Below are 57,671 nucleotides of genomic sequence, written 5' to 3'. Positions count from 1 at the left end.
GTCGCCGTTGGTGCCGGGGCCGGCATCGGGGTCGGCACCGGCACCGGCACCGGCATCGGCATCGGCATCGGGGCCGGCATCGGGCCGGAGGCCGTAGGCGCAGGATCGGTCGTGTCCCGCCCCGAGTAGGGTGATCGGCATGTCTGCACGCCCGACCGCGCTGGTGACCGGAGCCTCCCGGGGGATCGGGGCCGCCGTCGCGCGGGCCCTCGCCCCGACGTACGACGTGCTGCTCGGCGGCCGTGACGCCGAGGCGCTGGCCGCGATGTGCGCGGAGCTCTCGGGCGCGCGACCCTGGCCGGTGGAGCTCACCTCCGTCACCGGGGCCGACGTCGCCGGGATCGACCGGCTCGACGTGCTGGTGCACAGCGCGGGCGTGATGACCCTGGGCCGGATCGAGGAGACCCCGGCCGAGGTGTGGCGGCGCACGATGGAGGTCAACGTCGTCGCGGTGGCCGAGCTGACCCGGTTGCTGCTGCCCGCGCTGCGCGCCGCCCGTGGGCACGTGGTGCTGATCAACTCGGGGTCGGGGCAGCGGGCCAACCCCGCCTGGACGTCCTACTCGGCCAGCAAGTTCGCGCTGCGCGCCTTCGCCGACGGGCTCCGCCTGGAGGAACGGGAGCTCCGGGTGACCACGGTCTATCCGGGGCGGTCCGACACCGACATGCAGCGGGGGCTGCGTGCCCAGGAGGGCGGTGCCTACGAGCCGGAGAAGTATCTCGCCCCCGACTCGGTGGCGCGGGCGGTGGTGGCCGCCGTGACCGCCACCCCCGACGCCCACATCACCGAGATCACGGTCCGGCCGGCCGGGGGTTCCCCCAACTGAGCCCGCCTCGGCCGGCTCAGGTTCTCCCGGCCGGACGGCCCCGGCCGGCGGAGGCTTTCCCGGCAGGACGGCTCCGGCCGGGCCGCCTCAGCGGAGCACGTCCCACCCGCGCCACCGTTCCGCCCCGCGCCACCGTTCCGCCCCGCGCCACCGTTCCGCCCGGCGGCGCCGGTCCATGCGGGACGTGGTCGAGGCGCGGGCGGGGCCCGCGCCGGAAGCAGGGGACTCCGGGCTCGCCAATGAATGGTTTCATTCACATAATGGGAGGGTGTTCGACGAGATGTGGGGTGCCATCGAGCACCTCGGACGTGACGCCCGGACCGGGGGCTACCTGCGCGACGCGTGGTCACCCGCCGACATGGAGCTACGGCTGTGGTTCCGTCAGGAGGCCGCCCGGCGCGGCCTCGACCTGCGGGAGGATCGCAACGGCAACCTCTGGGCCTGGTGGGGTGACCCGTCGGCCCGGCCGGGGGTGGTCACCGGCAGCCATCTCGACTCGGTCCGGCAGGGTGGCGCCTTCGACGGCCCACTCGGCGTGGTGTCGGCCTTCGCCGCCCTCGACCTGCTGCGGGCCCGCGGCGTCCGGCCCGGCCGTCCGCTGGGAGTGGCCTGCTTCACCGACGAGGAGGGGGCCCGGTTCGGCGTCCCCTGCGTCGGCTCCCGCCTGCTGACCGGCCTCCTCGACCCCGACCGGGCACGGGCCCTTCTCGACGACGGGGGCGACTCGCTGGCCGAGGTGCTGCGCCGGGCCGGCCGCGATCCGGACGCGCTGGGCCGCGACGACGAAACCCTGCGACACGTCGGCGTCTTCGTCGAGCTCCACGTCGAGCAGGGCCGGGGCCTCGTCCACCGCGGCGCGCCGGTCGGCGTCGCGTCGGCCATCTGGCCGCACGGTCGCTGGCGTTTCGACTTCCACGGCCAGGCCAACCACGCGGGCACCACGCTCCTGGCCGACCGCGACGACCCGATGCTGCCCTTCGCCCGGACCGTCCTGCACGCCCGTCAGGCCGCGGAACGCCGCGGGGTGGTCGCCACCTTCGGCAAGGTCCGCGTGTCGCCGAACAACGCCAACGCGGTCCCCGGCCTGGTCGCCGCCTGGCTGGACGCCCGGGGCGGTGACGAGGCCGAGGTCGGGGCGCTGGTCGCCGAGCTGACCGAGTTCTCCGGCGCCGAGGTCACCGCCGAGTCGTGGACCCCGGTCGTCGACTTCGACGTGGCGCTCAGGGAGCGGGTCGCCGCCGCGGCCGGAGGAGCACCGGCCCTGCCGACCGGGGCCGGGCACGACGCAGGAATCCTCGCGTCCGCGGGCGTGCCGAGCGCGATGGTGTTCGTCCGCAATCCGACGGGAATCTCTCACTCCCCGGACGAACACGCCGAGGCGGACGACTGTCACGCGGGGGTGGCGGCTCTCGCCTCGGTCTTGGAGGATCTGTGCACGCGGTGAACTACTGGTGCGAGCTGGCCTGGCTGCCGCCGGGCGAGGTCGTCGCCGGGGTCCTCGTCAAGGTCGAGGGCTCCATGATCGCTGAAGTCGTCCCCGGCGTGGCCGACCCGCCCGCCGGGGCGGTGCGGCTCGCCGGGCTGACCCTGCCGGGGCTGGCCAACGCCCACTCCCACGCCTTCCACCGGGTCCTGCGCGGGGCGACGCAGCGGGAGAAGGGCACCTTCTGGACCTGGCGCGAGCAGATGTACGGGGTGGCGGGCACGCTCGATCCCGACTCCTACCTCAGGCTGGCCAGGGCCGTCTACGCCGAGATGGCGCTGGCCGGGATCACCTGCGTCGGGGAGTTCCACTACCTTCACCACGCCCCCGGCGGCACACCGTACGACGACCCGAACGCCATGGGACACGCCCTCATTCAGGCGGCGCGCGAGGCGGGCCTGCGGATCGCGTTGCTGGACGCCTGTTACCTGACCGGTGGCATCCACACCCCGCTGAGCGGCGTCCAGTTGCGCTTCGGCGACGGCGACTCCGAGAGGTGGGCGGCCCGGGTCGCCGGCCTCTTCTCCCACTACCGGAGCGAGCGGGACGTGGAGATCGGCGTGGCCGTGCACTCGGTGCGGGCGGTCCCGGCCGAGCAGATGCCGGTGGTCGGCGAGTTCTCCCGGCACCACGCGGTCCCGCTGCACGCCCACGTCTCCGAGCAGCGGGCGGAGAACACCGCCGCGGTGGAGATGTACGCCGCCAGCCCGGTCCAGGTGCTCGCCGAGCACGAGGTGCTCGGCCCCCGGGCGACCGCCGTGCACGCCACGCACGTCTCGGACGTGGACATCGCCCTGCTCGGTGCCTCCCGCACCCACGTGTGCATGTGCCCCACGACCGAGCGCGACCTCGCCGACGGCATCGGCCCGGCCAGAGCGCTGTTCGACGCCGGGTCGCCGATCACGCTCGGCTCCGACAGCCATGCGGTCATCGACATGTTCGAGGAGGCCCGCGCGGTCGAGCTGGACGAGCGGCTGGCCACCGAGCAGCGCGGCCACTTCTCGGCCGCCGAACTGCTGCACGCCGCCACCGTGGCCGGGCACGACTCGCTCGGCTTCCCCGGCGCGGGCATGCTCGTGCCGGGGGCCTGGGCCGACCTGGTGTCGGTGCGTCTCGACTCGGCCCGCACGGCCGGTGCCTCCCCGGGGCACGCCGTGGAGAGCGTCGTCTTCGCGGCGACGGCCGCCGACGTGCACTCGGTGGTGTCGGGAGGCAGGCGGGTGGTCACCGAGGGCCGCCACATCCTCGGCGATGTGGGCGCCATGCTCGCCGAGACGATCGCCGAGGCGCGGGGGGAGAAGAGACATGAGGAACGGTGAGGGGCCGGCGAGCACCGTCTTCGACGGCATCGGCCTGCTCTACACCGGGGATCCGGCGCGCGAGGAGATCGAGGACGCGGCCCTGGTGATCGAGGACGGCCGGGTGGTGTGGGTCGGGCCGGCGGTGGCGGTCCCGGCCGCCGACCGGCGGGTGGACGTGGCCGGACGCTGCGTGATCCCCGGTTTCGTCGACAGCCACGCCCATCTCGTCTTCGCCGGTGACCGCACGGCCGAGTTCGCCGCCCGGATGGCGGGACGCCCGTACACGGCAGGCGGCATCCGTACCACTGTGGCGGCGACCCGCGCCGCCACCGACGCCGAGCTGGCGGCCCGCACGGCCGCCCTCGTCTCCGAGATGCTCGCCCAGGGGACCACCACGGTCGAGATCAAGAGCGGTTACGGCCTCACGGTGCAGGACGAACGGCGATCTCTGGAGATCGCGCGGGGTTTCACGCAGGAGACCACCTACCTGGGTGCGCACGTCGTGCCGCCGGACGCGTCCTCGGCCGACGACTACGTCCGCACCGTCACCGGGGAGATGCTGGACGCCTGCGCGCCGCACGCCCGGTGGGTGGACGTGTTCTGCGAGCGCGGCGCCTTCGACGCCGACCAGAGCAGGGAGATCCTCCTGGCCGGGGTGAAGGCCGGGCTGTTGCCGCGCGTCCACGCCAACCAGCTCGGTCCCGGCCCGGGGGCCCGGATCGCGGCCGAGGTGGGTGCGGCCTCCGCCGACCACTGCACCCATCTGACCGCGGGCGACGTCGAGGCGCTGTCGTCGGCGGGGGTGGTCGCCACCCTGCTGCCCGGTGCGGAGTTCTCCACCCGCTCGCCCTACCCGGACGCCCGCGGCCTGCTGGACGCCGGGGTGACGGTCGCGCTGGCCACCGACTGCAACCCGGGGTCGTCCTTCACCTCCTCGATGCCGTTCTGTGTGGCGCTGGCGGTCCGCGAGATGCGGATGACGCCGCTGGAGGCGGTCAGAGCCGCCACGTACGGCGGAGCCAGAGCACTGCGCCGCGCCGACGTCGGCACGCTGCGGGTGGGGAGCAGCGCGGATCTGGTGATCCTGGACGCTCCGACCTACGTCCATCTGGCGTACCGCCCCGGGGTACCGCTGGTCACGCAGGTATGGAAGGAGGGGCGCCGGGTGGTTTGAGCCTCCGGCACCTGGGGAAGCCGCACGCCTTGTCATGGCATACCTGGGGGGCATCCTCCTTGAGGAGGAATTCAGAACCATTCTCCAGGCGTACTCCTTGAGGGAATCTTTGCCCTGATCCAGCCGTTGATAAGTCAAGCGACCTGTCCGCACGCACGGGGCATTGAACGAGCGTGCGGGCATGTCATAAGCAGGCGGAGCGAGGTGCCATCGGATGGCAAGGCCGACGGGGAATCGGACGCAGGATCAGCACGTCTCGGATCGGGACCTGCTTGGAACCTACCTGGCGGAGATCGGGCGGGTTCCCCTGCTCACCGCGGAGGAGGAGGTCGAACTCGCCAAGCGGATCGAGGCGGGCCTCTTCGCGGAGCAGTTGCTGGACGGCGGGTTGACGGAGCCGCGGATCGCGGACGCCGCCGATGAGGAGCTTGAGAGACTGGCCGTTTCGGGGCGGCGGGCCAAGGACGAATTCATCCAGGCCAATCTACGTCTTGTGGTGGCGGTCGCGCGCAAATATTCGGGGCGGGGAATGCCCCTCATCGACCTGGTTCAGGAGGGCAACCTGGGATTGGTCCGCGCGGTCGAGAAGTTCGACTACCGGCGCGGATACAAGTTTTCCACATATGCCACCTGGTGGATCCGCCAGTCCGTGGGCCGGGCCATCCACGAGCAGGCCCGGCCGGTGCGGCTGCCCACCCACGCCGGTGAGCAGATGACCAGGCTGATGCGGGTCCGCCGCGACATGCTGGCGGAGCTGGACCAGGAGCCGACCGACGCCGACCTGGCCGAGGTGCTCGAACTCCCCATCGAGCGGGTGCGCGAGCTCCGCCGTTGGGCGGCCGATCCCATCTCCCTCCAACTGGGCGTCGGCGACGAGGACGAGACCGAGCTCGGTGACATGATCGCCGACGAGACGTGGGCCGATCCCGAGCAGCAGGCGATGGACATCCTGGAGCGCGAGCGCCTGGAGGAGTGGCTGACCGGGCTCGAGGGCCAGACCCGCGAGATGCTCCGCTGGCGTTACGGTCTGATGGACGGCCGCGAGCACACGCTGACCGAGGTCGGCGAGCGTTACGGCATCGGCCGCGACCGTGCCCGGCGCATCGAGCGCGACGCCCTGGCCCGGCTGCGGAAGATGGCCACCGCCGCCTGACCTCCGATTCTCCACGCGCTCCGGCGCGGCCCCGCAGGGGGCCGCGCCGGAGCGCGTTTCACGTTCGCCCGCGTCCCGTCCTGTCCCGCCGTGCCGCGGCCGGCCCGAGCCCGCTGCGGCCCGAGCCCGGCTGCGGATGCGCGACGGTGACCCGCGTCGGCTCACTGGCCCACGCCGCGCCGGCTCACTGGCCCACGCCGCGCCGGCTCACTGGCCCACACCGCGCCGGCCCGAGCCCGCTGCGGCATGCGCGACGCCCGCCCGCCCGAGCCCCGTTACGGTCACCTTCCGGCCGGGGGCGTCACCTCCGAAACACGGGCGAAACACCCTTCGGCCGAGTTTCACAGATGTGAAACACGCAAGGTCGCGCCCTGAAACGGCGGAAGAACACGCTGTGGCGCAACGTCAGTGCGCGGCCGGTCGACGGAGCCCTGGAAGCGCCCACTGCGATGTGAAACCGGCAACACGCCAATTGGAAGGAGGGTCGCTTCGCATGGAGATCGACAGCGGCTCCACAGCCTGGATGCTCATGAGCACCGCGCTCGTCCTGCTCATGACCCCGGGTCTCGCGTTCTTCTACGGGGGCATGACCAGGGCCAAGAGCGTTCTCAACATGATGATGATGTCGTGGGTCAGCATCATCGTGGTGACGATCGCCTGGGTTCTCTACGGCCACTCGCTGGCCTTCGACGCCGTCGGCGACGGCTCCGGATTCCTCAACAAGATCATTGGTGGGCTCGACAACCTCGGGTTGAGCGGCATGGTCGAGACCGCCACCAAGGACGACGGCACCGGCATGCCGAGCCTGGTCTTCTCCGCCTTCCAGATGACCTTCGCGATCATCACGGTCGCGCTGATCAGCGGCGCGCTCGCCGACCGCGTCAAGTTCGGCGCCTGGGTCGTCTTCGCGATCGTCTGGGCGACCCTCGTCTACTTCCCCGTGGCGCACTGGGTGTGGGGCGGCGGCTGGCTGAGCAACCTCGGCATCGAGGACTTCGCCGGAGGAACGGTCGTCCACATCAACGCCGGCGCCGCGGCCCTGGCGGTCGTGCTGGTGATCGGCAAGCGGGTCGGCTGGCGCAAGGACCCGATGCGGCCGCACAACCTCACGCTCGTCCTCCTGGGTGCGGGCCTGCTGTGGTTCGGCTGGTTCGGCTTCAACGCGGGCTCCGAGCTCGCCGTGGACGGCACGACCGGCCTGGCGTTCATGAACACCCAGATCGCCACCGCGGTCGCGGCCGGCGCGTGGATCCTCGTCGAGAAGCTCCGCGACGGCCACTCCACCACCCTGGGCGTCGCCTCCGGCGCCGTCTCCGGCCTCGTCGCGATCACCCCGGCCTGCGGTTTCGTCGACCCCTGGGCGGCGTTCCTGATCGGCGCGGTCGCCGGTGTCGCCTGCGCCTACGCGGTCGGCCTGAAGTACAAGCTGGGCTACGACGACTCCCTCGACGTGGTCGGCGTCCACATGGTCGGCGGTGTCGTGGGTGCGGTCGCGCTGGGCTTCGTCTCCGCCTACCCGCTCGCCGACACCGCGCAGCAGACCGGCATCCTCTACGGCGGCCCGATCTCCCAGCTGGGCGTGCAGGTGCTCGGCCCGGTCGCGGTGGGCGCCTACTCCTTCGCGGTCTCCTGGATCCTCGCCAAGGTCATCGACAAGACGATGGGCTTCCGCATCACGAAGGAGCAGGAGATCACCGGCGTCGACATCACCACCCACGCCGAGACCGGTTACGACCTCGGCACCATCCACTCCTCCGGCGTGGCCGCCGTCAGCGGTCCGGTTCCCGCCCCGGCGTCTAAGAAGGTGGACGCATGAGACTCATCACCGCGGTCATCAAGCCCTTCAAGCTCGATGACGTGAAGGCCGCCCTGGAGCAGTTCGGCATCAAGGGCATGACGGTCAGCGAGGCCAGCGGGTACGGCCGCCAGCGCGGTCACACCGAGGTGTACCGGGGTGCCGAGTACCAGGTCGACCTGGTGCCCAAGGTCCGCCTGGAGGTGCTCGCGGAGGAGGACGACGCCGACGACGTCATCGACGTCATCGTCAAGGCCGCGCAGACCGGCAAGATCGGTGACGGCAAGGTGTGGTCCGTTCCCGTGGACACGGTGGTCCGGGTCCGCACCGGGGAACGCGGACCCGAGGCGCTCTGACCGGTGAGAGGCGACACCCGCTCGTACGCCGCGGCCCGCAGGGAGCGGGCCGCGGACACCGACCGCTGGCTGACGGACCTGCTCCGCGCCGCCTGCGGTTCGCCGTACGGGTCCAACGGGGGGATGACGAGGAACGACGAGCGCGGCGCCCTGAGCGGGGTCGCGCTCGTCGCGGTCGGCAGCCTGGGGCGCTCGGAGCCGGCGCCCGGCAGCGACCTGGATCTGGTGCTGCTCCACGACGGCCGTGACGACATCGCACGCATCGCCGACCGTGTCTGGTATCCCGTCTGGGACTCCGGGGTGGGGCTGGACCACTCGGTGCGCACCGTGGAGGAGGCGGCCAAGGTCGCCCGGGAGGACCTCAAGGCGGTCCTCGGGCTCATCCAGGCCCGGCACGTGGCCGGAGATCCGGAGCTGACCCGCGCGGCGCGCGAGATCGTGCTCGCCGAGTGGCGGGCGGACTCCCGGCGCCGCCTGGGTGAGCTGCGTGAGGCCGCGGACAAACGGGCCGAGTCAAGCGGGGAACTGGCGTTCCTCCTCGAACCCGACCTCAAGGACGCGCGCGGCGGCCTCCGCGACGTCCAGGCGATGCAGGCCGTGGCCGCGGCCTGGGTCGCCTCCGCTCCGGGCCCGAGGGTGCGCGAGGCGTACGAACTGCTGCTCGACGTCCGGCACGGCCTGCATCTGGTGACCGCCCGGGGTGCCGACCGCCTGGTGCTCCAGGAGCAGGACGCGGTGGCCGGCGTCCTGGGTCTTCTCGACGCCGAGGCGCTGATGCGCAGGCTCGCCGAGGCCGCCAGGACGATCTCACACTCCTTCGACGCCACCTGGCGCACCGTCGACCGGCTGCTGACCGGCCCCACGCCGCGGGGCCGCCGGCCGCTCGCCGACGGCGTCGTCGAGCACGGCGGCGAGGTCGTGCTCGCCCGCGGGGTCAGCCCGCGCGAGGACCCGGTGCTGGTGTTGCGCGCCGCCGCCGCGGCGGCGGAGGCCGGGCTGCCGCTGGCGCCCGCCACGGTCAGCGCGCTGGCCGCTCAGTCGCCGCCGCTCCCCGTGCCCTGGCCTGACGAGGCGCGTGACGCCCTGGTCGCCCTGCTGGGCGCCGGTCGCGCCGCGGTGCCGGTCTGGGAGGAACTGGACCAGGCGGGCATCCTGGTCCGCCTGCTGCCCGACTGGGAGCGGGTGCGGCACCGGCCACAGCGCAACCCGGTGCACCGCTACACCGTCGACCGGCACCTGATCGAGGCGGCGGCGGGGGCCGCGTCGTTCACCCGTGAGGTCTCCCGGCCCGACCTGCTGCTCATCGCCGCGCTCCTGCACGACATCGGCAAGGGTTATCCCGGCGACCATTCCACCACCGGCGCCGTGGTCGCCCGCGACATCGGCACCCGGCTGGGCCTGTCCCCGGCGGACGTCGACATCCTTGAGACCGTGGTCCGCCACCATCTGCTGCTGCCGGAGACGGCCACCCGCCGTGACCTGGACGACCCGGTGACGATCTCGCGGGTGGCCGGGGCGGTGGGCTCCCGCGAGGTTCTGGAGCTGCTGGCGGCCCTCGCCGTGGCCGACGGTCACGCCACCGGGCCGGCCGCCTGGAACTCGTGGAAGGCGTCGCTGGTCACCGACCTGGTGCGCCGGGTCCGTTCGGTGCTCTCGGGCACTCCGCCGCCGCCCGCACCCTCGCTCTCGGCGGAGCAGGCGTCCCTGGCCCGCCACGGCGGCGGTGCCGTCCGGGTCAACGGGGGAGCGGTCACCGTGGTCGCGCCGGACCGGGCCGGGCTGCTCTGGTGCGCGGCCGGGGTGCTCGCCGCGCACCGGATGGTGGTCCGCGCCGCCACGGCGGCCTCAGCGGGCTCGACCGCCGTGATCGAGTTCTCGGTCGTGCCGGAGTACGGTTCGCCGCCCGACCCCGCGACCCTGGAGGCCGACCTGCGGCTGGTGCTGGCCGGCCGCCTCGACATCGAGCAGCGCCTGGCCAGGCGGACCAGGTCGTCGCGGCCGGGCCGGGTTCCGGTGGCGCCGCCCCGGGTGACGCTGGTGGACGACGCCTCCAGCACCGCGACGGTCGTCGAGGTGCGTGCTCACGACCGTCCTGGGCTGCTGTGGCGCATCGGCAGGGCGTTCGGTGAGTGCGGTCTGGACGTGCGGGCCGCGCGGGTGGAGACGCTCGGCGCGGAGGCGGTGGACGTCTTCTACGTGGTCGACCGGGCGGGCCGCCCGCTGACGGACGAGGTTCAGCGCGCGCAGGTCCGGGATCACGTGCTGGCCGCCCTGCGATAGGGCGGCACCGGCCGCGGCGTCGCCCGGTGACCGGTCAGGATGCGGCCAGCCACCACCGGGCGGCGACCAGCTCGGCCACCAGGGTCTCGGTCAGGAGCGCCACGTCGGGGTCGTCGTCGTGGCGGTAGCGCACGGACGCCTTGGCCCCCGGGAGTTCGCCTCCGACGGTCAGGACGGTGGAAGCGCGCTCGCGGATCCACTCCATGGCCTGCTCGTCGTAACGGGATCCGGGGAACAGGACGGCCCGGTAGTCGAGGGTCTTGGTGAGGTAGACGTCCACGTGGGCCCAGTCGCCGGTCTCGCAGGCGTCGGCCGCCCTGCGGGGCCCCTCCCGGAGCATCAGGGCCGACTGCTCGGCGGAGGACAACCGCTCGGCGGGAGCGATCGTGTAGACGCCGTCCGGGCCGTCGAGCAGGGTCGCCACCGGCTCCAGCCACTCCTCGCGCCGGTCGAGCAGGTCGGCGGTGGCCTCGGCCGTGCGGCGCAGCAGCGCGGGCACGTCCCGGTCGAAGCCGCCGGCGGCGGAGCGGCCGGTGAGACGGCCCCCCAGGGCCAGCAGCAGGGCGAGGGTGTGCTGGAAGGTTCGGCAGGACACGCCGCCGCGCTCCTCACCCGCGACCATGGGGACCACCAGGTCGGCCCCCTCGGTGACGGCCGAGCCCGGCTTGTTGGTCAGCGCGAGGACGAACGATCGGCCCCGGTGGCGGGCGACCGCGTCGAGGGTCTCCCGGCTGCCGCCGGTGGCGGAGATCGCCACGACCAGCGTGCCGGGGTCCGCCGGGTAGGACAGGGACGCCGAGGCGTACTCGGCGACCGCGTCCACGCCCGCCGCCCGCAGGCGCAGCGCGGCCACCCGGGCCGCGTACCGGGAGCTGCCCATGCCGAGGAAGAGCACCCGCCGGATGCCGTCCGGGATGCCCGCGAACGGGTCGCCGGCCTCCAGAGCGCTCGCCAGCTCCGCCAGGGCGGCGGGCTTCGCCTCCAGGTCCGCGAGATAAAGCTCGGGGTTCACATGCTCTCCTTCAGTGTTCCTTCACCGGTACCTGGACCGTAGGACGCCCATCGGGGCGTAACGCCATCGGGGCAGGTGCCGGGCCGCGTAGATGAGCTCGCGGCACTCCTGCTCGATCTCGAAGGGCCGCAACAGGGAGCGGTCCAGGAGCGCGGAGCGGCCGAGCTCGGCCAGCCGCTTGCGGTAGGCGGACTCCAGGGCGGCGCCGGCCGCGGCGGCCCACTCACCGGTCGCCGCGGGGTCGGCGTCGCGTCGCCTGACCGCGATCTGACCGACGTGCTCGACGCTCGTGGTGAGCTGGGCGAGGTCACGGGCCGCGGGCTGGAAGGGGTCGGCGCCCGTGACGGTCGGGTTGCCGTCGAAGTCGATCACCGCGTAACCGTCCCGCCACCGGAGGATCTGGCCGACGTGCAGGTCGCCGTGGATGCGGATCAGCGGACCGGTGCCCGCCGAGGCCAGCGGGGCCAACCCGGCGCGGAGCGTGCCGGCGTGCTCGGCCAGCCAGTCGCCGTCCTCGCCGTCGGTCAGCGCCAGCGCCTCCTCCAGCGCCTGCCGTGCCCGCACCGACCACGGATGCTCCCCGGGACCTCCCGCGTGGCCCCGGGACGGGGTCGCGTCGCCGCCGAGGTCCCCGGATTCCCGCGGGTCGCCGGAGTGCGCGTCCCCGGACGTCTCCGGCGGGTGCCGTATCGGGTCGGGGAAGGCCGGCGACGGGGTGGCCATCGCGGCGTGCAGGTCGGCGGCGAGGACGCCCAGGTCCGCGGCGAAGGCGGTGCGGCCGGCGACGGCCTCGTCCACGCACCACTCCCAGCCGTCCGCGGCGTCCGGCAGGTAGGCCGTCACCAGCGCGAGCAACCGCTCGGTGCCGTCGTCGTCGCGGCGTGAGAGGGACGCGTACGGCGTGGCGGTGGCGGTGAAACCGACCGATGTCAGATGGGCGAACACCTCGGGCGTCGGCTGGGGGAGCGGAGCGGGAGGTGTGAGCCATTTCACGACCACATTCCCGCCGACCACCACCGAGTGATTGGTCTGATCGACGTCGAAGCCCCGCTCGGTCGCCCGATCATCCCCGGAGATCGGCGACAATTGACTGACGATTGAGCGACCGGCCACGAAGGGGGCGGGGAGCGGATGGAACCGGCGAACGGTGAACGGGGCAGGGACATCGCAGGTCAGAGCTGTGACGAACGCGGTGGTCCGTCCGTCGCCGGCCTGCGGGACCGTGTCCAGCCGATCCCAGATTGAACAGCGATTCAACAAACAAGCCAAACTTTCCAGGGGTGATGTCGTGAAAAGTCTTGCTCAAGTTAATGTTGACTGCAACACTCCTGCTTTGGTCTGCCGTGTCCCCTACGGCCGGTCTACCCCACGCAAACTGGATTCTGAAGGAGTAGCGGCCGTGTCCCGCACTCGGTTCACCCGTCGTCTTCCGGCTGCCGCCCTGGCGGCCGGGCTCGCGCTCGCAGTTTCGGCATGTGGCGGGGAGGCCGCGGACACCGCCGCGCCCGCCGCCGGTGCCTCGTCCGCCCGGCTCGACCCCAACGCCGACCTGTCGAAGCAGAGCGTGGCCATCTCGGTCTGGGCCGACTACACGCCCAAGGACCTTCCCGAGAGGGTCAAGGAGAAGCTCAAGACCAACCTCAAGGTCACTCTCCACGACACCAACGAAGCGATCATGGCGAAGCTGACCAGCGGGGCCGACACCGGTCTCGACGTGGCGTTCGTCTCGGGGCAGTACGCCCAGGCGCTCAACGAGGCCGGTCTGCTGGAGCCGCTGCACCCCGAGCTCATCCCGAACCTCGCCAACCTCTACCCCGAGGCCAAGGAGCTCGCCTTCGACAAGGGCAATGTCTTCTCGGTCCCCTACACCTGGGGCACCACCGGCATCTGCTACCGCACGGACCTGGTGAAGACGCCGCCGACGAGCTGGAACGACATCCTGAGCCCGCCGGCCGACGCGGTCAAGAAGGTCACCATGATGACCACCGAGCGCTGGCTGGCCCTGCCCGCCATCAAGGCGCTCGGCATGTCGGTCAACACCAGGAGCGACGACGACCTGGCCAAGGTCAAGGAGAAGCTGCTGGCGGCCAAGCCGAACCTGCTCGGCTACGACGACACCACCTTCGGCGACAAGCTCAAGAGCGGCGAGGCCGTGATGGTGGAGGCCTGGGACGGCTGGTGCCCCACCTCCGAGAAGAACATCAAGTTCGTCGTGCCCAAGGAGGGCAGCGACCTGTGGGTGGACACCATGGTCGTGCTGAAGTCCTCCAAGAACAAGGAGGCGGCGCACGCCTTCATCAACTACATCCTCGACCCGGAGATCCACCGCTGGGCCGCGGAGAACATCCTCTACAAGGTCCCGAACAAGGCCGCCATGGACGCCATGGACGCCAAGCTGAAGGCCGCCAACGCCCCGCTGCAGATGAGCCCGTCCGACCTGCTCAAGGGTGAGTCGATCGTCGACCTCGGGGAAGACTCGGTCAAGTTCACCCGGCTGGCGACCGAGGTCGCGGCCCAGCAGTGAAAAGCTCCACCACCGCTACCGGCGCGTCCGCGACCTCGCGGGCGCGCCGGTCGCATGCCCTGGGAAGACTCCTCTTCCTCGGGCCGGGCCTGCTCTATCTGGTCGCCTTCGTCGTGGTGCCGCTGGGCCTGATCGTCAGCTACACGGTGTTCCGCCGGGGCCGGTTCGGCGGGATCGTCTACGAGTTCACGTGGGAGAACTTCGCCCGGCTTGACGACTCGCTCTACCGCGACGTCGTCCTCGGCTCGCTCAAGCTGGCCGCGATCGCCACCCTGATCGCCCTCCTGGTGGGTTACCCGACGGCCTACCTGATCGCCCAGCTTCCGAAGAAGTGGAAGACGATCGCCCTGGTCGTGATCGTCATGCCCTTCTGGACCAACTTCCTGGTCCGCATCTACGCCTGGGTCGTCCTGCTCAGCGGTCCCGGACTGGTCAACTCGGCCCTGCTGGACCTCGGGCTGATCGACAAGCCGCTGGAGCTGCTCTACAACCAGGGCACGGTCGTCACCGGCCTGGTCTACTCGTACCTGCCGCTGATGATCCTGCCGTTGTACGCGGCGATCGAGAAACTCGACCCGCAGTTGCGCGAGGCCTCGGCGAACCTCGGCGCGGGCCCGGTCCGCACGTTCTTCTCGGTGACGTTGCCGCTGACCCTGCCGGGTGTGCTCACCGGCTCCCTGTTCGTCTTCGTGCCGAGCTTCGGCAACTTCATCATCCCCGAGCTGCTCGGCGGCGGCCGCTCCACCATGGTCGGCAACGTGATCAGGGACCAGTTCCTCAAGGCGCGCGACTGGCCGTTCGGAGCCACCCTCACGCTGGCGTTGCTCGTCGTGCTGATCGTTCTGCTGCTGGCACAGGCATGGAGTTCCCGACGTGCGTAGACCCCGCCTGCTGTACGTCCCCTTCTGGGCGTCGTACGTCTTCCTCTACACGCCGATCATCGTGCTCATCGTGATGTCGTTCAACTCCGGCGATTCGCCTTACGTCTTCGAGGGATTCAGCCTCGACTGGTACGGCAGGCTCGTCCGGAACGCGAACATCCGCGAGGGCCTGGTCAACACGCTGATCGTGGCCGTGGGCTCCACCGCGCTCGCCACGGTGCTGGGCACCCTGCTGGCGGTGGGCCTGGCCCGCCACACCAGGTCGCGGTTGCTGGACGCGCTCAGCGTGCTGCCCGCGATCCTGCCGGACCTGGTGCTCGGCATCGGCCTGCTGGTGTTCTACGCGGCGGTCAAGATGACCCTCGGCCTGCACTCGGTGCTGCTGGCCCACACGGTGTTCGGCATGGCGTTCGTGACCGCGGTGGTGCGCACCCGGCTCACCCACGCCGACACCTCCCTGGAGGAGGCGTCCAGGGACCTGGGTGCGCCGCCGCTGACCACGTTCCTGCGCATCACGCTGCCGCAGCTGGCCCCGGGGATCCTGGCGGGCGCGCTGCTGGCGTTCACCCTGTCGATCGACGAGTTCGTCATCGCGTTCTTCACCTCGGCGCCGACCACCCCGACCCTGCCCATCGTCATCTACTCAATGGTCCGTTTCGGGATCACTCCGGAGGTGAACGCGCTCGCCACCGTCCTGCTGGCGGTGAGCTTCACCGCGGTGATCGTGACCCAGCGGATGACCCGACTGACGGAGTCGCTGTCCTAATGCTGAAGATCAACGGTGTCAGCCGCCGGTTCGGTGACGTCACGGCGCTGTCGGAGGTCTCCCTGGAGATCCGGCAGGGCGAGTTCTTCGCGCTGCTCGGCCCCAGCGGATGCGGCAAGACGACGCTGTTGCGGATCCTGGCCGGCTTCGAGTTCCCCGACGAGGGCTCCGTCACGCTCGACGGCGAGAACCTGCTCAGCCAGCCGGCGCACCGCCGCCCGATCAACCTGATGTTCCAGTCGTACGCGCTCTTCCCCCACATGACCGTGGCCAAGAACATCGCCTACGGCCTGGAGCGGGAGAAGGTGTCCCGCTCCGAGGTCCGCCGGCGGGTGGAGGAGGTCCTGGAGAAGGTCGGCCTGAGCGCGATGGCCGGACGCAGGCCGCACCAGCTCTCCGGTGGTCAGCGGCAGCGGGTCGCCCTGGCTCGCGCGATCGTCAAGCGGCCCCGCCTGCTGCTGCTGGACGAGCCGCTCTCCGCGCTCGACAAGAAGGTCCGCGCGGAGATGCAGCTGGAGCTCAAGCGCCTGCAGAACGAGGTCGGCATCACGTTCGTCGTGGTCACCCACGACCAGGAGGAGGCCATGTCGCTGGCCGACCGGATCGCGGTCTTCAGCGCGGGCCGGGTCGAGCAGGTGGACGCGCCGGTGGAACTGTACGAGCGCCCGGCCACCCGGTTCGTCGCCGACTTCGTCGGGGCCAACAACCTCTTCGAGGGCCAGGTGGCCGCGGGCGGCCTGGCCGCCGATGGGCTGGGCGTGCTGCCCGGCGCGCCGGACCTGCCCGCGGGGACGCCCGCGCTGCTCGCCGTACGGCCGGAGCGGATCAGGCTGATCGAGGCGACCGAGGTCACCGACGAGGCCGAGCAGCTCAAGGTGGTCGACGGCGGCGTGCTGCGCGGCGAGGCCGTGGACGTCAGCTTCTACGGCGGGATCTCGCACGTCTCGGTACGGGTGGAGGGGCACCCGGTGCCGGTCCTGGTCGCCACCCAGGGGGCCACCAAGGTCAGGGCGGGGTCCTCGGTGGCCCTGAGCTGGGCCGAACCGGACGGGGTGCTGATCCCTCAATGAGATGTCTTGAGCGGGTGGTCCGTGGCGGTCCGGGCGTACTCCAGGATGAGCTCCGCCGCCTCCGCCGGACCGATCACCGGGTGGCGCGCCGTGATGCGGTAACCGTAGGCGTCCTCCAGGGCGACCAGGTTACGGGCGATGACGAGAGAGTCGTCGGACAACGTGAAGGTCCCCAGCGCCGCCCCGGTGTCCAGGATGCTCTGGTAGAGCGAGACCTGACGGTCGTAGAGGGTGGTGAGCAGCAGCGCGTACATCCTGTTGCGGTGCGCGGCTCCGCCCAGCTCGTTGAGCAGCCGCACGTCCGGGTCGTCCGGCCCGTGCGGCAGCCCCGAGCGGACGGTCACGATCAGCTTCTCGGCCGGGTCGCGCATGCCGCTGATCCGCTTGAGGCGTTGCTCGTAGAAGCGCTCCAGCCCGGAGTGATGGGCGTCCACCAGCAGCTCGCTGAGCCTGGGGTAGTGGTACAGCACGGCTCCGGAGGTGAGGCCCGCCTCTTCGGCGACGTGGTTGAGGTGCACGCCCTCGGTGCCGTGCCGGATGATCGCCCGATGTGCGGCCGCGATGAGATCCAGGCGTCGATCCGCCCGTCCCTTGCGCGTCATGATCCCCCGCTCGTTGAAAACCACACTCTGTGCCGGGGTCCATAGTGACCGTTTCCCGGCATTTTTGCTAGCCATGATTTGAACCATTCTTCAAAAGCACAAAACCCACGGCGCATGGAGGCGCGATGTCTCTCACGATCCTGTTCATGCCGGAGAGTGCCTACGGGCCGACGAACAACTGCATCGGCATCGGTGACATTCTCCGTAAGCGCGGTCACCGTGTCGTCTTCGCGGCCGAGGCCTCCTGGAAGGGGAAATTGACGGCCCTCGGATTCGAGGAGGACCTGGTCGATCTGGCACCTCCGACCGAGGAGGAGCAGGACGCCGGTCAGTTCTGGAAGGACTTCATCCGGGACACCGCCCCGGAATACCGCAAATCCACTCTTGAGCAACTGGAGACGGTCACCAAGCCGATCTGGGAGTCGCTTATCGATGGCGTGAAGTACTGCGAGCCCCAGCTGAGGTCGATCATCGAGCGCGTCCGGCCCGACGTGATCGTCGAGGACAACGTGATCACCTTCCCGGCGCTGCTGACGGCCGGCAAGCCGTTCGTCCGCATCGTCTCCTGCAACCCGCTGGAGGTGCGCGGCGAGGGCGTGGCCCCGGTGTTCTCCGGGCTGCCCGCCGACGACCGCTCGGAGTGGGAGGCCTTCCGCGCCGAGTACGACCGCACCCACCGCGAGATGTGGACCGCCTTCAACGAGTGGGTCGTCGCCCAGGGCGCCCCGGCCCTGCCCGAACTGGACTTCATCCACCAGGGCGACCTCAACCTCTACGTCTACCCGGAGATCCTCGACTACGTCGACGCCCGGCCGCTGGACGGCACCTGGCACCGCCTCGACTCCTCGGTGCGCGAGACCGACGACGCCTTCGAGCTCCCCGCCTCGCTGGCGGAGCAGGACGGCCCGCTGGTCTACTTCTCGCTCGGCTCGCTCGGTTCGGCCGACGTCGACCTGATGCAGCGCGTCATCGACGTGCTGGCCACCACGCCGTACCGCTTCATCGTGTCCAAGGGCCCGCTCCATGAGGAGATCAAGCTCGCCCACAACATGTGGGGCGCCGAGTTCGTGCCGCAGACCAAGATCATCCCGATGGTCGACCTGGTCATCACGCACGGCGGCAACAACACCACCACCGAGGCGCTGCACTTCGGCAAGCCGATGATCCTGCTGCCGCTGTTCTGGGACCAGTACGACAACGCCCAGCGAGTCCACGAGCTGGGCTACGGTGTGCGCCTGGCCACCTACGCCTTCACCGACGAGGAGTTGACCGGCGCGCTGGAGCGGCTGCTCGGTGACACCGAGCTCCGCGCGCGCCTGGCCGCCGCCGGCGAGGAGATCCGCAGGCGGGACGGCCTGCGCAAGGCCGCCGACCTGATCGAGCAGGCCGGCGCCTGACGGTTCCCCGCACCACCACGATGAGGAAAGTTCCATGGGTAAGTTGATCAATCCGGCAACCGGAGAGCTCCTGACGGAGGTGGCGGACACCCCCGTGGCGGAGGTGTCGGCTGCCGTGCGGCGGGCTCGCGCGGCCTTCGCGGAGTGGAGCGCGGCCACCCCGGCCGAGCGGGCCAGGGTGCTGTTGCGCTTCGCGGACCTCGTCGAGGCCGACGCCGAGGAGCTGACCCGGCTGGAGGTCGCCGAGACCGGCAAGCCCGCGGCGGTGTTCCGCGACGGCGAGTTGCCGTTCGCGGCCGACAATCTCCGGTTCTTCGCCGGTGCGGCCCGCTCGCTGGACGGCACCGGGGCCGGGGTGCTCAGCTCCGGCTACACCTCGGTGCTGGTCCGCCGTCCGGTCGGCGTCGTCGGCTCGATCGCGCCGTGGAACTTCCCCCTCGTCATGGCGGTGTGGAAGATCGGTCCCGCGCTGGCCGCGGGGAACGCGGTGGTCATCAAGCCCGCGCCGCAGACGCCGGGCACCACGCTCCGGCTGGCCGAGCTGTTCGCCCGCGCGGGCGCGCCGGACGGCCTGCTCCAGGTCGTCCTGGGCGACGCGGAGGTGGGCGAGGCCCTGGTCACCGACCCGGGCGTCGACATGGTGAGCGTCACCGGTTCCACCGCGACCGGCCGCGCGGTCATGCGGGGGGCGGCGGGCTCGTTGAAGCGGGTCCACCTCGAACTCGGCGGCAAGGCCCCGGCGCTGGTCTTCGGCGACGCGAACCTGGCCGAGATGGCCAGGGGCGTCGCCATGGGCGCCACCTACAACACCGGCCAGGACTGCACGGCCGCGACGCGCGTCTACATCTCCCGTGAGGTGTACGGCGAGGCGACGGAGGCGCTCCGTGAGACGTTGGCGCAGATCAGGGTCGGTGACCCGTGGGACCCGTCCACCGACATCGGCCCGCTGATCTCCGCCGCGCACCGCGACCGCGTGCACGGCTTCGTCGAGCGGTCCGGGGCCTCGGTGCTCTGCGGCGGCGCTCCCCTCGACGGCCCGGGGTTCTACTACCCGCCTACACTGATCGGTGACGCCCGCCAGGACAGCGAGATCGTCCAGGGTGAGCTTTTCGGCCCGGTGCTCGTGGCTCTGCCGTTCGACGGAGAGGACGAGGCGGTCCGGCTGGCCAACGACACCCCCTACGGTCTGGCCTCCTCGGTCTGGTCGAACGACGTGGCCAGGGCGCTGCGCGTCTCGCACCGGCTGGACGTGGGCGTGACCTGGGTGAACGACCACCTGCCCATCGCCTCGGAGGCTCCGCACGGCGGGGTGAAGGGAAGCGGCTTCGGCAAAGACATGAGTCAGGAGGCGGTGCAGGAATACTCTGTGACCCGTCACCTGATGATCAAGCACCAGGTTCCGGAGGTGAGGGATTCCTTCCGGCCAGCCTGAAAACTTTGATGTCAAATGTCCGTTTTGTACGGATATATCGGTATCTACTCCATTCGAAGTGACATAAAGGATGTGCTCAAATTGCTTTCGCCGCTTCCAAATCCGGCGAGGGGTTACGTAGGCCAGTGATGACACAAGACCGCCGGAGCCACCGCGCGTCAGGGGTGGGCAGCCGACTCCTGCCGGCGAACTGGCGTGTGCGTCCCCGTCTGGTCGCGCTGATCCTGCTCCCCACCGCGGCAGCCGTTCTGCTCACCGGCCTCCAGTTGACCTCCGCGCTCGCCACCGCCAGCGAGTACCGCCGGATGAGCCAGGTCGCCTCGCTGGTCGATTCCCTCGGCACCCTCGCCCACGAGATGGGGGAGGAGCGTGACCTCACCGCCTGGAACATCGCCTTCGGCAACCGCAACCGAGTGGCCAGGGTCAGAGACCAGCGAGCGGTCGTCGACCGCATCGGTGGCCAGGTCCTGAAGGCGATCGACGCCCTTGAGCCGTCGCAGGGCGCCCGGGTCGAGGCCGAGGTCGCCCAGGTCCGCCGCTGGCTGGAGGGCCTGCCCGGTCTGCGCAAGCCGATGGACGCACGCGGCGGTGTGTTGCCGCGTGCGGCGCTCAGCATGTACTCGCGGATGATCAACGACTTCCTCACGCTCCACGACGACCTCGGTCGAAGCGGTGGTGACGAACGTCTCATCGGTGACGCGCTCGCCCTGGGCGCGCTGAGCCGGGCCAAGGAGCAGGTCGCCAGGCAGCGGGGCACCCTCCTCGTCAGCTTCCTCGACCGCAAGTTCGACTTCGACGACACGGCTGACCTCCTCGGCGCCTACCGGAGCCAGCAGAGCGAGGTGAACGCCTTCCGGGCCACCGCGTCCGCCGGCGACATCAAGCGGTTCGACGAACTGGTCAGCGGGCAGCAGGTCGCCCAGGCCGACTCCATCCGAAGCCTCGCCATGTCGCGCATGCGCGAGAACAAGCCGCTGCAGCCGATCGGCCGCAGTTGGGTGCAGACCGCCGACACCTGGTACACCGCCTCCTCGGCGATCGTCAGCGGGATGCGCACCGAAGAGCGCAGCCTGGCGTCCGCCGTCGTGGCCCGCAGCCAGGAACTGGAGAGCAGCGAGCAGCGCAGCGCCATCATCTCGGGTGCGACGATCATCGTCCTGCTCGTCCTGATCCTGCTCATCACTCTCTGGGTGGCGGGGACCCTGGTCCGGCCGCTGCGCAAGCTGCGCAGCGAGGCGCTCGAGGTGGCCGACACCCGGCTCCCCGAGACGGTGCGCGCGCTGCGCGAGTCCGGGGACCTGGCTCCGAACGTCGAGGTGCCCTCCATCGGAGTGGCTTCCCGCGACGAGATCGGGGAAGTGGCCCGAGCCTTCGACGAGGTCCACCGCGAGGCCATCCGGCTGGCGGGCGACGAGGCCCGGCTGCGGAACAACGTCAACGCGATGTTCGTCAACCTCTCCCGGCGCACCCAGTCGCTCGTGGAGCGGCAGATCGACCTCATCGACGACCTGGAGCAGGGCGAGGAGGACGAGGGCCGGCTGGCCAGCCTCTTCAAGCTCGACCACCTGGCCACCCGTATGCGCCGCAACTCCGAGAACCTCCTGGTCCTCGCCGGCCAGGAGCAGAGCCGCCGGTGGAGCGAGCCGGTCCCGCTCAGCGACGTCGTCCGCGCCTCGCTGTCGGAGGTCGAGAACTACGAGCGGGTGTCCCTCCGCGTCGAGTCCGGCATCTCGATCATCGGCCAGGCCGTCAACGACATCGTCCACCTGGTCGCGGAGCTCGTCGAGAACGCGATCTTCTTCTCGCCGCAGGACACCAAGATCACGGTGACCAGCAACGGCAACGAGATGGGCGCCGTCATCCTGGCGGTCACCGACTCGGGCATCGGCATGAGCGACGAGGAGCTCGCCGAGGCCAACCGACGCCTGGCCGAACCTCCCGCGGTGGACCTGTCGGTCTCCCGCCGGATGGGTCTGTTCGTGGTCGGCCGTCTGGCCATGCGGCACGGCATCAGGGTGCAGCTCCGGCGTCCGGAGGTCGGCGGCCTGAGCGCCGTCGTGCTCCTGCCGAACCAGATCGTGGCCCAGCCCACGTCGATGCCCGAGCTGGCGATGGCGGGCCAGAACACCTCCTTCGGCTCGATGGACCCGTTCGGCTCCGTGCCGGCTCAGGCCCCGTTCGGTTCCATCCCGGCTCAGGACCCGTTCGGCGCGATGAAGAGCACCGACTCGTTCGGCGGAGGCACCGGACAGGGCCCCCGGCCGCAGGCCCCCAACGGCCTGTCCCCCAACGGCCTGTCCCCCAATGGCCTGTCCCCCAATGGCCTGTCTCCGAACGGCCTGGCCCCCGGCAGTCCGTCCCCCAACGGCCTGTCCCCGAACGGCCTGGCTCCGAGGCCGCCGCAGACGCCGCCCCAGGCACCGCCCGCGTCGCCTCGGACGTCGGCGCCCGCCTCCTCCGGGACCGATCAAGGGCCGGACATCTGGTCGGAGCCGGTGGTGTCCGCCTCCGCGGCGGAGGACACATGGTCCTCGTCCCTGACGTCGAACCCGGCGCCCTCCTTCCCGCCGGCCTGGCCGGAGGCGTCCCCGAACGATCCGTGGGCACCGCAGCCGGAGGTCACGGACAACACCCAGGCCCTCCCGGTGGTCGAGGTGCCGCCCGCGGGCCCGGAGTCCGGGGATGGGGAGTTCCTGCCGATCTTCGATGCGGTGGAGTCCGACTGGTTCCGCAAGAGCATGCCCGACTCCGAGACGGACTCCGCCGCGTCCACCGCGGAGTCCGGTACGGAGTCCGCCGCCGAGCCCCTGCCCCGGCGGGAGCCCCTGCCTCGGCGTGAAGCCCTGCCTCGGCGCGAGACTCTGCAGCGGCCGATGGAGCAGCGTGTCAAGAGAGGGCCGCAGGGGTTGGAGACGCAGAACGTCCCTCAGCTCTCACCGCAGCCCCCGCAGCAGCCCTTCCAGGGGCCCCCGCAGGGACCCGCGCACGGGCAGGGCTTCCCGGGACACGCGTCCCCGGAGCAGCAGTCCCGGCCGCCCCTTCCCACCCGCAGGCCCGCGTCGGTGAACAGGCAGGCGTGGAGCACCCCGGCCGACCAGGGCTGGGCCGCCGCGGAGGCCGCCAAGAAGCCCGCGGACGGCGGCGTGACCGGGGCAGGGCTCCCCAAGCGGGTCCCCAAGGCGAACCTCGTCCCCGGGTCCGCCTCGTCCGCGCCGGCCGCGCCCGCCGCTCCGGTTCCGCCCGTGTCGGCGGAGCGGGTACGCAGCCGCCTGTCCAGTTTCCAGCAAGGCGTGCGGCAGGGACGCGCTGAGATGAGCGAGCGCGCCAAGGCCGCCGAGGGAGAGAACCAGCAGTGAACAACCAACTCAGTCAGGCCGCTCGCGGCTTCAACTGGCTGATCACCGAGTTCGTCAAGGAGATGCCCGGGGTGGCACACGCGGTGATCGTCTCCGCGGACGGCCTCCCGCTGGCCTACTCCCAGGGCTTTCCCAAGGACCGGGCCGACCAGCTCGCCGCGATCACGGCCGGCCTGATCAGCCTGACCCAAGGTGCGTCCCGGGTGTTCGAGGGCGGACCGGTGGCTCAGACCGTGATCGAGATGCAGCGGGGACTCCTGCTGACCATGTCGATCAGCGACGGGTCCGCGCTGGCCGTACTGGCCTCGCCGGACTGCGACATGGGCCTTGTGGCCTACCAGATGACGCTGCTCACTGAGCGCGCCGGCCAGGCGCTGACGCCTGCGCTCCGCGCCGAACTGCAGTCGGCCCAGCGATAGGGGGGTGATATGGACGCACCAGGTTGGCGTGGCTCGGGGGAAGAACCCCCCCGCCCGTCTCAGGCCAAGAGCGGGCGAAACCGTCTGATTCGCCCGTACGCTGTGACCGGGGGAAGGACCGCCCCCCGCATGCAGCTCGCACTCGAGGCGCTGGTTTCCTCGGCGACGTTCGCGAGCGTGGACCTATCCACGCTCTCCACCGAATATCAGGCGATAATCACGCTGTCCCGGCAGGTGCGCTCGGTCGCCGAGCTCGCCGCTCTGTTGCGCATGCCGCTAGGCGTGACCCGGGTACTGATAGCGGACATGGCAGCCGAGGGCCTGGTGCAGATCCACCAGCCGTCGCTGGATGCTGGTAAGCCGGACCTCAACTTGCTTGAAAGGGTGCTCAGTGGGCTTCGCAGGCTCTGACGCCGGAATGACGTCGACGAAGATCGTCGTTGCCGGCGGATTCGGTGTCGGCAAGACGACCTTCGTTGGTGCGGTCTCCGAAATCATGCCGCTGACCACGGAAGCCGTGATGACGGAGGCGAGTGCGGAGGTCGACGACCTGTCGCACATTCCGACCAAGCGGACCACCACGGTCGCCATGGACTTCGGCCGGGTCTCGCTGGACCGCGATCTGATCCTGTACCTGTTCGGTACGCCGGGTCAGCACCGGTTCTGGTTCATGTGGGACGACCTCGTGAAGGGTGCGATCGGTGCGATCGTGCTCGTCGACACGCGGAGGCTGGCCGACAGCTTCCCGGCGATCGACTACTTCGAAGAGGCGGGCCTGCCGTTCGTCGTGGCTCTGAACGGTTTCGGCGGCACGCACATCCACGGTGAGGAGGAGGTGCGGGAAGCTCTGACGATCTCCCCGCACGTCCCCGTCGTCCGGACCGACGCACGGTCCCGCGACGCCGTGAAGTCAACCTTGATCACTTTGGTTGAGCACGTGCTCACCCTCAGGGTCTGACGTCCGGGCCCGGGTCCCGCCCCCGAACGGGTGGGACCCGGGTCTGCGGCCGTCTGAGGAATCTCGGCGGCCGATCCGCAGCCGTTCGGCCCCCTCCCGCGGCCTTTTTCGCCCGCCTTCCCCGCCGCCCGGACATCGCCCTGACCGCTCGGCCGACCTCCCGAACTCCCGGCCGCCCGTGCGCTCCACACGCTCTGTGTGCCGCGCGTCCCGCATGTTCCCATGACTCCCCGTACATCCCGTACGTTCCCATGGACCCTGCTACGCGTGCGTGTCTCCATGGCTCAGACGCCCTCTGTGCGGCCTCAGGTGCCCTCTCCCGCCCCAGGTGCCCCTCAAGCCCCATTCGCCCCTCTCCGTGGCTCAGGCGACCTCTCATGGCCTCATGTGAACTTCGCGGCTCTTGTAGTTTTCGTCCGGAGGGTGGGGTCCGGCGGGCCTCCACCGCGTCCGTCCTGCCCCGGTCCGATGTTCCCGGCGTCCCCCGCCCGGTGGGATGGAGGTTTCCCCACGAGGCCGTTCCGGTGTTCCCCGCACCGAGAGATCATCGCGAGACGCGGTCCGGTGCGTCCGCTCCGTGAATCACCAATCCGCCCGGGTGATTCGTGAATGGCGGGTCCACGGGAGATCGTTAATTCGGCCCGATTATTCGGAGAATGGAAGCGGGCCGAAAAAGACGGGCGGACGGGGGCCGGAAAGACGCCGTGCCCGGAACCGGGGCGGACCGATCACGGGAATTCACGGGAAAACCCCGATGGGGCGGTCCGGCGTCCGGGACGCCCGGCGGAAAACGACCGGAGACCTCACGACCGGCGTCACTTCCGTCCCCTCACTGAACGGGTCCACAGTGGACGCGCGGGACCGCTTCCCCCGAAACGACCGTGCGGACCTCCACGACACGACGTGCGAACGCCCGCCGCGTGGCCGTGCGGGCCCCTCCCGGCGTGACCGTGTGGAACGGAGACGGCCGGTGACGTGATGTCGCACGTCACCGGCCGTCTCGGTGCCGGAACCCGTACGGGTGGGTCCCGGGGTGCGCGGACCCGTTCACGGGCCCGCGCGGTGTCGGCGTGCCGTTCAGAGCGGCAGGGCCTCCACGATGGAGAAGCCTCCCGGCAGTTCCAGCTGCCGGTTGAGCCGGAAACCGGCCTTGTCCAGCAGTTCGGCGTACTGCGAGCCGCTGCGCTCCATGCCCTCCCCGAAGAGGGCGAGCATGCGCATGTCGACGTCCTTGCTGATGTGCGGGACGTCCTCGTCCGGTACGACGGCCTCGATCAGCAGCACCCGGCCGTCGTCGGCGACGGCTTCCCGGACGTTGCCCAGGATTCGCACGCAGTCGTCGTCGGACCAGTTGTGGAGCACGCTGCCGAGCAGGTAGACGTCTCCGCCGGCGGGAACCGAGGCGAAGAAGTCACCGGCGACGAATTTGCAACGATCTTCAAGCCCGGCCTCGGCGAAGAACTCCTTCGCCCCGCCGACCACCTGTTCCTGGTCGAAAAGCACCCCGCCGACCTCTGGGTTGGACTTCAGGACGGACGCGAGGATGTGGCCCTTGCCGCCGGCCACGTCCACCACGGTCCCCACCCCGGAGAAGTCGTAGCGCGACGCCACGGCGGTGGCGAACGGCTGTGCCCTGGCCGTCATGTAGTCGTCGAACAGCGCACCGGCCTCGGGCCTGCCCTTGAGGTAGCCGTACAGGGGGCCGAACCGCTCGACGAAGGCCGAGGTGCCGGTACGCACGGTCTGCGGGACCTTGCCCATGCCGTACCAGAAGCCGTCCTCTGTGATCATCCGCACGGCGGGCCGCAGCGAGCCGGGGACGTCACTGCGGAGCGCGGCACCCGCCTCGGTCAGCTCGTACACGCCGGGCGTCGTCGTGGTGACGACGCCCATCGCGGCGAGCTGGCGGAACACCCTGGCGAGTGAGGACGGGTTCGCACCGCACCGCAGGGCCAGCTCATCGACGCTCAACGGGCCGTCTCGCAGCTCGTCGGCGCAGCCGAGCTCGGCCATGGTGGCCAGGGCGGCGAAGCGTGAGATCCCACCGATCGCATCCCAGATCGGCGCCTGGGGGTCGCTCATGTGAATCCTCTCCGGCCGGGGGGCCGGACCGGTGTCGCCCGGCACACCCCGGTCCTTGTCCGCGCCTGGCTTCGGGGTGTCCGCGCCGGGCTCGATGGTGTCCGTCTCCGGTTCCGGGTCGCCGGCTCCGGGTTCGGGAGCCTCGCCGTCCGGCCCGGTGGTGTCCGCGCCGGAGGCGGGGGTGTCCGCGTCAGACGTGGTGGTGTCCGTGCCGTCCGCGTCAGACGTGGTGGTGTCCGTGTCGTCCGTGCCGGGCCCGGTGGTGTCCGCGTCCGGCGTGGGGACGTCCGTGTCCGGCCCGGTGGTGTCCGCGCCGGGGGTGGCGGTCTCCGGCGCGGAGCGCGGCGCCGCGCCTCCGGCCGCGGAGTCCGGCGGCCCCGGAACGCCGCGTACCAGGCGGCCGACCTCGCCGCGCAGGTGCACGAAGTCGGGATGCTCCCTGGTGGTGATCTGGTCGCGCGGCCCGGGGAGGTCCACGCGCAGGTCACCCACGATCCCGGCGGGGGACTTGGACAGGACCACGACGCGGTCACCGACGTAGACGCTCTCGTCGATGTCGTGGGTGATGAGCAGGATGGTCATGTTGTGCATGCTGCGGACCCGCAGGGTCAGGTCCTCCAGATCCTCGCGGGTCTGGGCGTCGACCGAGCCGAAGGGCTCGTCCATCAGCATCAGGGCCGGTCGGTAGGCCAGCGCGCGGGCGATGGACACCCGCTGCTGCATGCCCCCGGACAGCTGCCAGGGGAACTTGCCCGCGGCCTTCTCCAGGCCGACCTCGGAGAGCGCCTCCACGGCGGCCTCCCTGCGCTGCTTCTTGTCCATCCCCTTGCGGCGCAGCGGCAGCGCGACGTTGTCGGCCACCGACATCCACGGGAACAGGGACCGGCTGTAGTCCTGGAAGACCACGGCCAGGTTGTCCGGCGTCTGCTCGATGCGGACGCCGTTGAGCAGCACCTCCCCGCCGCTGGGCCGCAGCAGCCCCGCGATGGAGCGCAACAGGGTGGACTTGCCGCAGCCCGAGGGACCGACGATGCACACCAGCTCACCCTCGGCGACCTTCAGGTCGATGCCGCCCAGCGCGTGGTGGGCGCTCGGGCCGCTGCCGTAGGTATGGGTAAGGTTCGAAATTTCGAGCACAGCAGGTCCTCAGGTCGTCTGCTTGGCGGAGCGGTGCCACGACAGGACACGTCGTTCGACCGCAAGGAAGCCCGAGTTGAGCACGTATCCCAGGACGCCGAGCAGCACGATGCCCGCCCACACCCCGGTCATGTCGAAGCTCCTCTGGGCGTCCAGGAGCTGGAAGCCGATCCCGTCGGTGCTGCCCACCAGCTCGGAGATCACCATCAGGATCAACGCCAGCGACAGGCTGACCCGGAGCCCGGCGAAGATCTTCGGCATGGCCGAGGGCAGGATGATGCGGAACAGCCGCTCCCGGCCCGACAGTCCGAAGACCCGGGCGGTGTCCAGGTGCTGGCGGTCGACCTGACGGGCGCCCTCGCAGGCGTTGATCAGGATGGGCCAGATGATGCCGAACACGATCAGGCTGATCTGCATCCGGGGACCGATGCCGAACAGGGCCATGAAGAACGCCAGCAGCATGGGCGGGGGGATGGCACGGGCGAACTGGACGAGCGGGTCGACGAAGCGGAACAGCAGCGGGGAACGGCCCAGCGCGACCCCCACCACGACTCCGACCACCCCGGCCAGCACCCAGCCGATCAGCAGCCGGCTGACGCTGGCGGAGAAGTTGCTCAGCGCCGCGTCGTTGAGCCAGAGCCGCGCGGCGGGCTCGGTCAGCCACAGCCGCTTCATGCTTTCGACGATCTCCGTCGGCGGGGGGAACGCCAGCAGTTCCGCGTTGCGGGCGACCAACTCCCACAGCACCAGGACCACCGCCACCAGCCACAGACTGCCGACGGCACGCAGGACACGCGGCACCACGCCCATCATACCACCTCCGTGCGGGCGGTGTGCCAGCGGAAGGCCCGTCGTTCGGCCAGCACGAACAGGCCGTTGGTGACCAGGCCGATGACCCCCGCCCACAGGGCGGCGGCGACGATGTACTCCATCGCGTTCAGGCCGGTGCTGCTCTGCAGGACGTAGCTGCCGATGCCGTCCAGGCCACCGCCCAGCAGCTCAGCGCTGATCCCCACGATCAGCGCGATCGCGGAGGCCAGCCGCACCCCGGTGGCGATGAACGGGGCGGTGCTCGGCAGCGACACCCGCCACAGCACGGCCGACCGGCCGAAGCCGAAGCTGCGCAGCGTCTCCTTGGCGAGCGGGTCCACGTCCTTCAGGCCGTACATGGTGTTGATGAGGATCGGCCACGTCGCCGCATAGACGATCACCGTGACCTTCATGTCGAACTTGTCAGAGAAAAGGCTGAGCGCCAGCGGGATCAGCGCGACCGACGGGACGGGCCGGAGGAACTCCATGATCGGCCGGAAGGAGCGCTCCATGAAGGGAACGGTGCCGAGAAGGAAGCCCGCGCAGACGCCGACCACGGTGGCGATCAGCAGCCCGACGGCCCAGACGACCATGGTCGAGGCGATGTCGGCGACGAACTCGCCGTCGTTCGTCATCAGTACTGCTCGGCTGAGTACGGTGGAGGGCAGCGGGAACGCATCCGGGTCGATGAACCCGGTCCTGCCGGATGCCTCCAGAAGGCAGAACAGCCCTGCGACGCCCACGGCGCCGCAGAGCAGTCTGTTGCCGAGCAGGTCGCGTCCGGTCACCCCTGGCTTCCGGCGGGAAGCAGGCTCTTGGCGTCGATCGGGCTGGTCAGGTAACCGGCCTCTTCCATCAGGTCGGCCACCCGCTGCAGACGGGTCTCGTTGAGGCTGGTGGGGTAGTTACCGAGAGTGATGACGGCGGCGGTGGCCGCGTCGATCTTGGTGAAGGTCGGCAGGATCTCCTCGACCGCCTTGCGGTCGGAGGCGGCGATGTTCTGGGCCTTGGCCAGCGCGCGCTGGAAGGCGGCGACGGTCTTGGGGTTCTTCGACGCGAAGTCCTCCATGACGACGACACCGGCGATGGGGAAGTCCGCCGTGGAGTCGACCATGGTGTCGGCGAGCTTCTGGGCGCCGACGTTCTTCTGTGCCGCGGTGAGGTGCGGCTCTGTCATCCAGGCGGCGTCGACGAGGCCCTCCTTGAGCTTGTTGGACATCTCAGGGAAGGGGAACTCGAGGAACTCCACGTCGGCCTCGGTGAGGCCGTGGGTCTTCAGGACCGACCCCACGGACAGGGTTCCGATGTTCTTCTTGCTGTTGACCGCGATCTTCTTGCCCTTGAGGTCGGCGGGCGACTTGATCGAGGAGTCCTTCGGCACCATGAGGTTGAAGGTGTTGGGGGCGGCCTGGTAGAGGTCGGCGATGATCTTCATCTTGTGGCCGGCCGCGATGGCGAGGAAGGAGGAGACGTAGTTCGTCTGCGTGGCGTCCAGCGACCCTCCGATGAGGCTCTGCTGCGCCTGGGCGCCACCCGCCACCGGTTCGATGGTGACGGTGAGGCCCTCCTCCTTGAAGAAGCCCCGCTTGTTGGCGATGTAGAGGGCAGCCGAGTCGGGGATGGGCAGGGCACCGATCTTGATCTGCGCCTTCTCCAGACCGCCCGCCCCGGCGGTGGTACCGGCCGATGTGTCCGAGCCGCCGCAGGCGCTCAGCGCCAGTGCGGCCGCGACGCCTGCGATGACCGCCCGGCTCGCAAGTCTGAACCTCATGGGGTCTCCTTAGCTGCGTTTGATCGCCTCGTCCGGAACTCTGTGTGACTGAGCGGGCGACATAAGAGGAGGTACCGGGAGGCATGTGATCAAGGGGGAGGTATGCCGACCGCGGATCAGAGTAGCGGAGTAGATCAACCAAAATACAAATACCTCCCCTATCGCCCTCAAGCCCCAAAGCAGTCGTATATGGTGATCTTGTCTCACACGTAACAATCACCCTGAGTGATAGGTGGGGTGGTCATCGTCCAGGAGAAGATCGTTCCTGGGTGTGGGTCCGCGGGTGTGGAGCGGAGAGTGGCTGCCCGATTACGGGTGAAATGTGTGGCTTAGTGATAAAAAGCGAGCTATGTTCTGTTGGCCGATCTCATCCGGCTGTGCTCCAATAACCCCTACCCCATGGATGCGTCGGCGTCACTCCCACATCACTGCGTGACGCGATCCCGCCAAGCAGACGATCCGAGGAGAGGCAGCGGAGGCCAGTGAGGACAGGGTCAATCCCCAGCGAACGTGAAGCCGGGCTGGCGCCTGCCCTGGCATCCGACGATCAAGGGGTGCCGCAACAGAGCGGCCAGTCTCCGGACGGCGAGGGCCGCCAACCCGCGAAGGCCGTGAAGAACGGCAGCAAGTTCGCGCTCAAGAACTGGCGTGTGCGGTCGCGACTGCTCGCGCTCATCGCCATCCCCACGATCGCCGCGGCCGTACTGGGCGGTCTGCGCATCAACAGCTCGCTCGACAGCGCCGCCGCGTACGAACGCGTGCACACCGCCGCCGAGCTCACCGCCAGCCTGAGCCGCCTGGTCGACGAACTGCAGCTCGAACGAGACCTGTCGGCCCGATACGTGGCCCTGGGCCGCCCCCGCGGCAGCCTGCCGAACGTGGCCAAGCAGGACGGCATCGTCGACAAGGTCGCCCAGGAGGTGGGCGCGAGGATCGGCGAGGCCATCGACGGCGGCGCCGCGGAGGCGTTCGGAGACCGCGGCCAGGCCGAGCTCCTGCAGATCCGCGCCCGGATCAACGAGATCAAGAGCGTCCGCAAGACGGCGCTGGAGACCCAGCTCCCGGCCCTCCCCACGATCGCCGCGTACTCCCGGACCATCGCCGACCTGCTGTCCCTGCACGACGAGATCGTCCAGGGTGTCGCCGACCCGAACCTCAACGGCGGCGCCGCCGCGTTCGCCGCGCTGGGCCGGGCCAAGGAGCAGGCGTCCAGGGAGCGGGCCAACCTCGCCGTCGCCCTCGCCACCAAGGAGTTCAGCACCGAGGGCCTCAACGCCATGCTGGCCGCTCGCGCGCAGCGCGACAGTGAGCTCGCCACCTTCCGGGCCGAGGCCACGGTCAACGAGCGTCAGCTCTACGACGACACCGTCAGCAGCCAGAAGGTGGACCGCGCCGGAGCGCTCCGCGCCCGCGCCATCGTCCTCGCCCTCCAGGGCGCCGTGCTGACCAGGGTCGACGTCTCCGGGAACAGCCGCGGTGACCAGACCTGGTTCGACGCCTCCTCCGACATCGTCGACCGCATGCGCGCGGTGGAGGAGAAGGTCGCCGTCGCCGTCATCGACCGGAGCCGTCTGCTGCAGGAGGAGGAGCAGCGCAGCGCGCTGATCGCCGCCGCGGTGACGGTCGCGATCCTCATCCTCGTCCTGGTCATGACCGTGATCATGGCGCAGTCGCTGGTCAGGCCGCTGCGCCGGCTCCGTACCGAGGCGCTGGCCATCGCCGGCCAGCGTCTTCCCGAGACCGTGCAGAGCATGCGCGAGAGCGGGGAGGCCACGGAGGTGGAGGTCGCTCCGATCGGTGTGGCCTCCGACGACGAGATCGGTGAAGTGGCCCGGGCCTTCGACGAGGTCCACCGGGAGGCGATCCGCCTCGCGGGCCAGGAGGCCCGGCTGCGGAGCAACGTCAACTCGATGTTCGTCAACCTCTCCCGGCGCAGCCAGACCCTGGTCGAGCGCCAGCTCTCCCTCATCGAGAGCCTGGAGCACGGCGAGCAGGACGAGGAACGGCTCGGCAACCTGTTCCGCCTGGACCACCTGGCCACCCGCATGCGCCGCAACTCCGAGAACCTCCTGGTCCTCGCCGGGCAGGAGCCCGCACGCCGGTGGAGCCAGCCGGTTCCGCTGATCGACGTGGTCCGCGCCTCGCTGTCGGAGGTCGAGAACTACGAGCGGGTCCAGCTGCAGCTGTCCGCCGGAGTGTCCGTGGTCGGCACGTCCGTCAACGACGTCGTCCACCTGATCGCGGAGCTCGTGGAGAACGCCATCGCCTTCTCCCCTCGGGAGACCCGCGTCGTCGTCTCCAGCAACCGCATCGATGGCGGCGGCGTGATGGTCTCGGTGACCGACCTCGGCATCGGCATGACCGCCGAGGAACTCGCCCAGGCGAACTGGCGACTGGCCAACCCGCCGGTGGTCGACGTCTCGGTCTCCCGCCGCATGGGCCTGTTCGTGGTCGGCCGCCTGGCCCTGCGGCACGGCATCCGCGTCCAGCTCAGGCAGCAGGACAGCGGCGGTCTGACCGCCATGGTCCTGCTTCCCGAGAACCTGCTGGCCGTGAGCGGCGCCCGGCCGGGCGCCCCCGCGGCCTCGCCGAGCAGCGACTGGCCCGGTTCCATGATGTCGATGGACCGCCCGCCGGTGCTGGCCAGCCCGACCGGTCTCGACTCCAGGACGCCGTCCTTCGCCTCCTTCGAGGCGGCCCACCGCAACTCCTTCGCCTCCATCGACCTGGCGGCCCAGCAGTTCAACTCCTTCGACGCCGGACAGTCCTCCTTCGGAGGCGGCCAGTTCGGCCAGGCGCCGGCCGACACCCCGTGGCCCGGTCAGGTGCCGCCGCCCGGCACCGGTCCGGGCAACCCCCAGGACACGGCCGGCGGTTGGGCCGCGGCATCCCAGCCCGACCCGACGCCGTGGCAGGGTTCCGTGCCGCCGGGAGCCACCGGGGCGTGGCCCACCGGGCCGAGCGCTCCGACACGCGACAACCCTGCGGCGTGGCCCGGCTCCCAGGCGGGTGCCCAGGACTCCTGGTCCGCCTCGCCGCCCGCGGCCCCCGAGGCGTGGTCCGGTGCGTCGGCCGGCCCCGACACATGGTCCGCCTCGCCGCCCGCGGCTCCCGAGGCGTGGTCCGGTTCTCCGGCCGCTCCCGCGGCGTGGCCCGGCTCCCAGGCGGGTGCCCAGGACTCCTGGTCCGCCTCGCCGCCCGCGGCCCCCGCGGCCCCCGGGGCGTGGCCCGGCTCCCAGGCCGGTCCCGACTCCTGGTCCGGCTCCTCGAACCGGGGCGGCGACTCCGGAGGGTGGCCCTCCGGCGGCGACTCCGTCTCCTTCGAGGGCGGTCATGCCTTCGAAGCCGCGGACAACACCGGTCCCCTGCCCGCCATCCTCGACGCCTCGCCGATGGAGGAGGCCAGGGAGGAATTCCTCCCGATCTTCGCCGCGGTCGAGTCCGACTGGTTCAAGAAGGCCGATCCGGTCACCCCCGTCCAGGAACAGCCCGAGGAGATCCAGGAGACCGCCCAGCTCCAGCAGCCCGCGTCCGCGAACAGCTGGTCCTCGCCCGCCGACACGGGCTGGCAGGCGGCCAAGGCGGCGGCCGAGCCCTCGCTCGGCGGGATCACCGGCTCCGGGCTGCCCAAGCGGGTGCCGAAGGCCAACCTGGTACCGGGCACGGCCGCGTCCGACTCGGCCAACGCCCCCCAGACCCCCGCCCTGCGACCGACCGTCTCCCCGGAGGCGGTGCGCAACCGCCTGGCGAGTTTCCAGCAGGGAGTACGGCAGGGCCGCGCGGCGGCCAAGGGCGAGAGCGGGGACGGGCGGCCGTATCCCGACTTCCGGCGGGACGTTGAAGGAAACAAGGAGGACCGGTGAGCGAGCTCATCAAGGTCGCCAAGGAGGATGACACGTGCGCGAAATGAGCCAGGCCGCTCGGGGGGTCAATTGGCTGATCACCGACTTTGTGAACAACGTCCCAGGCGTGGCGCACACGGTCGTGGTGTCGGCTGACGGCCTGCCGTTGGCGTATTCCGACGGGTTCCCCCGCGACAGGGCGGACCAGCTGGCGGCGGTCGCCGCCGGCCTGATCAGCCTGACCCAGGGTGCGTCGCGGGTGTTCGAGGGAGGGGCGGTCACCCAGACCGTCGTGGAGATGCAGCGCGGACTGTTGCTGATCATGTCGATCAGTGACGGTTCCTGTCTGGCGGTGCTGGCCGCCGCCGACTGCGACATGGGACTCGTGGCTTACCAGATGACGCTGCTCGTCGAGCGGGCCGGCCAGGTTCTCACCCCGGCCGTCCGCGCGGAACTGCAGTCTTCCCACTCCCGGTGATGGCGATGACGCGAGGAGGCTGCCATGGCAGGTCGCGGCTGGAGCGGTGAGGGTGACCCGCTGGGCGGGTTACCGTACCAATCGATGGACGACCCCCACCGCCAGCAGGGGGGCCCTTCACATCTGACACAACCGGCTCCGATGGAGCAGAGCTCCCTCGTGCGGCCGTACGCCGTGACCGGGGGACGCACCGCCCCCCGGACCCAGCTCGCCCTGGAGGCGCTCGTCTCCTCGGCGACGTCCATCCATCACGATCTGTCCACCCGCACCCCGGAGTATCAGGCGATCAGCGCCCTGTGCCGGCAGGTGCGCTCGGTCGCTGAGATCTCCGCGATGCTCCGCATTCCGCTCGGTGTGACGCGGATCCTCGTCGCCGACATGGCGGCCGAGGGGCTCATCCAGCTGCACCAGCCGCAGCTGGACGCGGGCAAGCCGGATCTCAACCTCCTGGAAAGGGTGCTCAGTGGACTTCGCAGGCTCTAGTCGCGACGGTGGCCTGACATCGACGAAGATCGTCGTCGCCGGGGGCTTCGGGGTGGGGAAGACCACGTTCGTGGGGGCGGTATCGGAGATCGTGCCGTTGACGACCGAGGCGGTGATGACCGACGCCAGCGCCGGCATCGACGACCTCGGTCTGACCCCGAACAAGACCACCACCACGGTCGCGATGGACTTCGGCCGGGTCTCACTGGACCGGGACCTGATCCTGTACCTGTTCGGCACCCCGGGACAGCACCGGTTCTGGTTCATGTGGGACGACCTGGTGCGCGGTGCGATCGGTGCGATCGTGCTGGTCGACACGCGGAGGCTGGCCGACAGCTTCCCGGCGATCGACTACTTCGAGGAGGCCAAGCTGCCTTTCGTGGTCGCGGTCAACGGCTGGGACGGCAACTATCTGCACGGCGAGGACGAGGTACGGGAGGCGCTGACCCTGGCGCCGCACATCCCTATCTCCCGCACCGACGCCCGCTCGCGGGACGCGGTGAAGGCCACCCTCATCACGCTGGTCGAACACGCGCTCACCGTGCGGATGGCCGTCCCCGGCTGGGGCGGCCGCTAGACCCGTCCCGGGTCTGCGTCCCCGGTCTCCGTCCCGCCGGACGCCCCGCTCGCCCCGGCCTCCGGGCGGTGCTCCGTCACCACGACCGCCGCGGCGCTCCGCGCGGTGCCCTACGGCACCGCGCGGGCCCGGTCGCGCGCCGGGCGGCGTCACGATGTCCTGCGCCGTGCCCGGTTCCGCGTCGGGCGATGCCCCGCGTGTTGCCCGCTTCCGCACCGGACGCCATCCCGGGGGTGTCCGGTTCCACGCCGGACGGACTCCTCTCGCGAGGGCCGGCCGTTGCGGCGGATCTCCCCCCCGCGGCGCTTCTCCGGACGGGGGAGCCGCTCCCGCCGGGAACATGTCACGGGTTTCCTCCCCGGCGTTCCGTTGCGTCAGCAGGCCGATCCCGCGCCTCGGGCCGGATCCGCGGCCGGAGCCCGACCGCGGCGGGCCTCAGCCGGGCGCTCCAGCGGATAGGCTGGGAGGTCGAGTCGCAGACCTGTAGCGCAGAGGCTGGCCAATCACGTGTTCGAGACGCTTTCCGACCGGCTCACATCGGTCTTCTCCTCCCTCCGTTCCAAGGGTCGGCTGTCCGATGCCGACATCGACGCCACATGCCGTGAGATTCGCATCGCGCTGCTTGAGGCCGACGTCGCGCTGCCCGTGGTCAAGGCGTTCGTCGCCCAGGTCAAGGAGCGCGCCCGCGGCGCCGAGGTCTCCCAGGCGCTGAACCCGGCACAGCAGGTCGTCAAGATCGTCAATGACGAGCTCATCGAGATCCTGGGCGGCGAGACCCGGCGGCTTCGCCACGCGAAGAACCCGCCGACCGTCATCATGCTCGCCGGCCTCCAGGGTGCGGGTAAGACGACCCTCGCCGGCAAGCTCGCCCGCTGGCTGCGCGAGCAGAACCACGCGCCACTCCTGGTGGCCGCCGACCTGCAGCGGCCCAACGCCGTCCAGCAGTTGTCGGTCGTCGCCGAGCGCGCGGGCGTCGCGGTCTACGCGCCCGAGCCCGGCAACGGCGTCGGCGACCCGATCGCCGTGGCCCGCCAGTCGATCGACCACGCCCGGCGGCAGCAGCACGACATCGTCATCATCGACACCGCCGGTCGTCTGGGCATCGACCAGGAGCTGATGAAGCAGGCCGCCGACATCCGCGACGCGGTCTCACCTGACGAGGTCCTGTTCGTGGTCGACGCCATGATCGGTCAGGACGCCGTCTCCACGGCCCAGGCGTTCATGGACGGCGTCGGCTTCGACGGCGTCGTGCTCACCAAGCTCGACGGCGACGCCCGGGGCGGCGCCGCCCTGTCGGTCCGCCACCTCACCGGCAAGCCGATCATGTTCGCGTCCACCGGTGAGAAGCTCGAGGACTTCGACGCCTTCCACCCGGACCGGATGGCCTCCCGCATCCTCGACATGGGCGACATCCTCACCCTGATCGAGCAGGCCCAGAAGACCTTCGACGAGGCCGAAGCCACCAAGATGGCGGGCAAGCTCACCTCGGGCGAGGCCTTCACCCTGGAAGACTTCCTCGAGCAGATGATGATGGTCCGGCGGATGGGCCCCATCAAGAACCTGCTCGGCATGATGCCCGGCATGGGGCAGATGCGTGAGCAGCTCAACCAGGTCGACGACCGCGACCTCGACCGCATCGCCGCGATCATCCGTTCGATGACCCCCGCGGAGCGCCAGAACCCGAAGATGATCGACGGTTCCCGCCGGGCCCGCATCGCCAAGGGCTCCGGTGTGACGGTGACCGAGGTGAGCGGCCTGGTGACCCGCTTCTTCGACGCGCAGAAGATGATGAAGCGAATGGCCGGCGGCCTGGGCATCCCCGGCATGCCCGGCGGACGCAAGGCCGGCAAGGCCGCGCAGAAGAAGGCGGCCAAGGGGCGCCGGGTCAGCGGCGACCCGCGCAAGGCGGCGCTGGGCAAGGCCGGGGCCCCCGGCAAGAACGAAGCCCCCGACGGCGTGCCGGCGGGCGGGCTGCTCGGCAAGCTGGGTGCGGGCCAGCTCCCGCCCGGGCTGGAGCTGCCGCCGGGTTTCGACCCCTCCAAGTTCAAGCTGCCAGGGCAGAAGTGACCGGTTCCCCGGGCTGAGGCCCGGGGCTCCCACCCCGGAGACGTCCGATGAGCGATGACGACAAGTTCTTCTCCCGCGCCCGGTGGATCTGGGTGATCATCATCGTGGGTTTCATCGTCGTGACCGCGCTGGAGCTGCTCGGGGTACGCCCGAAGTAGGCGGCCCCGCGCGGCGGGCGGATCGCGGATTACCGAGATTTGCCGTCGCCCGCCTTGCCCGATGACCGGGAAGTGACCGGGCACCTCCGGGCGTCTGGCACAATGACATGTTGGAACACCGTGACACGCGGGTGCCCTCTCACCCCCGTGTGCCGCGCCTGTCCCTTGAACGGACCTCTCCTCGTGCCCCACTCGATGAGACACCGCTCACCCACGCTCTAATGCAGGAGAGACCACACCAGTGGCAGTCAAGATCAAGCTCAAGCGGCTCGGCATGATCCGCAACCCGCAGTACCGCATCGTCATCGCCGACAGCCGCACCAAGCGCGACGGTCGGGCGATCGAGGAGATCGGCCTGTACCACCCGAAGGAGCACCCCTCGCGCATCGAGATCGACGCCGAGCGGGCGGCGTACTGGCTGGGTGTCGGCGCGCAGCCGACCGAGCCGGTCCTCAAGCTCCTCAAGCTGACCGGTGACTGGCAGAAGTTCAAGGGCGAGCCCGCCCCGGCTCCGCTCCAGGTCGCCGAGCCCAAGGCCGACCGGCACGCCGCCTACGAGGCCGCGGCCAAGGAGTCGCTGTCCCTCGACTCCGCCACCACGCCGAAGAAGTCGGCTCGCAAGGCCCCCAAGGCCGACGAGGCCGCCGCCGAGACCCCGGCCGAGCCCGTCGCCGCTGCCGCCGAGGAGAAGCCGGAAGGCGAGGCCTGAGGTGCTCGAGGAGGCCCTCGAGCACCTGGTCAAGGGCATCGTCGAACACCCCGACGACGTCCAGGTCCACGGTCGCCGCATCCGCAGCGGACGTGTGCTTGAGGTCCGGGTCCACCCCGAGGACCTCGGTAAGGTCATCGGCCGCGGCGGCCGCACGGCCAAGGCGCTTCGCACGGTCGTGAACGCTCTCGGTGACGGCAAGTACATCCGGGTCGACCTGCTCGACCTGAACGAGGTCCGCTAGCCGAACCGGTGCGACGAGCGAACGGGCCACCCGCCCAGTGTGGGTGGCCCGTCTGCTTTCCCCCTGCCGTCCGCGGCAGGCCATCGAAGGAAGATCACACAAGGAGGCGGGCGTGCAGCTCGTCGTAGGGCGGATCGGCCGCCCGCACGGACTCCGCGGAGACGTGTCCGTCGAGGTGCGCACCGACGACCCGGACCGGCGTTTCGCCCCCGGGGCCGCCCTGGCCACCGATCCCGCGTCCGCCGGTCCGCTGGTCGTCGCCTCGCGCCGCTGGCACTCCGGCGTCCTGCTCGTCAGGTTCGAGGGCGTGACCGACCGCGACCGCGCCGAGGAGTTGCGCGGCACCACACTCGTCATCGACTCGGCGGACATCCCGCCGACCGGTGACCCCGACGAGTTCTACGACCACCAGCTCATCGGCCTGGCCGTCACCACGCCCGACGGCGAGCGGGTCGGCGAGGTGTCGGACGTGCTCCACCACGGCCAGGACCTGCTCGTCGTGCGGCGCGGCCGGGACGACGTCCTGGTGCCCTTCGTCAAGGCGCTGGTCCCGGTGGTCGACCTCGAACGGGGCCTGCTCGTCGTGGACGCCCCGCCCGGCCTGCTCGATCCGGACGAGAGCGTCTGACATGCGTGTCGACATCATCTCGATCTTTCCCGAGTACTTCGCCCCGCTCGACGTCTCCCTCATCGGGAAGGCCCGCGAGCGGGGCATCCTCGACGTCCACCTGCACCAGCTGCGTGACTGCGCGCACGACGTGCACCGCACCGTCGACGACACCCCGTACGGCGGTGGTCCCGGCATGGTCATGAAGCCAGGTCCGTGGGGGGAGGCCATCGACGCGGTCCTCGCCGCGGACCCCGCGGCCCGACCCAGGATGATCGTGCCGACCCCAAGCGGGGTGCCCTTCACCCAGCGGTTGGCGTTGGAGTACGCCGCCGAGCCGTGGTTGTTGTTCACCCCCGCCCGCTACGAGGGCATCGACTCCAGGGTGATGGCCGAGTACGGCTCCCGCCTGCGCGTCGACGAGGTCGGCATCGGCGACTACGTCCTCGCCGGCGGGGAGGTGGCCGTGCTGGTCATGATCGAGGCCGTCGGGCGGCTGCTGCCGGGCGTGCTCGGCAACGCCCACTCGGCCGTGGACGACTCCTTCGCACCCGGTGCGATGGAGAACCTCCTGGAAGGGCCCGTCTACACGAAACCGCCGCAGTGGCGTGGGCACGAGGTTCCCGAGATCCTGCTCTCCGGCCACCACGGCAGGATCGCCCGGTGGCGGCGCGACCAGGCGCTCCGCCGCACCGCGAAGAACCGGCCGGAGCTGCTCGCCGCGCTCGACCCGGCGACCCTCGACAAGCATGACCGGCAGGTCCTGGCGGAGTTCGGCCTTTCCGGCTGAACCGCCGTCCGACGCGCCGGAGCCGGCCCTTCCGGACGGTTGATTTCCGATCCGTTGAGGAAATATGGCAGACTGAAGCGTTGCCGCTGCCTGTCCGCGGGTCGGCGTGCGTCGCCGGGTAAGACGGTCCGGCTCCGAGACACAGTCCATCTCAGCACGTGTGTCCATCATGATGTCGCCTCGTCGCGGCCGGGTGGACCTCCGCGTGCCCGCGTAAACGAGGTTTCACTGCCATGCACACGCTGATCAGCGAGCTTGAGAAGGCTACGCTCCGCACCGACATCCCCAACTTCCGGCCCGGCGACACGCTCGAGGTTCACGTCCGCGTCATCGAGGGCAACCGGTCCCGTGTCCAGGTCTTCAAGGGCTTCGTCCTGCGCCGCCAGGGCAGCGGCGCCCGTGAGACCTTCACCGTCCGCAAGATCAGCTACAGCGTCGGCGTCGAGCGCACCTTCCCGGTGCACAGCCCGGTCATCGAGAAGATCAACCTCCTGACCCGTGGTGACGTCCGCCGTGCCAAGCTCTACTACATGCGTGACCTGCGCGGTAAGGCCGCCCGCATCCGGGAGAAGCGCGAGGCGCGCTAAGCGTCCGGTGGTCGTCGGCCTGGCCCGCCTTCCCTTGTCCGAGGGGGCGGGCCAGTCGCGTGTAAAGAGGCTTGACCTCCTTCGGTAATACGCATGGCGATGCGGTAGCCCGCCGTGCGACCACTTGGTGCCGCCCATCATCTAGGCTCATCAGCGATGACTAGCGAAGACCGGGAGTGCGACGCAGGCTCGCGTCGGCCTGTCGAGGACGAGGTGGACGTGGTCGCCGAAGACACTCAGAAGAACGCCAAAGAGGACAAGGAAAAGAAGAAGGGCTCCTTCTGGAAGGAGTTGCCCGTCCTGGTCGTCGTAGCGCTGGTCCTCGCGCTCGTGATCAAGTCCTTCGTCGTCCAGGCCTTCTACATCCCGTCCGAGTCGATGGAGAACACCCTCCTGACGAACGACCGGGTCCTGGTCAACAAGCTCGTCTACCACGTCCGCGAGATAGAGCGCGGCGACGTGGTGGTCTTCTCCGGCGTCGACTCGTGGGACCCGGAGGTGGAACTGGAAGAGCCGTCCAATGCGGTCGCCGGCTTCTTCCGCTGGGTCGGCACCGCCTTCGGCGTGGTGCCCGGCGAGAAGGACTACATCAAGCGGGTCATCGCGGTCGGCGGCGACACGGTGAAGTGCTGCGACGCCAAGGGACGCGTCACGGTCAACGGGGTGCCCATCGACGAGGACTACCTCTACCCGGGAGACGTGCCCTCCCAGGGGCCCTTCGAGGCGAAGGTCCCCGAGGGCCGTCTGTGGGTGATGGGCGACCATCGGGCGGTCTCCCTCGACTCCCGGGCCCACCTGGGTGACCCCGGCGGCGGTACGATCCCGGTGGACAAGGTGATCGGCCGGGCCTTCGTGATCGTCTGGCCGTTCTCCCGGGCAACGACCCTTCCCATTCCCGACACCTTCAGCCAGCCGGCCCTCAAGGCCGCCGCGGCCCTGGCCGGGGCCACCCCGCTCCTGGCCGGGTTCGCGGGGGCCGTCCCGCTGATGCTGTGGCGTCGTCGCTGGCTCTCAAGGCGGTAGCCGAACCTCATGACCGTTGACCCCGACGTCAATAACAACACCCCTGACAAAGACGATAAAGACCAGAAGAAGGGCAAGTCCGGTAAAGGCGGCCTGTTCGAGTCGGTGTTCCTGCTGGCGTGCGGTGTCGTGGTGGCCGTACTCCTGCAGGTGTTCGTCTTCCAGTCGTTCTCGATCCCCTCCGAGTCGATGGCGAACACCCTCCTGGAGGGTGACCGGGTCGTCGTCAACAAACTGCACGGCGACGCCGAGCGCGGTGACATCGTGGTCTTCAAGGGCTGGGACGGCAGGGACACCATCAAGCGGGTCATCGCGGTCGGCGGCGACACGGTGAAGTGCTGCGACGCGCAGAAGCGGATCACGGTCAACGGGGTGCCGCTCGAGGAGAAGGCGTACCTGTATCCGGAGGACTTCCCTGCGGGCGAGGATTTCGAGAAGGTCGTGCCCAAGGGCCGTCTGTGGGTGATGGGTGACCACCGCAGCGCCTCCGCCGACTCCCTCAACCACGAGAAGAACGAGGGTGAGGGGACGATCGCCGAGGACGACGTCATCGGCCGGGCCTTCGCGATCTACTGGCCGTTCTCCCGGGCGACCGTCCTTTCGACGCCGGAGTCCTTCCTCAAGGTCCGATAGCGGTACCGAATACACCGGATGGGGCGTACTCTCTGGTCATGGTCGCTGTGTCGCCCGCGGTGTCATGACGGTCGGGTTCCGCCCCAGACCCAGCGTGGTCCGGAGGAGTTCCGGCCTGTACGGCTACGAGCGGGCCCTCACCCGCCGCGGGCTGGGCCCGGTGGCGGGGGTCGACGAGGCCGGACGGGGCGCCTGCGCGGGGCCGCTGGTGGTCGCCGCGGTGGTGCTCGGCGACCCGGTCGAGGGGCTGGGCGACTCGAAGCTGCTGGCGGCCGCCCGGCGTGAGGCGCTGTACGAGCGGATCATCGCGACCGCCGAGGCAGTGAGCACGGTGGTGATCCCGCCCGGTGAGATCGACGCTCGCGGCCTGCACAGGTCCAACATCGACGGGATGCGCAGGGCCGTGGCACGGCTGCCTGCCGAGCCCGGTTACGTGCTCATCGACGGGTTCCCCGTGCCGGGCCTGCCGGTGCCGTCACTGGGGGTCTGGAAGGGCGACCAGGTGGCCGCCTGCGTCGCCGCGGCCTCGATCGTCGCCAAGGTGACGCGGGACCGGATGATGGTCGCGCTGGACGAACGCCATCCCCGGTACGGGTTCGCCGTGCACAAGGGGTACGGCACCGCCGGGCATCGCGGAGCGCTGCGGGCCTACGGCCCGTGTCCCGACCACCGCTTCTCGTTCTCGACGGTGGCACGGTCGGGGGCGGGTGAGGTGATGGGCGAGAATGAAATGGGGGCCTGTGTCGTCTGATCCGGCGGGCCAGGATGGTCGTTTGACAGGAGGACCGGTATGAGCGCAGAGGATCTCGAGAAATACGAGACCGAGATGGAACTGCAGCTTTACCGCGAGTACCGCGACGTCGTCGGCCTGTTCACTTACGTCGTCGAGACCGAGCGGCGCTTCTATCTCACCAACTCCGTCGACCTCGACGTCCGCACGGCCGAGAACGGCGACGTCTTCTTCGACGTGAAGATGCAGGACGCCTGGGTCTGGGACATGTACCGCCCCGCGAGGTTCGTCAAGAATGTTCGGGTTGTCACCTTCAAAGATGTGAACGTCGAGGAGCTCGCCAAGCCGGACCTGGAGATGCCTAAGGAGGGCTTCTCCGGCTGAGCCGTGACACGCCGCTCCGGATCCACCGCGAGGCGGCTCGCAGCACCCGGCCACCACGTGGGGCCCCTGATGCCTCCGGGGCCGGGTGAAGCGGCGTCCGAGGCGAAGAAGCGGCGTCCGGGGACCGGGGCGGCGGCCTCCCCGATGCGGCTGCGGGCCGGGAGACGGTGCCCGCGGGCGGGTGGGCGGATGCCGACTGAGGCGCGGTGCCCAGGGGCGGGTGCGGGCCGGGTGACGCGGTTGCGCTGCCGCGACCGTAGGCCGGATGACGCGGTCTTGGCGGTGGACGGTTGCTCACCGGGGCGGTGCCGGCCGGACGGCCGTCCACAAGGGGGGCGTGACCGGATGGTTGTCCACAGGGGTGCAGGGCTGCTGGGCGGTTGTCCACAGAATCGATTTCGGCTCCTCGGGGCATCGGTAAGGTGCGTCAAGGTCTGGAACCGGAGGTGGTTCCATGGCCGCGAAGGACGAGCTCGGCAAACACGGCGAACAGATCGCCGTCGACTATCTGCTGGCCCACGACCTGCAGATTCTGGACCGTAACTGGCGGTGCGGAGACGGGGAGATAGACATCGTCGCCCGCGAGGGGCGCACGCTCGTCGCGGTGGAGGTGAAGACCCGCTCCGGCCGCTCCCACGGCACCGCTTTCGAGGCGGTCACCGAGGCGAAGGTCGCCCGTCTGCGCCGGCTCGCCGCCCGCTGGCTCTCCGGATACGGTGAACGGTTCGACGCCGTCCGCGTCGACGTCATCGCCCTGGAGCGATTCGCCGGAGACTTCGCCCTCCGCCACGAGCGAGGGGTGAGCTAGATGCCTCTCCGGCCGTTCTGGATCACCTGCCGTTCCCGGGGGTGGCGCGGATGACCGTCGCCCGCACCCGTTGCATCGCCCTGGTCGGCGTCACCGGTCACCTCGTGGAGGTCGAGGCCGACATCGGCGCCGGCATGGCCGGCCTCCACCTCATCGGCATGCTCGACACCGCGCTGAGCGAGGCCCGGGACCGGGTCCGCTCCGCACTGGTCAACAGTCGCTGCGCGTGGCCCGACACGCGGATCACCGTCAGTCTCTTTCCCGCGAGCCTGCCCAAACGGGGGAGCATGTTCGATGTCGCGATCGCCGTGGCGCTGCTCGCGGCCGCGGGCGTCGTGCCCGTCACCAAGGTCGCCGAGCCGTTCTTCCTGGGCGAGCTCGGTCTCGACGGCACGATCAGGCCGGTGCGGGGTGTCCTCCCCGCCGTGCTGGCGGCCGTCGCCGCCGGCGCCCGCACCGTGGTCGTCCCGGTGCGCAACGCCGCCGAAGCCGCCCTCGTGCCGGACGTGACGGTCGTCCCCGTGGCCAGCCTGAGCCGCCTGACGAGTTGGTTGCGCGGCGATGCCCCGGCGGCGGAGTGGCCGGCCCTCGCCGGTGAGAGCGCCTCCGGCGGTCGCCCGCCGCTCTCTCCGGCCCGCTCCGCCGGGGTCGTCCCCGATCTGGGAGACGTGGCCGGTCAGCCGCTCGCCCGCCGGGCCCTGGAGGTCTGCGCGGCGGGCGGGCACAACCTGTGGATGCTGGGTCCTCCGGGCACGGGCAAGACCATGCTGGCCGAACGACTGCCCACGCTCCTGCCCGATCTGGAGCCCGACCAGGCGCTGGAGGTGACCGCCATCCACTCGGTCGCCGGAGCGTTGCCCGGCGACCGGCCCCTGCTGTCCTGCCCGCCGTTCGTGGCGCCCCACCACACCGCGACCGTCGCGTCCGTCATCGGCGGCGGCAGCGGGGCGATCCGCCCGGGCGCGGTCTCGCTCGCCCACCGGGGCGTGCTCTTCCTGGACGAGGCCCCGGAGTTTCCGATGACCGTGCTCGACGCGCTCAGGCAGCCGCTCGAATCGGGTCAGGTGGTGATCTCCAGGGCACTGGGTTCGATCACCTTCCCCGCCCGGTTCATGCTGGTGCTCGCCGCCAACAGGTGCCCGTGCGCGAGGCCCGCCACTCCCGATGATCCGTGCGGCTGCTCCCCGGCAGCCCGCCGCCGTTACCTCTCCAGGCTCTCAGGGCCGCTGCTCGACCGCGTCGACGTCAAGGTCACCCTGTACCGGTCGACCCGGCGGGAGCTTCTCGCCGACCGCCGGTTCATCGAGCCGAGCCGGGTGGTGGCCGAGCGGGTGCTGCTCGCGCGGGAGCGTGCCGCAAAGCGGTTCGCGCACACACCGTGGCGGTGCAATGCGGAGATACCCACCGGAGCGCTCCACGGTGAATACCGGCCGGCGCGGTCCGCGATGTCGCCTCTGCTCCGGCACCTCGACACCGGCCGGCTGAGCGCGCGCGGCCTCGACCGGGTTCTCCGCCTGGCCTGGACTCTGGCCGACCTCGGCGGCAAGGACAGGCCTGAGATCCAGGAGACCACCTCGGCGCTCGGCCTGTGGCTGGGGGAAGACTGATGGACGACAGACTCGCCCGCGCCACCCTGATGCGCGTGGCCGAACCGGGTGACACCGTCATGGGCAGGCTCGTGGCACTCCGCGGTCCGCAGACCGCCATCACGCAGATCCGCGCCGGGATCGCCGATCCTGAGCTGGTCCGCTGGTTCGCCACCGTCCACCACCGTCCCACCGGTTCTCAGCGGCCCCGGCCGCCGTCCTCGCCCGACGAGAGGAGGGCACGGGTCACGACCAGGCTCGACCGGATGATCACCACCTGGGCGGCCAGGCTGGAGACGGCCGACGCCGCGCGGGATCTGACCGACGGTGAACGGGTGGGGGCCAGACTGGTGACCCCCGGAGACCCGGAGTGGCCGACCCAGCTGGACGACCTCGGTGATGGCCGTCCTCACGCGCTCTGGCTCCACGGCGACGCCGACCTCCGGTTCTCCTGTCTCCGCTCCGTCGCCGTCGTCGGCTCCCGGGCCGCCACCCCGTACGGAACGCACGTGGCCGCGGAGTTCGGGGCGGGGCTGGGCGGGAGGGGCTGGGGTGTCGTCTCGGGCGGCGCGTACGGGATCGACGGCGCGGCCCACCGCGGTGCCCTCGCCTGCGGGGCCGTCACCGTCGTCGTGCTCGCCTGCGGCGCCGACGTGGCCTACCCCAGTGCCCACCAGCAACTGTTCGCCGCGGTGCGTGCACACGGCGTGCTGGTGAGCGAGTGTCCGCTGGGCGCTCATCCGACCCGGCTGCGGTTCCTGGTCCGTAACCGGCTCATCGCGGCGCTGACCCGGGGCACCCTCGTCGTCGAGGCGGCGGTGCGCAGCGGGGCGCTCAACACGGCGGGGCACGCGGTGACGCTCAACCGTCACCTGGCGGCGGTGCCGGGCCCGGTGACCTCCGACACCTCGGCCGGGTGCCACCGGTTGATCCGTCAGGGCCGGGCCACGTGTGTCACCACTCCGGAAGAGATGATCGAGCTCGTCGGGGCCATGGGTGCGGACCTGGCTCCCGAGCCACGCGGTCCGGTTCTGCCCCGTGACCTGCTTGACCCGCAGACCCGGCGTGTCCTTGAGGCCGTGCCCGCCCGAGCCGGAGCGGGGCCGGCGACGTTGGCGGTGGCCGCGGGCGTCGACCTGGAGACCGTCCTGTCCTGCGTGGGGTACCTGGCCGCAGCCGGTTACATCGAACGTGTGTCCAAGGGCTGGCGCCTGCGCGTCCACCGCCCCGCGGGTGACTGAGGTCACGATCGGAAAGGTTCATCGGGCTCCTCCGGAGCCGGCCACCGGCTCAGGCGGGCTCGGCCACGTGGACGACGCTGGATGTCACTCCCGCGCCGAACGGCCGCCCCGATCGGCGAGGGCCGGGGCCTCCTCGCGGGCAGGCCGATCACAAGTGGCTTCCAAGCGCCGACGCGCAGAGTGGGCGGTGTGACCCGCGTGAAAAAGACCAGGAGACGACACCCCCGGCAGGGTGCGGCCGGCCAGCCGCCGATGAAGAGCCCGGCCCGTGGGCCACAACCGGCGTCGGCCACGTCGTCGGAGTCTCTCGGGATCGGGCTGATCGTGCTGTGCCTGGTCATTCCGGCGGGCCTGTTCATCTGGCTGATGGTCGAACTCGTCGGGTTCGTCGCGCCGGATTTGAGCGCGGCATCCGGTCACACGGGTACGCCCGGCACCGCGACCGTCGTGTCCTGCGAGCCCTACACCAAGTGGAACGGGCGGAGGAGGCGCACGTATTACGACTGCGATGCACGCTTCGTGCCCGACGACCGGTCGAAGCAGCCGATCATCGTCGACACCGTCCCGGAGGTGGAGGTGGGCGAGGTCTTCCCGGCCGTGCTGACTCCTGAGGGGAACCGGGTACTGCCCGCGGGAGAACGCGGCGTGTGGCGGGCGATCCTGGTGCCCGTCGGCCTCGCGTTCATGCTGGCTCTCATCGCGTTCCTCACCGCTCTCGCGATGCGCGCCAGGAAGTCGATCATCTGGACGGGTGCGCTGGGGCTCCTCCTCCTCATCATGCTGATCGCCAGTTTCGTCCTCGGGATGTGAGCGCAGGAGTCCGACACCCGGACCGCGTGACGCGGCGTGAGCGCCATCCCCCGCTCCGGACAGCGCAGGCGTCCTCGACGTCCGGCGGACGACCGCGCGGCCCGGCAGGCGTTTCCGGTCGCACCACCCGGCCGCGAGCCGTCGCCGAGCTCACAGGCCGACGGCCGAGGACGACACTCTCCTCGTTCCCGCGGTCGCGAACCGGCGCGCGGGCCAGACCGGGAGGAGCCGGACCTGGCCGTGGCCGAGGAGGAGCAACGGGTCGAGGTAGTGGCGGTCGCGGAGCAGGCCCCAGTGCAGGCAGGAAGCGGGGCAGTGGCCGGGGGAGTCCTCAAGGACGCCGACCACCTCACCGGCGGCCACGCTCTGGCCGCGTCGCACGGTGGGCCGCACGGGCAGGTAGGTCGTGCGCAGGCCGCCGGGGTGGAGCACGGTCACCACCCCCCGCCCCGCGAGGGACCCGGCGTAGCCGATCGTCCCCGGCCCGGCCGCCCGGACTCCGGTGCCGGGTGCCGCGTCGAGATCGACACCTCGGTGGCCGGCCAGCCACGGCTGCGCCGGGGGTGCGAAGCCGCGGAGCACCCGTGGTCGTCCGGTGATCGGCCATCGCCATCGCGGGGAGGACGGCGGGACCCCGGCCGGGTCCTCCGTGCCGGCGCTCTCCCGGCCCTCCGGCACGCTGACCGTCTTCCGGCCCGCTCCGGCATCGGTTGTCTCCGGGGATTGCGCCGTGCTGGTCACCGCCGGCGCCGGCCGTGGTGCGGACGCCGGCGCCGGGAACGGCACCGGTGAGAGCGTGGAGAACAGCAGCAGGACTCGCACCGCCCCGGCGAGAAGAGGTTTCATGCTCGTGAGGATGACGGTCCGAGGCGGACCGGGTCCGGGCCGAACGAGGTTCTGTGGACAGAGCGCGGACACCGGCGCGGACGGGCTTCTGCGGGAGGCCGCCGCAGACGTGAACCTTTGTGGGCCGCGCCGCAATGCCGGAACCTCGGGGAGGCCGGCGAAGGGCCCGGGGCATGACGGAAGCGAGGAACGCATGATCGAAGAGCGCATTCGCAGGTTGGGGGCGGAGGCCGGGATCGCGCTGCCCCGGGTGCGGGTGACGGGAGACGATCCGGTGCTGCCTTCCGTCTTTCGAGTCGGCACCGCCGCCGCTGTCGCGGTCGGGGCCGCCGCGGCGACGGCCGCCGCCCTCTCACCGGGTGCGGCGGGTGGTCCGATGGGTGCGTACGAGGCGTCGGCGGACGCGGCCGCGTCCGGGGCCGGGGCCACGGTGGACGTGCGGGAGGCGGCGGTCGCCTTCCGCGACGAGCGTCATTTCAGGATCGACGGGGCCGCCGGAGAACTGTGGGCTCCCCTCTCCGATGACTACCGGACCGCGGATGGCTGGGTCCGTCTGCACTGCAACTTCGACCATCACCGGGACGCGGCTCTCGCGGGACTGGGGCTGGGCGTCGGCGCAGGCAAGGCGGACGTCGTCCGGGCGTGCGCGGAACGTACCGCCGTCGGAGTGGAGGAGGCCGTGACCGCGGCGGGAGGGTGCGCGGCGGCCATGCGCAGCCGCGCCGAGTGGCTCCGTCACCCGCACGCCGCGGCGGTCGCCGCCTCGCCCCTCGTCGACCTGGCGCGGATCGGCGACGCGGTGGCCGTCGGCCACGGGGGCGGCCGGCGTCCGCTGGAGGGGGTGCGGGTGCTGGACCTCACCAGGGTGATCGCGGGGCCGGTGGCGACACGCACCCTGGCCGCGTACGGCGCGCGGGTGCTCAGGGTGGGGGCGGAGCACCTCCCCGAGATCCCCGGCGCGGTGGTCGGCACCGCGTTCGGCAAACGATCCTGTCATCTCGACCTGAGGACCCCGGCGGGCAGGAGGGCGTTGCGGGACCTGGTCGCGGAGGCGGACGTGTTCGTGCAGTCCTACCGCCCCGGTGCCCTCACCGCGCTCGGGTTCGGGCCCGGACGGCTGGCGGCGATCAGACCGGGGATCGTGTGCGTGGACATCTCCGCGTACGGGACCCGGGGGCCGTGGTCCGGCAGACGGGGATTCGACAGTTTGGTGCAGATGGCATGCGGCATCGTCCACGAGGGCGGGGCCGGGACCCGGCCGCGTCCGCTGCCCGCGCAGGTGCTCGACCACGCCACCGGATACCTGGCGGCCTTCGGCGCGATGGCCGCGCTGCTGCGACGGTCGGCGGAGGGGGGATCGTGGTGGGTGCGGCTCTCCCTGGCCCGTACCGCGCTGTGGTTGGACGGGCTGGGCCGGGTCAACGGTGAGAACACAGCGGAACCCGAGGTCGCCGACCTGCTCGCCGAGATGGACAGCCCCTTCGGCAGGCTCACCTACGTCCGGCCTCCCGGTTCGGCCGCTGGTGTCCCACCGCACTGGTCGAGCCCGCCGCCGCGGCAGGGTGAGCACCCGCCGGCCTGGTGGTGAGGGGAGCGCGCGAAGATCGTCAAAGCGGTGGGTCCGGCGTTCGCCGCGATGGCGGCGGCCGGCGACTCTGGGGATAGAGCGGGTGAGGGCCTTCGGGTCGTGGCCGGGCCCGGGGCGGAGAGGGGGAAGGGCCGTCGGGTCGTGATCGTGCCGGATGGGGATTCGAGCACCGGCCGCGAGGTCGGCCACGCCGTGGTTGATGGTGGCTTGACGCGCGAAGGTCAAGCGGAGGCGCGGTTACGGGTACACTTTTCGGTGGCCCGTGAGTCACGGGCCGACTTCGCATGCCCCGTCAAGGGCCATGGTCCCTCGGTCCGGGTGAGAGCCCGGCTGGATCGGGGTCCGGGGCATCAGGGCGACAACCGCGGGTTGTCGCGCCTAACCGAGAACCGCGCCCAGTGATGGGTGCCCCGACCTGGAGGACAATCACATGTCCACCCCCGTCGTCACCATGCGACAGCTGCTTGAGAGCGGCGTCCACTTCGGCCACCAGACTCGCCGCTGGAACCCGAAGATGAAGCGCTTCATCTTCACCGAGCGCAACGGCATCTACATCATCGACCTCCAGAAGTCGCTGTCGTACATCGACCGCGCCTACGACTTCGTCAAGGAGACCGTCGCGCACGGTGGCACGATCATGTTCATCGGCACGAAGAAGCAGGCGCAGGAGGCCATCGCCGAGCAGGCGTCCCGTGTCGGCATGCCGTACGTCAACCAGCGCTGGCTGGGTGGCATGCTCACCAACTTCTCCACCGTGCACAAGCGGCTTCAGCGCCTGAAGGAGCTGGAGGAGCTCGACTTCGACAACGTGGCCGGTTCCGGCCTCACGAAGAAGGAGCTCCTCATGCGCCGCCGCGAGAAGGAGAAGCTGGAGCGCACCCTCGGCGGTATCCGCGACATGTCCCGGATCCCCAGCGCGGTGTGGGTCGTCGACACCAAGAAGGAGCACATCGGGATCAGCGAGGCCCGCAAGCTCAACATCCCGGTCGTCGCCATCCTCGACACCAACTGCGACCCCGACGAGGTCGACTACCCGATCCCGGGTAACGACGACGCCATCCGCGCCGTCGGCCTGCTGACCCGCGTCGTCGCCGACGCCGTGGCCGCCGGCCTCATGGCCCGCGCGGGCGCCAACCGCGGTGACGACAAGCCGGCCGTCGCCGGTGGCGCCGAGCCGCTGGCCGAGTGGGAGCAGGAGCTGCTGACCCGCAGCGAGGAGGCTCCGGCCGAGGCCGAGGCCGAGACCGCGGAGGCTCCGGCTGCCGAGGCCGAGGCCGAGGTCGCTCCGGCCGCCGAGGCCCCCGCGGCCGAGGGCGACGCCGAGAGCGCCGAGAAGCAGGCCTAGGTCCTCCTCGTACGGCCTGGCCGTACGACCCGTACGACTTCTCACGGGTGGGTGTGCCCAGATGGGGTACACCCACCCGATCCACGACGATTCCCACGAGGAAAAGACAATGGCTTCCGTGAACATGGCCGACGTCAAGCGGCTTCGTGAGCTGACCGCCGCCGGCATGATGGACTGCAAGAAGGCCCTGGAGGAGTCCGAGGGCGACTTCGACCGCGCCGTCGAGATCCTCCGCCTCAAGGGTGCCAAGGACGTCGGCAAGCGTGAGACCCGCACCGCCTCCAACGGCCTGGTCGCCCTGAAGCAGGAGGGCGACTCCACCGCCGCGCTGCTGGAGCTCAACTGCGAGACCGACTTCGTCGCCAAGGGTGAGCGCTTCCAGGAGCTCGCGGCCCAGGTCGTCGAGCACATCCTGGCCACCCGTCCCGCCGACGTTCCCGCGCTGCTGGAGTCGGAGTTCGGCGGCAAGACCGTCAAGACGCACCTGGACGAGGCCAACGCCGCGCTCGGCGAGAAGATCGAGATCCGTCGCTTCGCGGTGCTCGACGGCGGTTTCATCGGCTCCTACATGCACAAGACCGACCCCCAGCTGCCCCCGGCGGTCGGTGTGCTCGTGCAGCTCGACACCGCCAACGCCGAGGTCGCCAAGGACATCGCGCAGCACGCCGCCGCGATGGCCCCCAAGTACCTCAGCCCGGCTGAGGTCCCTGCCGACGTCATCGAGAAGGAGCGCGCGCTCTTCGAGGAGATGACCCGCGAGGAGGGCAAGCCCGAGGCCGCCATCGGCAAGATCGTCGACGGTCGCATCAACGGCTGGTACCGCGACTTCACCCTGCTCGAGCAGGCTTTCGTCAAGGACAACAAGAAGTCCGTCGCCAAGTTCGCCGACGAGAACGGTGTCAAGGTCCAGGCCTTCGTCCGTTTCAAGGTCGGCCAGGCTTAATTCTTGATCCCAGCTCTTCGAACAGAGCACCAAACGAGGAGGCCGCCGCCGTGCAGGAGAACCCAGGACCCGCTACGTCGGCGGTTTCGTCGTCCACAGACCCGCTCCGCTGGAAGCGGGTGATGTTGAAGCTGTCCGGCGAGGCGTTCGCCGGCGGTGAGCCGCTGGGCATCGACCCGGCCGTCGTGGGGCACCTCGCCGACTCCATCGCCCAGGCGGTGCGCGGCGGGGTGCAGGTCTCGGTCGTCGTGGGCGGCGGGAACATGTTCCGCGGTGCCGCGCTGTCCGAGCGTGGCATGGACCGGGCCAGGGCCGACTACATGGGCATGCTCGGCACGGTCATCAACTGCCTGGCCCTCCAGGATTTCCTGGAGAAGCGCGGCATCGACACCCGTGTCCAGACGGCCATCACCATGCAGCAGGTCGCCGAGCCGTTCCTGCCCCGTCGCGCCATCCGCCACCTGGAGAAGGGGCGTGTGGTCATCTTCGGGGCGGGCCTCGGCTCGCCGTTCTTCTCCACCGACACCTGCGCCGCGCAGCGGGCACTGGAGATCGGCGCGGAGGCCCTGCTCAAGGGGACCCAGGTGGACGGTGTCTACGACGCCGATCCCCGTAAGAACCCCGACGCCGTCCGATTCGATCACCTCGAATACGGCGAGGTGCTGACCCGCGGTCTCGGTGTCATGGACGCCACCGCCATCAGCTTGTGCATGGACAACAAACTGCCCATCGTGGTCTTCGACCTCATGGGTGAGGGCAACATCCTGCGGGCCGTACGTGGCGAGAAGATCGGCACGCTGGTCAGCCCGGCGGGATGACGGGAGCGAGCCTGACGCAGCGAACTGAGCGTTACGTCACCGTGGCGGCCCGGCACGGGTCTCCGGGCGGTGACGTAACGCGAAGTGCGTGAGGATGGTGAGTGACCGAGAAGGCAGGAAGCGAGCCCGACGTAGCGAGCGGAGTGGTGCGCGACGTAGGAGTGTGCCGCGAAGTGAGTGAGGAGCGGTGAGCGACCGATAGGCAGGAAGCGAGCCCGACGTAGCGAGCTGAGCGGTGTGCGATGCAGAAACGTGCCGCGAAGTGCGTGAGGATGGTGAGCGACCGAGAAGACAGGGAGCGAGCCCGACGTAGCGAGCTGAGCGGTGTGCGATGCAGAAACGTGCCGCGAAGCGAGTGAGGAGTGGTGAGCGACCAGGAGACAGGGAGCCGCTGTGATCGACGAGACCCTCCTCGAAGCCGAGGAAAAGATGGAGAAGGCCGTGTCGGTGGCGAAGGAGGACTTCGCCGGCATCCGTACGGGCCGGGTCACCCCATCGATGTTCAACAAGATCACCGCCGAGTATTACGGTACGCCCACCCCCATTCAGCAGCTTGCCTCGTTCCATGTGCCCGAGGCGCGCATGGTCGTCATCCAGCCGTTCGACAAGAGCTCGATGGCCGCGATCGAGAAGGCGATCCGCAACTCGGACCTCGGCGTGAACCCCGGCAACGATGGCCAGGTCATCCGGGTGGCCTTCCCCGAGCTGTCGGAGGAGCGCCGCAAGGAGTACATCAAGGTCGCCCGGAACAAGGCGGAGCAGTCCAGGGTCTCCGTGCGTAACATCCGCCGCCACGCCAAGGAGATCCTCGACAAGATGGTCAAGGACGGCGAGGCGGGCGAGGACGATGTCCGCCGGGCGGAGAAGGAGCTCGACGACCTCACCCAGAGGCACGTCGCCAAGATCGACGAACTGCTCAAGCACAAGGAAGCCGAGCTGCTCGAGGTTTGAGCCATGATCCTTGTCCCGTGCGGGTCGTCCGTACGGGGCAGGGATTTTGTGTATGCATGAAAGTAGGACCCCCTGTGGAACCCGTGGCGGGCAGTAGCCGTACCGGCCGGAACCTTCCCGTCGCGGTGGCGGTGGGGCTCGGCCTGGCCCTGGTCATCATCTTCTCTCTCTACTTCGTAAAGGAGCTCTTCCTTGCGGTGATCATCGCCGCGGTGGGGCTCGGCGTGACCGAGCTGGTCCGGTCGTTCGCCGAAAGGGAGATCAACGTTCCGCTGGTCCCGGTTCTGGCAGGCATGGCCGGCATGCTCACCGGCGCCTACTGGGGCGGCACTTCCTGGCTGGTCGGCGTCTTCGCGATGACCGTGCTCGTCCTGCTGACGTGGCGGATGTTCCAAGGGACCGAGGGGTACGTCCGTGATGCCGCCGCGACCGTCCTGGTCGTCGTCTACCCCTCGTTGCTCGCCGGGTTCGTGACGTTGCTGCTGGCCCATCCGCAGGAAGGCGCGGACCAGGTGGTCGTCTTCATCGCCACCACGGTCGCCAGCGACATCGGCGGGTACTTCGCCGGGATCTCCCTCGGTAAGCACAAGATGGCCCCGGTGATCAGCCCGAAGAAGACCTGGGAAGGCTTCGCCGGGTCGGCGCTGGCCTGCATGGCGGTGGGTGGCTGGCTGGTGGCGTGGCTGCTGGGGGCGGACGTGTGGAAGGGTGTGCTGATCGGTGCGGTCGTGGTGGTCTTCGCGACACTCGGCGACCTGGTCGAGTCGGTGATCAAGCGCGACCTCGGTGTCAAGGACATGAGCAGTGTGCTGCCCGGTCACGGCGGCATGATGGACCGTCTCGACTCATTGGTGGCGGCGGTGATCCCGGTCTGGATCCTGCTGGCTCTGCTGGTCTGAACGGTGGCCCGGTGGTGGCGCATGACGGCTGGTCTGAACGGTGGCCCGGTGGTGGCGCCGAGCGGTGGTGCACGGGAGATCTGCACGGGGCTGTCCGAACGGCGGTTCGACGACTGGTGCGAGCGGTGGCCCGGTGGCTCGGGTCATCCCGCACGGGTGAGCCGCTCGGCGGATAATCGGGGCAGCAGCGCCCGGTGACCCTCGGCGGCGGCCAGGCGTAGTTCGTCCGGTGTGACGGGGACGAGCCAGAGCCACCGTACGGCGTCCCCGCCGAAGGAGAAACCCGACAGGTCGGGCAGGCCCGGGAGCCCGGCCAGCATCATCACGCCGCCGTAGGCGGGGCCGAGCGGGAAGGTCTCCGGCCGGTGGTACCACGTGGCGGTGTGACCGTGGCCCAGCCAGGTGACCGAGTGCCACGGGTACTGCCCCAGCCACAGGAACAACCGGGCCGCCTCGCGGGGGTCGCCCGAGGTGGCCGCGACGAGCTCCACCCGGGCCTGGTCGTCGGGCCGGTCGACGTACTGCTCCACGGTGGGCATCCGCTGGCAGCTCATCCCGACCGTGGACAGGACGGTGTGGTCCCTGCCGCGCTCCGGCGGGCGCTCGGTGACGCCGACGGCGGGCAGCCGGCCGCCTCCGGCGTCCCAGAACCTGCCCGGAGAGCCGAGTTCGCGGTCGAGGTGGCCCATCACGAACTGCTGGTACGACGCCCACGCGCCGTCCGTGCCGCGCCAGTCCCAGTAGGCACGTGCCCTGGTCAGTCTGGGTGTCAGTTCGTCGTGGGCTTCCTCCAGGGGCCACGCGAAGGGGGTTTCGCCCAGGGCGTCGCGGGAGTAGCCGGGTATGCCGCGTCGCGGATCCGCCCAGCCAGGAATGACGGCGAGCAGCTCGTCGTTCTCGTACAGGGCGACGCCGTCGCCCTCCTCGAACCAGAGTGCTCGCAGCGGGCCCAGATGCGGTCTGCCGCCGGGGTGCCGGGTGTGCGGCCCGGGGAGTGTCGGGGGCAGCTGCGCGTTCAGACGCTCCTGGTCGATCTCGTCCGGGGCCGGGCCGTGGTTGGCGAGCCAGGTGGCTCCGTGCACCGTGCCTCCGGGCCCGCACAGGTAAGCTACCGAGGAGGTTTCGTCGCGTTCGACCGTCAGGGTTCGGCTCCCGTAGGGGTTGACGTCGACGAACACCACCTCGACGCCGTCTCCCCGCTCTCCGGCGGGGCGGATTGTCGCCACACCTCCGGACTCTAGATCAGAGCACCGCTTCGAGTAACCGTCGAGAGAAGGCGTTGGACTTGTCGACTGCCAGCCCGTCCGGGGCTCCCGTACCCGGCCAGCTCACCTTCGTGGCGCCGCGCCGGGCCAAGCCCGCCCGCCACCTGGCCGATCTGACCATGGCCGAGCGCCGGGCCGCGGTCGCGGAGCTCGGCGAGAAGCCGTTCCGTGCCGACCAGCTCTCCAGGCACTACTTCGAGAAGCTCAACGGTGACCCCGAGCGCATGACCGAGCTGCCGGCCGCGGCCCGGGAGAAGTTCGCCACCGCGCTCTTCCCCAAGCTGCTGACCTCGGTGCGGGAGCTGACGACCGACGGCGGCACCACCCGCAAGACGCTGTGGCGGCTGTTCGACGGCGCGCTGGTCGAGTCGGTCCTCATGCGTTATCCCGACCGCGCCACCATGTGCGTGTCGTCCCAGGCGGGTTGCGGGATGAACTGCCCGTTCTGCGCCACCGGCCAGGCCGGGCTGACCCGCAACATGAGCACCGCCGAGATCGTCGAGCAGGTCGTCGCGGGAGCACGGGCGCTGGCGGCCGGTGAGGTCCCGGGTGGTCCCGGCCGGGTGAGCAACGTGGTCTTCATGGGCATGGGCGAGCCGCTGGCCAACTACAAGGCCGTGATCGGCGCGGTGCGCCGGCTGGTCGAGCCGTCTCCGAGCGGCCTGGGCATCTCC

Annotated in this window: 52 protein-coding genes (1 of these 52 only partly in view); 43 read left to right on the top strand and 9 right to left on the bottom strand. The window is 70.5% G+C overall.

Annotated features, from left to right (window positions below):
* Positions 1 to 139 precede the first annotated feature (139 nt).
* The 8 genes from F4562_RS10305 (at position 140) to F4562_RS10270 (ending at position 10,368) form a co-directional block, all read left to right on the top strand.
* On the top strand, positions 140 to 826 hold the full coding sequence (locus F4562_RS10305) for an SDR family oxidoreductase (RefSeq protein WP_184539233.1): 687 nt from the start codon (positions 140 to 142) through the stop codon (positions 824 to 826).
* A 280-nt stretch (positions 827 to 1,106) separates the two neighbouring features.
* On the top strand, positions 1,107 to 2,270 hold the full coding sequence (locus F4562_RS10300; protein WP_184539631.1) for an allantoate amidohydrolase: 1,164 nt from the start codon (positions 1,107 to 1,109) through the stop codon (positions 2,268 to 2,270).
* Positions 2,258 to 3,628 carry a formimidoylglutamate deiminase gene (locus F4562_RS10295; RefSeq protein ID WP_184539235.1) on the top strand — a complete coding sequence of 457 codons (1,371 nt, stop codon included), beginning with the start codon at positions 2,258 to 2,260 and terminating at the stop codon, positions 3,626 to 3,628. Before F4562_RS10300 ends, F4562_RS10295 begins: the two co-directional genes overlap by 13 nt.
* Positions 3,615 to 4,784, top strand: coding sequence for an imidazolonepropionase (hutI, locus tag F4562_RS10290; RefSeq protein WP_221206170.1), 1,170 nt, complete (start codon positions 3,615 to 3,617; stop codon positions 4,782 to 4,784). The genes F4562_RS10295 and hutI overlap by 14 nt, the downstream gene beginning before the upstream one ends.
* Positions 4,785 to 4,998: 214 nt before the next feature.
* Positions 4,999 to 5,937 carry a sigma-70 family RNA polymerase sigma factor gene (locus F4562_RS10285; RefSeq protein WP_184539238.1) on the top strand — a complete coding sequence of 313 codons (939 nt, stop codon included), beginning with the start codon at positions 4,999 to 5,001 and terminating at the stop codon, positions 5,935 to 5,937.
* A gap of 493 nt (positions 5,938 to 6,430) precedes the next feature.
* Positions 6,431 to 7,753 carry an ammonium transporter gene (locus F4562_RS10280; protein WP_184539240.1) on the top strand — a complete coding sequence of 441 codons (1,323 nt, stop codon included), beginning with the start codon at positions 6,431 to 6,433 and terminating at the stop codon, positions 7,751 to 7,753.
* Entirely contained in the window at positions 7,750 to 8,088 is a 339-nt protein-coding gene (locus F4562_RS10275) for a P-II family nitrogen regulator (protein WP_184539241.1), read from the top strand. The genes F4562_RS10280 and F4562_RS10275 overlap by 4 nt, the downstream gene beginning before the upstream one ends.
* Positions 8,089 to 8,091: 3 nt before the next feature.
* Positions 8,092 to 10,368, top strand: coding sequence for a [protein-PII] uridylyltransferase (locus F4562_RS10270; protein WP_184539243.1), 2,277 nt, complete (start codon positions 8,092 to 8,094; stop codon positions 10,366 to 10,368).
* Between the two features lie 34 nt (positions 10,369 to 10,402).
* Here the strand turns inward: F4562_RS10270 and F4562_RS10265 are convergent, their stop codons facing one another.
* Both F4562_RS10265 and F4562_RS10260 read right to left on the bottom strand, forming a co-directional pair.
* Positions 10,403 to 11,380, bottom strand: coding sequence for an SIS domain-containing protein (locus F4562_RS10265; protein ID WP_184539245.1), 978 nt, complete (start codon positions 11,378 to 11,380; stop codon positions 10,403 to 10,405).
* A 21-nt stretch (positions 11,381 to 11,401) separates the two neighbouring features.
* A complete protein-coding gene (locus F4562_RS10260) occupies positions 11,402 to 12,466 on the bottom strand; it encodes a hypothetical protein (protein WP_184854772.1) in 1,065 nt (354 codons plus the stop codon).
* Positions 12,467 to 12,779: 313 nt separating this feature from the next.
* Between F4562_RS10260 and F4562_RS10255 the strand changes: the two genes are divergently transcribed.
* The 4 genes from F4562_RS10255 to F4562_RS10240 are packed head-to-tail and all read left to right on the top strand — an operon-like array spanning position 12,780 to position 16,621.
* Positions 12,780 to 13,904 (top strand): polyamine ABC transporter substrate-binding protein, encoded by a 1,125-nt coding sequence (locus F4562_RS10255; RefSeq protein WP_184539249.1) that lies wholly within the window; start codon positions 12,780 to 12,782, stop codon positions 13,902 to 13,904.
* Entirely contained in the window at positions 13,901 to 14,785 is an 885-nt protein-coding gene (locus F4562_RS10250) for an ABC transporter permease (RefSeq protein WP_184539252.1), read from the top strand. The genes F4562_RS10255 and F4562_RS10250 overlap by 4 nt, the downstream gene beginning before the upstream one ends.
* On the top strand, positions 14,778 to 15,551 hold the full coding sequence (locus tag F4562_RS10245) for an ABC transporter permease (protein ID WP_184539254.1): 774 nt from the start codon (positions 14,778 to 14,780) through the stop codon (positions 15,549 to 15,551). Before F4562_RS10250 ends, F4562_RS10245 begins: the two co-directional genes overlap by 8 nt.
* On the top strand, positions 15,551 to 16,621 hold the full coding sequence (locus F4562_RS10240) for an ABC transporter ATP-binding protein (protein ID WP_184539256.1): 1,071 nt from the start codon (positions 15,551 to 15,553) through the stop codon (positions 16,619 to 16,621). The genes F4562_RS10245 and F4562_RS10240 overlap by 1 nt, the downstream gene beginning before the upstream one ends.
* Here F4562_RS10240 and F4562_RS10235 read toward each other — a convergent pair.
* On the bottom strand, positions 16,615 to 17,223 hold the full coding sequence (locus F4562_RS10235) for a TetR/AcrR family transcriptional regulator (protein ID WP_184539258.1): 609 nt from the start codon (positions 17,221 to 17,223) through the stop codon (positions 16,615 to 16,617). The genes F4562_RS10240 and F4562_RS10235 overlap by 7 nt on opposite strands.
* 125 nt (positions 17,224 to 17,348) lie before the next feature.
* On the opposite strand from F4562_RS10235, the gene F4562_RS10230 reads away from it, so the two are divergent.
* From F4562_RS10230 to F4562_RS10205, 6 genes are all read left to right on the top strand, one after another.
* On the top strand, positions 17,349 to 18,620 hold the full coding sequence (locus F4562_RS10230) for a glycosyltransferase (protein ID WP_184539259.1): 1,272 nt from the start codon (positions 17,349 to 17,351) through the stop codon (positions 18,618 to 18,620).
* Between the two features lie 34 nt (positions 18,621 to 18,654).
* Entirely contained in the window at positions 18,655 to 20,052 is a 1,398-nt protein-coding gene (locus F4562_RS10225) for an aminobutyraldehyde dehydrogenase (RefSeq protein WP_184539261.1), read from the top strand.
* A gap of 197 nt (positions 20,053 to 20,249) precedes the next feature.
* Entirely contained in the window at positions 20,250 to 23,408 is a 3,159-nt protein-coding gene (locus F4562_RS10220) for a nitrate- and nitrite sensing domain-containing protein (RefSeq protein ID WP_184539263.1), read from the top strand.
* Positions 23,405 to 23,827, top strand: a complete 423-nt coding sequence (locus F4562_RS10215) for a roadblock/LC7 domain-containing protein (RefSeq protein ID WP_184539265.1) — start codon at positions 23,405 to 23,407, stop codon at positions 23,825 to 23,827. The genes F4562_RS10220 and F4562_RS10215 overlap by 4 nt, the downstream gene beginning before the upstream one ends.
* Before the next feature lie 9 nt (positions 23,828 to 23,836).
* A complete protein-coding gene (locus F4562_RS10210; protein WP_184539267.1) occupies positions 23,837 to 24,238 on the top strand; it encodes a DUF742 domain-containing protein in 402 nt (133 codons plus the stop codon).
* A 7-nt stretch (positions 24,239 to 24,245) separates the two neighbouring features.
* Positions 24,246 to 24,785 carry a GTP-binding protein gene (locus tag F4562_RS10205; RefSeq protein WP_184539269.1) on the top strand — a complete coding sequence of 180 codons (540 nt, stop codon included), beginning with the start codon at positions 24,246 to 24,248 and terminating at the stop codon, positions 24,783 to 24,785.
* Positions 24,786 to 25,862: 1,077 nt separating this feature from the next.
* Here the strand turns inward: F4562_RS10205 and F4562_RS36270 are convergent.
* The 4 genes from F4562_RS36270 to F4562_RS10180 are packed head-to-tail and all read right to left on the bottom strand — an operon-like array spanning position 25,863 to position 30,585.
* Positions 25,863 to 28,004 carry a methyltransferase gene (locus tag F4562_RS36270; protein ID WP_311733860.1) on the bottom strand — a complete coding sequence of 714 codons (2,142 nt, stop codon included), beginning with the start codon at positions 28,002 to 28,004 and terminating at the stop codon, positions 25,863 to 25,865.
* Positions 28,005 to 28,013: 9 nt separating this feature from the next.
* The gene (locus F4562_RS10190) at positions 28,014 to 28,814 is read right to left on the bottom strand and encodes an ABC transporter permease (RefSeq protein ID WP_184539271.1); all 801 of its coding nucleotides are present in this window, start codon (positions 28,812 to 28,814) and stop codon (positions 28,014 to 28,016) included.
* Positions 28,814 to 29,602: an ABC transporter permease gene (locus tag F4562_RS10185; RefSeq protein ID WP_184539273.1), complete on the bottom strand. Its 789-nt coding sequence runs from the start codon at positions 29,600 to 29,602 to the stop codon at positions 28,814 to 28,816. Before F4562_RS10185 ends, F4562_RS10190 begins: the two co-directional genes overlap by 1 nt.
* Positions 29,599 to 30,585, bottom strand: a complete 987-nt coding sequence (locus F4562_RS10180; protein WP_184539275.1) for an ABC transporter substrate-binding protein — start codon at positions 30,583 to 30,585, stop codon at positions 29,599 to 29,601. The genes F4562_RS10185 and F4562_RS10180 overlap by 4 nt, the downstream gene beginning before the upstream one ends.
* Positions 30,586 to 31,139: 554 nt before the next feature.
* On the opposite strand from F4562_RS10180, the gene F4562_RS10175 reads away from it, so the two are divergent.
* The 18 genes from F4562_RS10175 to F4562_RS10090 all read left to right on the top strand — a co-directional run bounded on the left by F4562_RS10175 (position 31,140) and on the right by F4562_RS10090 (position 48,342).
* Positions 31,140 to 34,448 (top strand): sensor histidine kinase, encoded by a 3,309-nt coding sequence (locus F4562_RS10175; protein WP_184539276.1) that lies wholly within the window; start codon positions 31,140 to 31,142, stop codon positions 34,446 to 34,448.
* A 43-nt stretch (positions 34,449 to 34,491) separates the two neighbouring features.
* The gene (locus F4562_RS10170; RefSeq protein WP_211263895.1) at positions 34,492 to 34,905 is read left to right on the top strand and encodes a roadblock/LC7 domain-containing protein; all 414 of its coding nucleotides are present in this window, start codon (positions 34,492 to 34,494) and stop codon (positions 34,903 to 34,905) included.
* 24 nt (positions 34,906 to 34,929) lie between these two features.
* Positions 34,930 to 35,388 (top strand): DUF742 domain-containing protein, encoded by a 459-nt coding sequence (locus F4562_RS10165; protein ID WP_375782456.1) that lies wholly within the window; start codon positions 34,930 to 34,932, stop codon positions 35,386 to 35,388.
* A 13-nt stretch (positions 35,389 to 35,401) separates the two neighbouring features.
* Positions 35,402 to 35,965, top strand: a complete 564-nt coding sequence (locus F4562_RS10160; protein ID WP_184539635.1) for a GTP-binding protein — start codon at positions 35,402 to 35,404, stop codon at positions 35,963 to 35,965.
* A gap of 507 nt (positions 35,966 to 36,472) precedes the next feature.
* Positions 36,473 to 38,032 (top strand): signal recognition particle protein, encoded by a 1,560-nt coding sequence (gene ffh / locus F4562_RS10155; protein WP_184539280.1) that lies wholly within the window; start codon positions 36,473 to 36,475, stop codon positions 38,030 to 38,032.
* Positions 38,033 to 38,431: 399 nt separating this feature from the next.
* A complete protein-coding gene (gene rpsP, locus F4562_RS10150) occupies positions 38,432 to 38,899 on the top strand; it encodes a 30S ribosomal protein S16 (RefSeq protein ID WP_184539282.1) in 468 nt (155 codons plus the stop codon).
* Position 38,900: 1 nt separating this feature from the next.
* Positions 38,901 to 39,143 carry an RNA-binding protein gene (locus tag F4562_RS10145; RefSeq protein WP_184539284.1) on the top strand — a complete coding sequence of 81 codons (243 nt, stop codon included), beginning with the start codon at positions 38,901 to 38,903 and terminating at the stop codon, positions 39,141 to 39,143.
* 112 nt (positions 39,144 to 39,255) lie between these two features.
* On the top strand, positions 39,256 to 39,771 hold the full coding sequence (gene rimM / locus F4562_RS10140) for a ribosome maturation factor RimM (protein WP_184539286.1): 516 nt from the start codon (positions 39,256 to 39,258) through the stop codon (positions 39,769 to 39,771).
* Position 39,772: 1 nt separating this feature from the next.
* Entirely contained in the window at positions 39,773 to 40,540 is a 768-nt protein-coding gene (gene trmD / locus F4562_RS10135; RefSeq protein WP_184539288.1) for a tRNA (guanosine(37)-N1)-methyltransferase TrmD, read from the top strand.
* Between the two features lie 233 nt (positions 40,541 to 40,773).
* Positions 40,774 to 41,127 (top strand): 50S ribosomal protein L19, encoded by a 354-nt coding sequence (rplS, locus tag F4562_RS10130; protein ID WP_184539290.1) that lies wholly within the window; start codon positions 40,774 to 40,776, stop codon positions 41,125 to 41,127.
* A gap of 156 nt (positions 41,128 to 41,283) precedes the next feature.
* Positions 41,284 to 42,150 carry a signal peptidase I gene (lepB, locus tag F4562_RS10125; RefSeq protein WP_184539292.1) on the top strand — a complete coding sequence of 289 codons (867 nt, stop codon included), beginning with the start codon at positions 41,284 to 41,286 and terminating at the stop codon, positions 42,148 to 42,150.
* 9 nt (positions 42,151 to 42,159) lie between these two features.
* A complete protein-coding gene (lepB, locus tag F4562_RS10120; RefSeq protein ID WP_184539294.1) occupies positions 42,160 to 42,783 on the top strand; it encodes a signal peptidase I in 624 nt (207 codons plus the stop codon).
* A 64-nt stretch (positions 42,784 to 42,847) separates the two neighbouring features.
* Entirely contained in the window at positions 42,848 to 43,534 is a 687-nt protein-coding gene (locus F4562_RS10115; RefSeq protein ID WP_184539296.1) for a ribonuclease HII, read from the top strand.
* 39 nt (positions 43,535 to 43,573) lie between these two features.
* Positions 43,574 to 43,897, top strand: coding sequence for a DUF2469 domain-containing protein (locus F4562_RS10110; protein WP_067184127.1), 324 nt, complete (start codon positions 43,574 to 43,576; stop codon positions 43,895 to 43,897).
* A 454-nt stretch (positions 43,898 to 44,351) separates the two neighbouring features.
* Positions 44,352 to 44,705, top strand: a complete 354-nt coding sequence (locus F4562_RS10105) for a YraN family protein (RefSeq protein WP_184539298.1) — start codon at positions 44,352 to 44,354, stop codon at positions 44,703 to 44,705.
* Positions 44,706 to 44,755: 50 nt separating this feature from the next.
* Complete coding sequence (locus F4562_RS10100) at positions 44,756 to 46,312, top strand: YifB family Mg chelatase-like AAA ATPase (protein WP_184539300.1); 1,557 nt, start codon at positions 44,756 to 44,758, stop codon at positions 46,310 to 46,312.
* Positions 46,312 to 47,532 (top strand): DNA-processing protein DprA, encoded by a 1,221-nt coding sequence (gene dprA / locus F4562_RS10095; protein WP_184539301.1) that lies wholly within the window; start codon positions 46,312 to 46,314, stop codon positions 47,530 to 47,532. The genes F4562_RS10100 and dprA overlap by 1 nt, the downstream gene beginning before the upstream one ends.
* 189 nt (positions 47,533 to 47,721) lie before the next feature.
* The gene (locus F4562_RS10090; protein ID WP_184539303.1) at positions 47,722 to 48,342 is read left to right on the top strand and encodes a hypothetical protein; all 621 of its coding nucleotides are present in this window, start codon (positions 47,722 to 47,724) and stop codon (positions 48,340 to 48,342) included.
* Between the two features lie 150 nt (positions 48,343 to 48,492).
* Here F4562_RS10090 and F4562_RS10085 read toward each other — a convergent pair whose 3' ends face one another.
* Positions 48,493 to 49,188: a murein hydrolase activator EnvC family protein gene (locus F4562_RS10085; RefSeq protein WP_184539305.1), complete on the bottom strand. Its 696-nt coding sequence runs from the start codon at positions 49,186 to 49,188 to the stop codon at positions 48,493 to 48,495.
* Positions 49,189 to 49,381: 193 nt separating this feature from the next.
* Between F4562_RS10085 and F4562_RS10080 the strand changes: the two genes are divergently transcribed.
* The 6 genes from F4562_RS10080 to F4562_RS10055 all read left to right on the top strand — a co-directional run bounded on the left by F4562_RS10080 (position 49,382) and on the right by F4562_RS10055 (position 55,732).
* Positions 49,382 to 50,776, top strand: a complete 1,395-nt coding sequence (locus F4562_RS10080) for a CoA transferase (protein WP_184539307.1) — start codon at positions 49,382 to 49,384, stop codon at positions 50,774 to 50,776.
* A 430-nt stretch (positions 50,777 to 51,206) separates the two neighbouring features.
* Positions 51,207 to 52,121, top strand: coding sequence for a 30S ribosomal protein S2 (rpsB, locus tag F4562_RS10075; RefSeq protein WP_184539309.1), 915 nt, complete (start codon positions 51,207 to 51,209; stop codon positions 52,119 to 52,121).
* A gap of 109 nt (positions 52,122 to 52,230) precedes the next feature.
* Positions 52,231 to 53,064 carry a translation elongation factor Ts gene (gene tsf, locus F4562_RS10070; protein ID WP_184539311.1) on the top strand — a complete coding sequence of 278 codons (834 nt, stop codon included), beginning with the start codon at positions 52,231 to 52,233 and terminating at the stop codon, positions 53,062 to 53,064.
* A 122-nt stretch (positions 53,065 to 53,186) separates the two neighbouring features.
* Positions 53,187 to 53,882, top strand: a complete 696-nt coding sequence (pyrH, locus tag F4562_RS10065) for a UMP kinase (protein ID WP_221206172.1) — start codon at positions 53,187 to 53,189, stop codon at positions 53,880 to 53,882.
* 393 nt (positions 53,883 to 54,275) lie between these two features.
* The gene (gene frr, locus F4562_RS10060) at positions 54,276 to 54,833 is read left to right on the top strand and encodes a ribosome recycling factor (protein WP_184539315.1); all 558 of its coding nucleotides are present in this window, start codon (positions 54,276 to 54,278) and stop codon (positions 54,831 to 54,833) included.
* A gap of 83 nt (positions 54,834 to 54,916) precedes the next feature.
* Entirely contained in the window at positions 54,917 to 55,732 is an 816-nt protein-coding gene (locus F4562_RS10055; protein ID WP_311733862.1) for a phosphatidate cytidylyltransferase, read from the top strand.
* 143 nt (positions 55,733 to 55,875) lie between these two features.
* Here the strand turns inward: F4562_RS10055 and F4562_RS10050 are convergent, their stop codons facing one another.
* Positions 55,876 to 56,958, bottom strand: coding sequence for a suppressor of fused domain protein (locus F4562_RS10050; RefSeq protein WP_184539319.1), 1,083 nt, complete (start codon positions 56,956 to 56,958; stop codon positions 55,876 to 55,878).
* Positions 56,959 to 57,017: 59 nt separating this feature from the next.
* Here F4562_RS10050 and rlmN point away from each other — a divergent pair, with 59 nt between their 5' ends.
* Positions 57,018 to 57,671: the 5' portion of a dual-specificity RNA methyltransferase RlmN gene (gene rlmN / locus F4562_RS10045; RefSeq protein WP_184539321.1), read on the top strand. 471 nt of this gene lie beyond the right edge of the window; the window shows 654 of its 1,125 coding nt (coding positions 1-654); its start codon is at positions 57,018 to 57,020; the stop codon falls past the right edge of the window.

The organism is Streptosporangium becharense, assembly GCF_014204985.1.
GTDB classification, from domain to species: Bacteria; Actinomycetota; Actinomycetes; order Streptosporangiales; family Streptosporangiaceae; genus Streptosporangium; species Streptosporangium becharense.
This window is presented reverse-complemented; position numbering and strand designations above follow the sequence as displayed.

What these genes read in the sequence shown, in the direction of transcription:
- F4562_RS10280 (WP_184539240.1), top strand. Translation starts at nt 6,431, where the DNA reads ATGGAGATCGACAGCGGCTCCACAGCCTGGATGCTCATGAGCACCGCG.
- F4562_RS10110 (WP_067184127.1), top strand. Translation starts at nt 43,574, where the DNA reads ATGAGCGCAGAGGATCTCGAGAAATACGAGACCGAGATGGAACTGCAG.
- F4562_RS10105 (WP_184539298.1), top strand. Translation starts at nt 44,352, where the DNA reads ATGGCCGCGAAGGACGAGCTCGGCAAACACGGCGAACAGATCGCCGTC.
- F4562_RS10230 (WP_184539259.1), top strand. Translation starts at nt 17,349, where the DNA reads ATGTCTCTCACGATCCTGTTCATGCCGGAGAGTGCCTACGGGCCGACG.
- rpsB (WP_184539309.1), top strand. Translation starts at nt 51,207, where the DNA reads ATGTCCACCCCCGTCGTCACCATGCGACAGCTGCTTGAGAGCGGCGTC.
- F4562_RS10240 (WP_184539256.1), top strand. Translation starts at nt 15,551, where the DNA reads ATGCTGAAGATCAACGGTGTCAGCCGCCGGTTCGGTGACGTCACGGCG.
- F4562_RS10300 (WP_184539631.1), top strand. Translation starts at nt 1,107, where the DNA reads ATGTGGGGTGCCATCGAGCACCTCGGACGTGACGCCCGGACCGGGGGC.
- F4562_RS10225 (WP_184539261.1), top strand. Translation starts at nt 18,655, where the DNA reads ATGGGTAAGTTGATCAATCCGGCAACCGGAGAGCTCCTGACGGAGGTG.
- F4562_RS10100 (WP_184539300.1), top strand. Translation starts at nt 44,756, where the DNA reads ATGACCGTCGCCCGCACCCGTTGCATCGCCCTGGTCGGCGTCACCGGT.
- dprA (WP_184539301.1), top strand. Translation starts at nt 46,312, where the DNA reads ATGGACGACAGACTCGCCCGCGCCACCCTGATGCGCGTGGCCGAACCG.
- F4562_RS10165 (WP_375782456.1), top strand. Translation starts at nt 34,930, where the DNA reads ATGGCAGGTCGCGGCTGGAGCGGTGAGGGTGACCCGCTGGGCGGGTTA.
- F4562_RS10180 (WP_184539275.1), bottom strand. Translation starts at nt 30,585, where the DNA reads ATGAGGTTCAGACTTGCGAGCCGGGCGGTCATCGCAGGCGTCGCGGCC.
- F4562_RS10190 (WP_184539271.1), bottom strand. Translation starts at nt 28,814, where the DNA reads ATGGGCGTGGTGCCGCGTGTCCTGCGTGCCGTCGGCAGTCTGTGGCTG.
- hutI (WP_221206170.1), top strand. Translation starts at nt 3,615, where the DNA reads ATGAGGAACGGTGAGGGGCCGGCGAGCACCGTCTTCGACGGCATCGGC.
- F4562_RS10235 (WP_184539258.1), bottom strand. Translation starts at nt 17,223, where the DNA reads ATGACGCGCAAGGGACGGGCGGATCGACGCCTGGATCTCATCGCGGCC.
- F4562_RS10210 (WP_184539267.1), top strand. Translation starts at nt 23,837, where the DNA reads ATGGACGCACCAGGTTGGCGTGGCTCGGGGGAAGAACCCCCCCGCCCG.
- lepB (WP_184539294.1), top strand. Translation starts at nt 42,160, where the DNA reads ATGACCGTTGACCCCGACGTCAATAACAACACCCCTGACAAAGACGAT.
- F4562_RS10275 (WP_184539241.1), top strand. Translation starts at nt 7,750, where the DNA reads ATGAGACTCATCACCGCGGTCATCAAGCCCTTCAAGCTCGATGACGTG.
- F4562_RS10085 (WP_184539305.1), bottom strand. Translation starts at nt 49,188, where the DNA reads ATGAAACCTCTTCTCGCCGGGGCGGTGCGAGTCCTGCTGCTGTTCTCC.
- rplS (WP_184539290.1), top strand. Translation starts at nt 40,774, where the DNA reads ATGCACACGCTGATCAGCGAGCTTGAGAAGGCTACGCTCCGCACCGAC.
- F4562_RS10305 (WP_184539233.1), top strand. Translation starts at nt 140, where the DNA reads ATGTCTGCACGCCCGACCGCGCTGGTGACCGGAGCCTCCCGGGGGATC.
- F4562_RS10115 (WP_184539296.1), top strand. Translation starts at nt 42,848, where the DNA reads ATGACGGTCGGGTTCCGCCCCAGACCCAGCGTGGTCCGGAGGAGTTCC.
- pyrH (WP_221206172.1), top strand. Translation starts at nt 53,187, where the DNA reads ATGTTGAAGCTGTCCGGCGAGGCGTTCGCCGGCGGTGAGCCGCTGGGC.
- F4562_RS10170 (WP_211263895.1), top strand. Translation starts at nt 34,492, where the DNA reads ATGAGCCAGGCCGCTCGGGGGGTCAATTGGCTGATCACCGACTTTGTG.
- F4562_RS10205 (WP_184539269.1), top strand. Translation starts at nt 24,246, where the DNA reads ATGACGTCGACGAAGATCGTCGTTGCCGGCGGATTCGGTGTCGGCAAG.
- tsf (WP_184539311.1), top strand. Translation starts at nt 52,231, where the DNA reads ATGGCTTCCGTGAACATGGCCGACGTCAAGCGGCTTCGTGAGCTGACC.
- F4562_RS10285 (WP_184539238.1), top strand. Translation starts at nt 4,999, where the DNA reads ATGGCAAGGCCGACGGGGAATCGGACGCAGGATCAGCACGTCTCGGAT.
- lepB (WP_184539292.1), top strand. Translation starts at nt 41,284, where the DNA reads ATGACTAGCGAAGACCGGGAGTGCGACGCAGGCTCGCGTCGGCCTGTC.
- trmD (WP_184539288.1), top strand. Translation starts at nt 39,773, where the DNA reads ATGCGTGTCGACATCATCTCGATCTTTCCCGAGTACTTCGCCCCGCTC.
- F4562_RS10080 (WP_184539307.1), top strand. Translation starts at nt 49,382, where the DNA reads ATGATCGAAGAGCGCATTCGCAGGTTGGGGGCGGAGGCCGGGATCGCG.